This window comes from Methylomonas sp. HW2-6, assembly GCF_052474525.1.
Window position 1 is genome coordinate 2,009,130 of the sequence record NZ_CP184124.1, and the last position, 57,671, is coordinate 2,066,800.

General features: G+C 55.6%; 39 protein-coding genes (2 of these 39 cut by a window edge). 16 read left to right on the plus strand and 23 right to left on the minus strand.

The window, feature by feature from the left end; all coding sequences use genetic code 11:
* Positions 1-59 carry the 3' portion of a DNA topoisomerase IV subunit B gene (gene parE / locus ACH518_RS10360; RefSeq protein WP_278212698.1) on the plus strand. 1,834 nt of this gene lie to the left of the window's left edge, so only the last 59 of its 1,893 coding nucleotides appear in the window; the start codon falls outside the window, past its left edge; its stop codon occupies positions 57-59.
* A 40-nt stretch (positions 60-99) separates the two neighbouring features.
* Here the strand turns inward: parE and ACH518_RS10365 are convergent, their stop codons facing one another.
* Entirely contained in the window at positions 100-612 is a 513-nt protein-coding gene (locus tag ACH518_RS10365) for a hypothetical protein (RefSeq protein ID WP_278212697.1), read from the minus strand.
* 221 nt (positions 613-833) lie between these two features.
* On the opposite strand from ACH518_RS10365, the gene ACH518_RS10370 reads away from it, so the two are divergent.
* Entirely contained in the window at positions 834-1,682 is an 849-nt protein-coding gene (locus ACH518_RS10370) for a CvfB family protein (RefSeq protein ID WP_445372837.1), read from the plus strand.
* A 56-nt stretch (positions 1,683-1,738) separates the two neighbouring features.
* On the opposite strand, the gene ACH518_RS10375 is transcribed toward ACH518_RS10370, so the two are convergent.
* From ACH518_RS10375 to ACH518_RS10405, 7 genes are all read right to left on the minus strand, one after another.
* Positions 1,739-2,221, minus strand: a complete 483-nt coding sequence (locus ACH518_RS10375) for a cytochrome P460 family protein (RefSeq protein ID WP_445372838.1) — start codon at positions 2,219-2,221, stop codon at positions 1,739-1,741.
* Between the two features lie 129 nt (positions 2,222-2,350).
* A complete protein-coding gene (fae, locus tag ACH518_RS10380) occupies positions 2,351-2,899 on the minus strand; it encodes a formaldehyde-activating enzyme (RefSeq protein ID WP_140913840.1) in 549 nt (182 codons plus the stop codon).
* 83 nt (positions 2,900-2,982) lie between these two features.
* On the minus strand, positions 2,983-3,639 hold the full coding sequence (locus ACH518_RS10385; protein ID WP_445372839.1) for a pyridoxamine 5'-phosphate oxidase family protein: 657 nt from the start codon (positions 3,637-3,639) through the stop codon (positions 2,983-2,985).
* A gap of 231 nt (positions 3,640-3,870) precedes the next feature.
* Positions 3,871-5,883 carry a TonB-dependent receptor plug domain-containing protein gene (locus ACH518_RS10390; protein ID WP_445372840.1) on the minus strand — a complete coding sequence of 671 codons (2,013 nt, stop codon included), beginning with the start codon at positions 5,881-5,883 and terminating at the stop codon, positions 3,871-3,873.
* A 369-nt stretch (positions 5,884-6,252) separates the two neighbouring features.
* Positions 6,253-7,695 carry an efflux transporter outer membrane subunit gene (locus tag ACH518_RS10395; protein ID WP_445372841.1) on the minus strand — a complete coding sequence of 481 codons (1,443 nt, stop codon included), beginning with the start codon at positions 7,693-7,695 and terminating at the stop codon, positions 6,253-6,255.
* Positions 7,692-10,874 carry an efflux RND transporter permease subunit gene (locus ACH518_RS10400; protein WP_445372842.1) on the minus strand — a complete coding sequence of 1,061 codons (3,183 nt, stop codon included), beginning with the start codon at positions 10,872-10,874 and terminating at the stop codon, positions 7,692-7,694. Before ACH518_RS10400 ends, ACH518_RS10395 begins: the two co-directional genes overlap by 4 nt.
* 3 nt (positions 10,875-10,877) lie before the next feature.
* Entirely contained in the window at positions 10,878-12,107 is a 1,230-nt protein-coding gene (locus tag ACH518_RS10405; RefSeq protein ID WP_445372843.1) for an efflux RND transporter periplasmic adaptor subunit, read from the minus strand.
* A gap of 104 nt (positions 12,108-12,211) precedes the next feature.
* Here ACH518_RS10405 and ACH518_RS10410 point away from each other — a divergent pair, with 104 nt between their 5' ends.
* Complete coding sequence (locus ACH518_RS10410; RefSeq protein ID WP_278212688.1) at positions 12,212-12,826, plus strand: TetR/AcrR family transcriptional regulator; 615 nt, start codon at positions 12,212-12,214, stop codon at positions 12,824-12,826.
* 16 nt (positions 12,827-12,842) lie between these two features.
* Here the strand turns inward: ACH518_RS10410 and ACH518_RS10415 are convergent, their stop codons facing one another.
* Together ACH518_RS10415 and dctA are read right to left on the minus strand one after the other, a co-directional pair.
* Positions 12,843-16,433: a response regulator gene (locus tag ACH518_RS10415; protein WP_445372844.1), complete on the minus strand. Its 3,591-nt coding sequence runs from the start codon at positions 16,431-16,433 to the stop codon at positions 12,843-12,845.
* Positions 16,434-16,643: 210 nt separating this feature from the next.
* Complete coding sequence (gene dctA, locus ACH518_RS10420; RefSeq protein WP_445372845.1) at positions 16,644-17,933, minus strand: C4-dicarboxylate transporter DctA; 1,290 nt, start codon at positions 17,931-17,933, stop codon at positions 16,644-16,646.
* Between the two features lie 109 nt (positions 17,934-18,042).
* On the opposite strand from dctA, the gene ACH518_RS10425 reads away from it, so the two are divergent.
* Positions 18,043-18,612, plus strand: coding sequence for a hypothetical protein (locus ACH518_RS10425; RefSeq protein WP_445372846.1), 570 nt, complete (start codon positions 18,043-18,045; stop codon positions 18,610-18,612).
* 528 nt (positions 18,613-19,140) lie between these two features.
* On the opposite strand, the gene ACH518_RS10430 is transcribed toward ACH518_RS10425, so the two are convergent.
* Complete coding sequence (locus ACH518_RS10430; protein WP_445372847.1) at positions 19,141-19,953, minus strand: DUF4198 domain-containing protein; 813 nt, start codon at positions 19,951-19,953, stop codon at positions 19,141-19,143.
* A gap of 462 nt (positions 19,954-20,415) precedes the next feature.
* Between ACH518_RS10430 and ACH518_RS10435 the strand changes: the two genes are divergently transcribed.
* Genes ACH518_RS10435 through ACH518_RS10450 form a run of 4 tightly spaced genes read left to right on the plus strand, consistent with a single transcriptional unit; the run spans position 20,416 to position 24,867 of the window.
* Positions 20,416-22,380 carry a TonB-dependent receptor plug domain-containing protein gene (locus ACH518_RS10435; protein ID WP_445372848.1) on the plus strand — a complete coding sequence of 655 codons (1,965 nt, stop codon included), beginning with the start codon at positions 20,416-20,418 and terminating at the stop codon, positions 22,378-22,380.
* A gap of 8 nt (positions 22,381-22,388) precedes the next feature.
* Positions 22,389-23,165 (plus strand): hypothetical protein, encoded by a 777-nt coding sequence (locus tag ACH518_RS10440; protein ID WP_445372849.1) that lies wholly within the window; start codon positions 22,389-22,391, stop codon positions 23,163-23,165.
* Positions 23,162-24,199, plus strand: a complete 1,038-nt coding sequence (locus tag ACH518_RS10445) for a 4Fe-4S binding protein (RefSeq protein WP_445372850.1) — start codon at positions 23,162-23,164, stop codon at positions 24,197-24,199. Before ACH518_RS10440 ends, ACH518_RS10445 begins: the two co-directional genes overlap by 4 nt.
* Positions 24,200-24,222: 23 nt before the next feature.
* Entirely contained in the window at positions 24,223-24,867 is a 645-nt protein-coding gene (locus tag ACH518_RS10450; RefSeq protein WP_445372851.1) for a sulfite exporter TauE/SafE family protein, read from the plus strand.
* On the opposite strand, the gene ACH518_RS10455 is transcribed toward ACH518_RS10450, so the two are convergent.
* Positions 24,857-25,363: a TlpA family protein disulfide reductase gene (locus ACH518_RS10455; RefSeq protein WP_445372852.1), complete on the minus strand. Its 507-nt coding sequence runs from the start codon at positions 25,361-25,363 to the stop codon at positions 24,857-24,859. The two genes, ACH518_RS10450 and ACH518_RS10455, sit on opposite strands and share 11 nt — an antisense overlap.
* A 226-nt stretch (positions 25,364-25,589) precedes the next feature.
* Here ACH518_RS10455 and ACH518_RS10460 point away from each other — a divergent pair, with 226 nt between their 5' ends.
* The 6 genes from ACH518_RS10460 to ACH518_RS10485 all read left to right on the plus strand — a co-directional run bounded on the left by ACH518_RS10460 (position 25,590) and on the right by ACH518_RS10485 (position 32,915).
* The gene (locus ACH518_RS10460; protein WP_445372853.1) at positions 25,590-26,333 is read left to right on the plus strand and encodes an SDR family oxidoreductase; all 744 of its coding nucleotides are present in this window, start codon (positions 25,590-25,592) and stop codon (positions 26,331-26,333) included.
* Positions 26,330-27,088 carry an SDR family oxidoreductase gene (locus ACH518_RS10465; RefSeq protein ID WP_445372854.1) on the plus strand — a complete coding sequence of 253 codons (759 nt, stop codon included), beginning with the start codon at positions 26,330-26,332 and terminating at the stop codon, positions 27,086-27,088. Before ACH518_RS10460 ends, ACH518_RS10465 begins: the two co-directional genes overlap by 4 nt.
* A gap of 3 nt (positions 27,089-27,091) precedes the next feature.
* Positions 27,092-28,345 carry an NTP/NDP exchange transporter gene (locus tag ACH518_RS10470; RefSeq protein ID WP_445372855.1) on the plus strand — a complete coding sequence of 418 codons (1,254 nt, stop codon included), beginning with the start codon at positions 27,092-27,094 and terminating at the stop codon, positions 28,343-28,345.
* 307 nt (positions 28,346-28,652) lie between these two features.
* Positions 28,653-29,120 (plus strand): hypothetical protein, encoded by a 468-nt coding sequence (locus ACH518_RS10475; protein ID WP_445372856.1) that lies wholly within the window; start codon positions 28,653-28,655, stop codon positions 29,118-29,120.
* A gap of 21 nt (positions 29,121-29,141) precedes the next feature.
* A complete protein-coding gene (locus ACH518_RS10480) occupies positions 29,142-32,177 on the plus strand; it encodes an HsdM family class I SAM-dependent methyltransferase (RefSeq protein ID WP_445372857.1) in 3,036 nt (1,011 codons plus the stop codon).
* Positions 32,178-32,915 (plus strand): hypothetical protein, encoded by a 738-nt coding sequence (locus ACH518_RS10485; protein WP_445372858.1) that lies wholly within the window; start codon positions 32,178-32,180, stop codon positions 32,913-32,915.
* 462 nt (positions 32,916-33,377) lie between these two features.
* Here the strand turns inward: ACH518_RS10485 and ACH518_RS10490 are convergent, their stop codons facing one another.
* The 5 genes from ACH518_RS10490 to ACH518_RS10510 form a co-directional block, all read right to left on the minus strand.
* Positions 33,378-35,672: a TonB-dependent receptor plug domain-containing protein gene (locus ACH518_RS10490; protein WP_445372859.1), complete on the minus strand. Its 2,295-nt coding sequence runs from the start codon at positions 35,670-35,672 to the stop codon at positions 33,378-33,380.
* Positions 35,673-35,823: 151 nt separating this feature from the next.
* The gene (locus ACH518_RS10495) at positions 35,824-37,050 is read right to left on the minus strand and encodes a PepSY-associated TM helix domain-containing protein (protein WP_445372860.1); all 1,227 of its coding nucleotides are present in this window, start codon (positions 37,048-37,050) and stop codon (positions 35,824-35,826) included.
* A gap of 500 nt (positions 37,051-37,550) precedes the next feature.
* Complete coding sequence (locus ACH518_RS10500; protein WP_445372861.1) at positions 37,551-38,894, minus strand: peptide MFS transporter; 1,344 nt, start codon at positions 38,892-38,894, stop codon at positions 37,551-37,553.
* A 35-nt stretch (positions 38,895-38,929) separates the two neighbouring features.
* A complete protein-coding gene (locus ACH518_RS10505) occupies positions 38,930-40,288 on the minus strand; it encodes a hypothetical protein (protein WP_445372862.1) in 1,359 nt (452 codons plus the stop codon).
* Positions 40,285-42,798, minus strand: a complete 2,514-nt coding sequence (locus tag ACH518_RS10510; RefSeq protein ID WP_445372863.1) for a DUF2339 domain-containing protein — start codon at positions 42,796-42,798, stop codon at positions 40,285-40,287. Before ACH518_RS10510 ends, ACH518_RS10505 begins: the two co-directional genes overlap by 4 nt.
* Before the next feature lie 230 nt (positions 42,799-43,028).
* On the opposite strand from ACH518_RS10510, the gene ACH518_RS10515 reads away from it, so the two are divergent.
* Positions 43,029-44,636, plus strand: coding sequence for a methyl-accepting chemotaxis protein (locus tag ACH518_RS10515; protein ID WP_140914250.1), 1,608 nt, complete (start codon positions 43,029-43,031; stop codon positions 44,634-44,636).
* A gap of 197 nt (positions 44,637-44,833) precedes the next feature.
* Here ACH518_RS10515 and ACH518_RS10520 read toward each other — a convergent pair whose 3' ends face one another.
* The 6 genes from ACH518_RS10520 to ACH518_RS10545 form a co-directional block, all read right to left on the minus strand.
* Complete coding sequence (locus tag ACH518_RS10520; RefSeq protein ID WP_445372864.1) at positions 44,834-45,715, minus strand: efflux RND transporter periplasmic adaptor subunit; 882 nt, start codon at positions 45,713-45,715, stop codon at positions 44,834-44,836.
* An 83-nt stretch (positions 45,716-45,798) separates the two neighbouring features.
* The gene (locus tag ACH518_RS10525) at positions 45,799-47,796 is read right to left on the minus strand and encodes a preprotein translocase subunit SecA (RefSeq protein WP_445372865.1); all 1,998 of its coding nucleotides are present in this window, start codon (positions 47,794-47,796) and stop codon (positions 45,799-45,801) included.
* Complete coding sequence (locus ACH518_RS10530) at positions 47,789-49,933, minus strand: hypothetical protein (protein WP_445372866.1); 2,145 nt, start codon at positions 49,931-49,933, stop codon at positions 47,789-47,791. Before ACH518_RS10530 ends, ACH518_RS10525 begins: the two co-directional genes overlap by 8 nt.
* A 21-nt stretch (positions 49,934-49,954) precedes the next feature.
* Positions 49,955-51,703, minus strand: a complete 1,749-nt coding sequence (locus ACH518_RS10535) for an HlyD family efflux transporter periplasmic adaptor subunit (RefSeq protein ID WP_445372867.1) — start codon at positions 51,701-51,703, stop codon at positions 49,955-49,957.
* Positions 51,700-52,572, minus strand: a complete 873-nt coding sequence (locus tag ACH518_RS10540; protein ID WP_445372868.1) for an HDOD domain-containing protein — start codon at positions 52,570-52,572, stop codon at positions 51,700-51,702. Before ACH518_RS10540 ends, ACH518_RS10535 begins: the two co-directional genes overlap by 4 nt.
* A 7-nt stretch (positions 52,573-52,579) precedes the next feature.
* Complete coding sequence (locus tag ACH518_RS10545) at positions 52,580-53,452, minus strand: HDOD domain-containing protein (RefSeq protein ID WP_445372869.1); 873 nt, start codon at positions 53,450-53,452, stop codon at positions 52,580-52,582.
* A 269-nt stretch (positions 53,453-53,721) separates the two neighbouring features.
* On the opposite strand from ACH518_RS10545, the gene ACH518_RS10550 reads away from it, so the two are divergent.
* Positions 53,722-57,671: the 5' portion of a putative Ig domain-containing protein gene (locus ACH518_RS10550; protein ID WP_445372870.1), read on the plus strand. It continues 7,867 nt past the right edge of the window; the window shows 3,950 of its 11,817 coding nt (coding positions 1-3,950); its start codon is at positions 53,722-53,724; its stop codon lies off the right edge, out of view.

The window sequence follows — 57,671 nt, forward strand, 5'->3', positions numbered from 1 at the left end:
GCGCCGGCGACCGCAAAAGTTGGCTGGAAGATAAGGGAAATCTGGCCGAGATTTTGTAGTGCAGGGCGGGTACCGAGTTGGTGCCCGCCCGGAGACCGGTCAAATATCCATCAACAGCATTGGAATGCCGTAAGTCAGGATGAAGTAACTGAATGCGTAAATCAGGCTGACACTCATGGTGTATTTGAAAAAACCGCGGAAGATGTAACTGACGATACTGATATACCAAACCACCAGAAATACCGCGATGCCAATGCCGATTTCCTCGCGGTAGGGATGGTGTTTCAACACCAGCCAGTAGTCCAGGCCTTCGGCGGCGATGGCCAGGGTCATGATGAAGTTTTCGCAGACGAAAATCGACGTGTACAACTGGCTGAACAGACTCCATTTTCTTTCGGTCAGCAGCAATACCGCCACGGAACTGAAAGCCATAATAGTGCGGCCCAATACTTCCAGAGTGCCGTCGGCCGGATCGGCAATCAAACTTTCGACGATGATGCCGGACATTAAATAGAACGCCACGTTTTTCCACATAAAGGAATTGGGCGGGACTAAGTCCGCCGGATTATTCAGAAACCAGCAGGAGGACAGGTATTTGAGTAATAAAGTCATGGTGTGAGCTTGCACTCGGTTTCGAGCGCCGTAACGTGCTGAAAAAACCGGCCATTATAGTCGGTCGTAGCGCTAAATCGATTGAGCTGCGTCAATTGTTGCCGATTTATCGCAGCGTAAGTCGCGGTCAGCCCCGGCGCGATTGCTTGTATAATGCGGCTTCACTAGTTTTCCAACGCCGGTGCCATGCGGCCGGTCTCGTCTCAATCTCCCGGAATCCCATGATCGAATTAGGTAAAGTTAATGCGTTAACCGTGCTTAGCCGGCGCGATAACCAATATTATTTGGACGGCGGCGAATTGGGAGAGATCGCGTTGGCCGATAAACCGCCCGTCACGGAATTGGCGGTCGGTGCAAAAGTCGATGCGTTTGTTTATGTCGACGGCAAAGGCCAAACTTTGGCGACCTTGCAAATGCCGCTGGTGCAAGCCGGCGAGGTGGCTTGGTTAAAGTGCGTCTCGTTGAGCCATGCCGGGGCATTTTTGGATTGGGGATTGCCCAAGGACTTGTTGCTGCCGTTCAGCGAACAAAAAGGCAAGGTCATAGAAGGCCGCTCCTATCTGGTTCGCTTGTTTCTGGACGAGGACAACCGTATCGCTGCGTCGATGGTGTTGGACGATTTCATTCAGGATCAGGCGTTTTACTACAAGGAAGGCCAGGCCGTGCAATTGGTAATCGCCGAGCATACTGAACTGGGTTTCAAAGCGGTGGTAGACCACCAATACTGGGGCGTGTTGTATAAAAACGAAGTGTTCCAGCCGCTGAAAAAAGGCCAGAAATTGACCGGCTACATCAAGAAGATCCGCCCGGACCACAAACTGGATTTAATCCTCAGCCAGGAAAAGTACGGGCAGAAAGTGGACACCACCTCGGCGAAGATACTGGATATCCTGGCCCGACGCGGCGGCTATGTGGCGTTGACCGACAAAAGCGATCCGGAGCTGATCTACGACACCTTTGCGGTCAGTAAGAAGGTGTTCAAACAGGCTATTGGCGGTTTGTACAAACAGCGGCGGATATTGATCGAGGCGGACGGTATTCGTTTGCTGGATCAAGCCACGGCCAAATAAGTCGAGCGATAGAGGCGCCGGCAATCGGCGCCTGACCGACGGCCGGAAAATCCGGATCAGGGCCGGTATTGAGAAAACACGTAGTCGGTTTTTTGCTCGGAGGCGTGGCAGGCAAAGCAACTCGCTCCGCCATCCTGGACCAGGCGTTCGGTCTTGCTGTTGCCGGCAAAGCCCTCGAAGCCCCAGCCGCCGGTCGCGGCATATTTTTTCGAATCTTTCTGCATCACACCCAGTAGTTTGCGCTCGCCTTCCTGAATGGTTTTATCCTGTTCCTGGTATTGCAACAGATCGAATACCAGCACCGAACCGTCTTGATATTTACCGGATTTCAATCCGCTTTCGGCTTTTTTATTGGCATAGACGTGGTGCAGACCTTGAAACGGGTTTTCCAGGGCATGGCCGGGCTGGATCAGCATGGTTTTGGCATGCAGCCAGGTGCGGTAGCCTTCCGGGTAAGCCACGCTGTGTTCGACGGCTTGGGCGGAAGCGAAAAGAGTCAGGAACAGTCCGGCGGCGGACAGTGAAAGGCGCGTATTCATAGCAAAATCTCCCCTGTAGACAAGACAAACTGATTTCGAATCGAAATTAGTTTGTCTTTTTAGGCGGATTTTGCCGGTCTGTCAAATTAATATTGATCCGCTATTAGTGCGTGACGGGGCGGCGCGCGCTTAAATCTTGCCGTCCAGACCCATTTGAAAGTACTTGTGGACGATTTTTTCCTGGTTTTCCAGCAGCCAATCGATGTCCGGGGTGTTGGTCATGGCTTTGTGGATGGCTTTGGCCATGGCTTGACGGTGGATGTCGAACAGAATGCGGTGGTCGAGTTTGTCATCCTTGATCACGCTCGGGTTCAGCCATACCGAGCAAATGATGCCGAGGTCGTTGGCTTTTTCTTTCGGGATGTCGCCGGCGCGCACCGCGTCCAACACGCCGTTGGCGATTGCCGCCTGCACAGTACCCATCAAAATATTGGTATAGCGGCTGTTCTTGACCGTGACCTTGCTCACCATCAACGTCACCGGCCGCACTTGGATATCGGTATTCAAAATCGCGAACACCCGGCTATGGCCCTGGACTTGGTCGCCGGTCAAGGTGGCGATCGCGGTGCCGACCGGCCCGTCCAACTCGCCGATGATGATTTCCGGCTCGGCAGCGGTGCCGGCCGGGCCGCCGGCGACCAAGGCTTCGCCGGTACGCATAACGATTCTTTCGCTCATGTGGGTCTCCAATTTGAAGTGAGTCAGTTAAGGTTTTTAGCAGTTACTCTGTTCGAAAGCGTGGTCTGGCGCGGGATCAAAGCTCACCCTTCGCCGCGTTGCACCATCTCCCCGTACTGTTCCGGCGTAATACTACCGCCCAGGTTCTCGGCGATTTGTTTATCGCAGGCCGGCAACACGTCCTGCACGGCGTCGATCCGTTTCCACTGCGGCAGCGGCGTATCTTTTCCGGCTTCCGGCACGTATTGGGAACTGGCGACGCGGCTCATTTTGTGAATGTAACGCGGACAGTTGATAAAAATCTCGCTGAGCGCCACCCGTACGATCGATTCCGCGCCGGCATAGTCGGCCAGCAGCGGATCGTCGGCCTGAATACGGGCGTCGCCATGGAGCCGAAGCCGATGCGGCGTTTCGAAATCGATGAACAACAGGCCGATTTTCGGGTTGCCGTTGATATTGCCCAGCGATAAAAACATGCCGTTACCGTCGTAGTTCGGAAACGCCAATTCCTGCGGACCGATCACTCTGACCAAGCCGGGATGGCCGCCTTTATAGGAACAGGTCGGATAACCGCGGTGGTCGATCGTGGTCAGAAAGAAAAAGTCGCGGCTTTCGATGAAAGCCTGGTGTTGCTCGTTGATGTGCTGTTCTACGATGATTTGCTGTAAGCGGTCCGCCAAGCGGACGGTATCGTGTTGCGTTTGCAGTTCCCGTTGTTGCGGGCTATAGAATTCGTCCATCACCGCTGACTCCCGAATCGAAAAGCCGCCATTCTAACCGAGATTGCCGGGAACGCCCCTTCAGCTAGCGGCAATGGCGAGCCGCAGTGTTGTGTCAGACAAGTGGCAGGAAAGATCGAACGTGAGTTAAACGCGGTGCTTGCCGTATCTGCAGCCGCCCAGACTGTAAATGACCGCGCAGCCGAACCGGAATCGAGTTTTTAGGTATGGGCCTAAACGACGCGGCCGAGGCTAAAACTCCCAGGTAATTTTGCCGTAAACTCCGCGTTGAACTTCGGTAGCCTGGGTGAAAGTTTCCTGGATGTACTCCAGATGGCGGTTGTCCAGCAGGTTTTGTCCAACTAGTGCGAGTTCGACGCCGCGGCTCAACTTCCAGCCCAGCCGCAGATCCAGTGTGGTGTAGGAGCGGATATGGGCGGGGCCTGTCAGCGTGAAGGCGCTGGCGTTATCGACGTAACGCAGCCAGGCGTCCAGCGTAACATTGGATGTCGGATTCACACTCGCCCGCAACGAGATTTTATGTTGCGGCGAGACGGCTTCCTGGTAGTAGGCGTTGCTGCTGAGTTCGGTTTGCAGTGCGCTGTAGCTGATGTCCCAGCGCCACCAGTCCAGCATTTTCATGACCGCCGAGGTTTCGATGCCGTAGGTGCGACCGGCGTTGCCATTGTTAATGTAAAACGGCTGGCTTAGAGCAGCCGGCAATTGCGAAGTATCGATTGCGCCGGGTTGGAATGAGCGCAGGGTGCTGTAGTTGTTGTAAAAGCCGGCGACGTCTATCGAGAAGGCCGGATTCGGGCTGAAGCGGTAACCGATTTCGTAAGCCAGCACTTGTTCGGCCTTGTAAGTCTCCGAACCCATCACCGCAAGCTCCAGCGGAAACGGCGTGACGTTCTGGCCGCTAAACGGCGGCAGGATTTGACCGACCAGACTCATATCGGCGTCGACCCGCGACGGAATCCGCACCCCGCGGGAGATAGCCCCCCACAAGCGGTGGTGCGGGTGGGGAGCCCACATCAAGCGTGCGGTGGGCTGAACTTCGAAGCCGGTAAAATCGTTATGTTCCAGTTTGGACCCCAGGGTCAACCATAGGGTGTCGTCGATTAGCGTCAGTTGGTCTTGCAAAAAGCCACTGTAATAGCTGTTATCGCGGTCGCTAGGTCTGAAGGAGATCAGATCTGGGCGGATATCCGTTACGTCGGAAGACGAGTAGCGGAATCCTAAGCCCCAGATAATGTCATTCCACGCGTTCAGCGCGAAATGGTGTTGAAAATCCAGATCGGTGGTATGGCGTTCCTCGTCGATGAAGCCTTCGCGCCGGTTGTAGGAATCGAGATACAACTGCAGTGTCGTGTTTGAGGTATCCGAGAAATCATGTTGCCAGCGGCTGACGATATTGCCGCCGCTGGCCATGGCCCGGTCGCCGACCACTTGTCGATAGGGCGCGGTTAGCGTAGCGAGCGAGAGTTGTTGGTTTAAGTCGGCGGAGTACATGTCGCCTTGTACGGTTAGCGAATCCGCGTCCGACACCTCGGAATCGAGGCGGAAGCCGCCCTGCATCTTGCTCCAATAATCTCCGGCACTGCTACCGTTGGCCCGCGCCAATGCGTCGCGCTCAAACCCCTTCAGATAGGCACGGGCGGTAGTCGTATCGTTTAGCCGGGTACCGTAGCGAAATGCACCGAATGCTCTTTCTTCGGTACCGCCGCCGGCGTTGACGAGTCCGCCCTGGGTGTCGGCACTGTGTCTGGTGATGATATTGATTACCCCATTGACGGCGTTGGCGCCCCACAACGCGGCGCCGGAACCGCGGACCACTTCGATGCGCTCGACGTCTTCCAACATCACATCTTGCAGTTCCCAATACACGCCGGCAAATGCTGGGGTATACAGGTTCCTGCCGTCGATCAGCACCAGCAGTTTATTGGCAAAGCGGCCGTTGAAGCCGCGCGAACTGACCGCCCATTTGTTGGAGTCGATCCGACCGACGTCGATGCCGGGCGCCAAGCGCAACGCGTCCGGAATGCTGGTGGCGCCGGAGCGTTTGATGTCTTCGTTGCTGATCACGAATACCGCGGCGGCCGAATCCTGCAAGGACTGGACTTTTTTTGCCACCGAAGTAATTTTTACCGCCATCAGTTCTTCCAAGTTCAGATCGGTCAGGTCGGCATCCGCATGCGGGCTGCCCGGTAGCCAAACCAAAATCGCAGTCGCGATCCGAAATAAAGACGGAAGAGTTTTTTTCATGAAATGCCAGGAAAACGAATACTTCTAGCTGAGCAGTGGTGGTGAAGAAATAAGGATAACTGTAGTGAAAGATCGGAGATGCGCAAGATTCTATTTTTTGTGCGGAACTGCTTGAATTTTATTGGAGAATCGATAACGGCAGCTGCAAGCCGACCCGGTCGAGCGATGCGAAGCGGCCTGGCCGGAATGGGTGCCCGTGAAACAGGCGCCGGGTCAACAGTCAATTGTGTCGGATTTGTTGACCGCGAACGAAAGCCGTTCTGCCCCCATTTCGCCAAGGCCATGGCTGGGGCCGCACCAGCACAAGCTGCGGTTTAGAGGCAGATTAGGCGACGGGCTCCGAGATATTGGAGCCCGTGCTGAAAGGATCTAGTCGGCGGCAGGCTCGGCAACGGCTTCCCAACCGCCGCCCAGCGCCTTGTAGACTGCGGCCAGCGCCGTCGCCGCGGCGGTTTCGCTTTGTGCCAACTGGCTTTGGTCTTGCAGCAGCCGCTGCTCGGCATCCAGTACCGTCAGAAAATCGCTGATGCCTTCCTGATAGCGCAATTGCGCCAGCTCGCGGGCCTTGGCGCTGGCGGCCGCGGCTTTGCTTAAATCCGCTCGCCGGCTCAATTCCTGGCGATAAGCCACCAGGCTGTTTTCGGTTTCTTCCAGCGCGTTCAGCACGGTTTGCTCGTACTGCGCCAGAGTGGCTTCGGCGCGGGCGTCGGCTGCTTTGATTCGGGCATAAACCCGGCCCAGATCGAACGCCGCCCAAGTAATACGGGGACCGATCGAATAGGCATCGCCGCCCGGCGCGACCAAATGGGTCAAGGTGTTGCCTTCCAGAGCAATGCTGCCGACGAAAGTTACGCGCGGAAACAGGTCGGCGGTGGCGACGCCGATTTGTGCGGTCGCTGCGGCCAGTTGGCGCTCGGCCATGCGAATGTCCGGCCGCCGCCGCAGCAGTTGCGCCGGATCGCCGATCCGGATCGTTTCCGGCGCTTTGGGTAATGCTTGTTCGGTGCTTAACCTAGTAACCAAGGCATCCGGCATCTGCCCGCTCAACACGCTCAAGCGGTGGATGGCCTGGGAGATGGCATTTTCCAGCGGCGGGATGCCGGCCCGGGTGCTTTGCAATTGCGCCTCGGCCCGCGACGTGTCCAGTTCGGTGCCGCGGCCGTTGTCGAATTTAACCTGAGTGATTTCGAGGGTTTGCGCTTGATTGTCGGCATTACGTTTCGCCACGGCCAACTGGTTTTGCAGGCCGCGCAACGCAAAGTAATTGCGGGCGACTTCGCCGATCAGGCTGACCTCGACATCGCGTAAACTGGCCTCCTCGGCGGCGACCTGGTCGTCGGCAGCTTCGACGCCGCGCCGGACCCGGCCGAAGAAATCCAATTCCCACGAGGCGTCGAAGCCCATGCTGTACAGTTTCAACTCGCGCGGCACGAAAGCCCGGTTATTCAACGAGCCGGCGCTACGTTTCTGTTCGTTGTAGCTGGCGCGCGAGGTAACGGTCGGCAGCAGGCTCAGGCCGGATTCCAGATACAAGGCTCTGGCCTCGGCCAGATTGGCTTTGGCGGCTTGCAAATCGCGGTTGTGGTTCAGGCTTTGCTCGACCAGCTGTTCCAGCAAACCGTCATTGAACAACTTCCACCAGGCCACCTCGCTGCTGTCCGCCGCAAACAGCGGGGCAGGGGCGTTGACGAATTGGCCGGGCAAAGCGGCGGTGGCCGGCGTTTGGTAATCCGGGCCGACCGCGCAGCCGGCAAGCAGACCGGTGGCAAGCATAGACTGGGCCAACGGGCGAAGCTTCAAATTAAGATTCATGGCATTGACTCCGCGCTGGCCTGTTGCCCGCTGGCATTGCGGCGCAGTTTGGCCGCCAGCCCTTGGACCGCGACGAAAAACACCGGCGTCAGCAGCAAACCGAAAATTGTCACGCCGATCATGCCGCTGAATACCGCCGTGCCCAGCAAGTGCCGGGATTCGGCGCCGGCGCCCTTGGCGATCACCAACGGAAACACGCCCATCACGAAAGCGAACGAGGTCATCAAAATCGGTCGCAACCGAATCCGCGCCGCCTCGACTGCTGCATCGAAGCGGCTCAAGCCCGATTCCTGGCGATGTTTGGCGAATTCGACGATCAGAATCGCGTTCTTGCTGGCCAGGCCTACCAAGACGATGAAGCCGATCTGGGTGAAGATGTTGTTGTCCATGCCGCCGATCCAGACCCCGGTCATCGACGACAAAATACACATCGGCACGATCAGAATCACCGCGAACGGCAGGGCCCAGCTTTCGTATTGCGCTGCCAGGGCCAGGAACACGAAGATCACGCTGAGCGGGAACACCAGCAACGCCACGTTGCCGGCCAACACCTGTTGCAGGCTGAGCTCGGTCCATTCGAAGTCGAAACCGGGCGGCAGGTTGTCGCGCAATACCCGGCCCATTTTCTCGATGGCATCGCCGGAGCTGACGCCGGGCAGGGTGCTGCCGTTGATTTCGGCGGCGGTGTACATGTTGTAGCGGGTAATTTTGTCCGGACCGCTGATTTCCTTGACGTCGGCGACCGCGCCCAACGGCACCATGCCGCCGCTCAGGTTTTTGGTTTTGAGCTGGGTGATGTCGCTAGGCAGCATCCGAAAATCGGCATCGGCCTGGGCCGTGACCTGATAGGTGCGGCCGAAGATGTTGAAATCGTTGACGTACAACGAGCCCAGATAAATCTGCAAGGTGTCAAACACGTCTTTCAATGGCAGGTTCATCGATTTGACCTGAGTGCGGTCGACGTCGACGAACAACTGCGGCACGCCGGCGCGGAAGGTGGTGAACAAGCCGACCAAACCCGGTTGCTGGTTGCCTTTTTCGATCATTTCGCCGGTGACTTTTTGCAACTCGTCGATGCCGGCGTTATTGCGATCCTGCACTTGCAATTTGAAACCGCCGACCGAACTCATGCCGCGGATCGGCGGTGGCGTGAACACGGCGATGCGGGCGTTGGGGATGGCGGCCAATCGCTGGTTCAGGGTTTTGACGACTTGCGAGGCATGCAGATCGGGGCGGTGAGCGCGGCTGTCGAACGAATCCAACCGGGCAAACATGGTCGCGACATTCGATTGGTTGGCACCGCTCAGAATCGACCAGCCGGCGTAGGCGTTGATATGGCTGACGCCTTCGGTGTCCAGCACGATTTTACTGGCTTGTTGCACCACATCCTTGGTGCGGGCCAGCGATGCGGCGTCGGGCAATTGCGCGTACAAGATCAAATAGCCTTGATCCTGGTCCGGAATGAAGCCGGTCGGCACTTTTTCGAAGGCCAGAAAATTCAGGCCGTTCAAACCTACGTACAGAACCAGAACCACGGCGACCATCCGGATCAGTCGCGCCACCAGTCTGGAATAGCCGAGGCTGAAACGGTCGAAGAAGCGGTTGAAGCGGACGAAAAACCAGCCGAATAACTTGTCGAACAGTTTGGTGAAGGTGTCCTTGTTCTCGTGGGCGCGGTCCAGCAATAACGCGCACAGGGCCGGGCTCAAAGTCAGCGAGTTGAAGGCCGAGATCACCGTCGAGACGGCAATGGTCAAGGCAAACTGTTTGTAAAACGCGCCGGAGACGCCGGTGATGAAGGCGGTTGGTACGAATACGGCGACCAGTACCAAGGCCGTGGCGACGACCGGCCCCACCACTTCGCTCATCGCCAGCCGGGTGGCTTCGCGGGCGCGCATGCCTTCGGCAATATGGCGTTCGACGTTTTCGACCACGACGATGGCATCGTCAACCACGATACCGATCGCCAGTACCAGGCCGAACAACGACAATGTATTCAGCGACAAACCCAAGCCGGCCATCACGGCAAAGGCGCCGATCAGCGACACCGGGACCGCCAGTAACGGAATCACCGCCGCCCGCCAGTTTTGCAGGAAGACGATCACCACCAACACCACCAAACCCAGCGCTTCGAACAGGGTCTCGACCACGGCGTCGATCGATTGCTGAACGAACACCACGGTGTCGTAGACCAGCACGTAATCCAGACCTTCCGGGAAGCGGGTTTTCAGTTTCTCCATCGCTTCGACCACGGCCTTTTTGGTGTCGATGGCGTTGGAGCCGGGCAATTGGAAGATCGCCAGGCCGACGGTATCTTCACCGTCCAGGAACAGGCCGGAGTTGTAGTCCTTGGCGCCGAGTTCAATGCGGGCTACGTCCTTGAGTTTAGTGATCTGGCCGTTGGCGCCGGGTTTAATCACGATTTCGCCGAACTGTTCCGGATCGCTCAAGCGGCCCAGCGTGCTAACCGTATATTGGTATTCGGCTGCGGTCGGCGACGGTTGCTGACCGACCACGCCGGCCGCGACTTGCACGTTTTGTTCGCGCACGGCATTGACCACCTCGGCGGCGGTCAGATTGCGGGCGGCGACTTTTTCCGGGTTCAGCCACAGACGCATGCTGTAGTCGCGGGCGCCGAACAACAGAATATCGCCGACGCCGGGCAGCCGGGCCAGCGTATCGCGGATTTGCAATAGCGCGTAGTTGCTCATGTAAACGCTGTCGTAGCGTTTATCCGGCGATACCAGATTCACCACCAGGCTTAGGTCCGGGCTGCGTTTTTTCACGCTCAAGCCTTGACGGCGCACTTCTTCCGGCAGTTTGGGTTCGGCCAGTGCCACCCGGTTTTGTACCAACACCTGGGCTTTGTCGAGGTTGGTGCCGGGTTTGAAGGTGATGGTCAAGGCCATGACGCCGCTATTGGTCGATTGCGACGACATGTACAGCATGTCCTCGACGCCGTTGACTTCCTGTTCGACCGGGGTTGCCACCGTTTCGGCGACGACTTTGGCGTTGGCGCCGGGGTAGCTGGCGGTGACAACCACGGTGGGCGGAGCGATTTCCGGATATTGGGCAATCGGCAGGCCGATCAGCGCCAGGCCGCCGACCAGCACGATCACAATCGACAGTACCGAGGCGAAGATCGGCCGGTCGATAAAAAAGTGGCTGAATTTATCCATGGTTTATTGGCCTCCCTGGCCGTCGAGCGCGGTTTTTTCCGGAACGACGGTGGCGCCGGGCCGCAGTTTTTGCAGGCCTTCGACCACGACCCAGTCGTCGGCTTTCAAACCTTCGCGTACGACACGCAACTGACCGATGCGGGCGCCGGGCTTGACCGGCCGGTATTCGGCCTGGTTATTGGCGTTGACCACCCAAACGAAGCGTTGGGCCTGGTCGGCACCGATGGCGCGGTCCGGCACCAACAGGGCAGGGTAAGCCGCCGAACCTTTCAGGCGCAGGCGGGCGAAGAAGCCGGGGCTGAGCAGTTCGTCGGGATTGGCAAACACGCCGCGCAGGGTCAAGGTGCCGGTGGCGGCGTCGGCGCGCGGGGAGATGTAGTCCAGTTTGCCCTGGTGGGGAAAGCCGTCTTCGTCGGCCACCGCCGCTTCGACCGCCGCGCCGTGCAGATCGGCGGTGGCGTTGCCTGCCTGCTTGGCCTGGCGCCGGTATTTCAACACCGATTGTTCGTCGGCATCGACGTAGACGTAGACCGGATCGGTCGATACCAATTGGGTTAACAGGGTGTCGTCGGCTTTGACCAGATTGCCGACCGTTAACAGCTCGCGGCCGACCCGGCCGCTGATCGGGGCGCGGATTTCGGTGTATTCCAGATTGAGTTTGGCGGTGTAGGCGCTGGCTTCGGCCGAAACCACGGCGGCGGCGGCTTCGCGCAGGCCTTTGCTGCGGGCGTCGTATTCTTCGGCGGAAATGGCTTTGGCTTTGAGCAGGTTCTCGGCGCGGGCCAGATCGTTTTTCGCCAGTTCGCGTTTGGTTTTGGCCCGTTCCAGTTCGGCGTTGGCGAAATTCAATTGCGCCTGCAACGGTTTGGGGTCGATCAGAAACAGCAGGTCGCCTTTTTTGACTTTATCGCCGGCATGGAAATTAACCTTTTCCAGGTAACCGCCGACCCGGGCGCGGACATCGACGGCATTGACGGCTTCGATGCGGCCGGTGTACTCGTCCCAGTCGCTGGTTTCCCGGCTCAGGGGTTGGGCAATTTTGACGTTGGCCGGCGGCATGGCGGCTGCGGTATTGCCCGGCGCGCCGGAATCGCCGCAACCGGATACGGCCAATTGCAGAGTGAATGCGAAGATGCTGAGACCAAGTCCTCGTCTGGCAAAGCGGGTCGGGCCTACTTGTGTTGCGGGGATGCGCGGATAAGCCCCCACTACCGATTCCAAAATAAATGCCATGCCCTCTCCCCTGAAATGCCTCAACTAAAAATGGTAATACCTATTACCGTTTAGTCTAGGGTATCATCGTTTGGCAAGTCAATTTATTTCATGAGTACGACAGCATGGTTAAATGTGGCCGCCCGTGTAAGGGCGACGAGCAACAAAGCCGGGATAGATTACTCGACGCGGCGCTGCAGCTTTTTTTGGAACACGGCTACGGCAATTTGAGTATGGAAACCATCGCCCGCGACGCGCGGGTCTCGCTACGGACCGTTTACAGCCAATTCGGCGGCAAAGCCGGCTTGTTCGGCGCGTTGATCCGCCGCTGCAGCGACCAGTTCATCGGGAGTCTGTGCGGCGAGTCGCCGCCGGAACAGGCTTTGCAAAGCTTTGCCTGCCAGTTTTTGTTTCGCATCACCCGTCCCGACGTATTGCGGATGCGGGCGATTCTGATCGGCGAGTCGCCGCGATTTCCGGAATTGGCGACCCAATTTTACGAACAGGGGCCGCGGCGGACGTTGGCGGCGCTGGCGCAGTTTTTCCGCCGCCACCAGCAAGCCGGTGCGATTGCCGATATCGACCCCGATTTTCTCGCCGACCAGTTCGTCAGTGCCGTGCGCGGCGAGCGGTTGCAGCGCCTGCAATTGGGCCTGGAGCCAACGCCGGATGCCGCCGAAATCGAACGCTGGGTGACGCCGGCTGTACGCCTGTTTCTGGCGGGTTGCCTGCTCAAGTAAGGTTTGGACCAGAGAGTCAAGGGTTCTCGTCGGGGGAGCCGGTCGGGTTGGCGCCGCGAATGTCCGACTTGCTGGATACGCTGCCGCGATCGCCGACCAGGCCGGAGATCGCGATGCGGCCGCGGTTCACGGCGCGTTGCAAATCTTGCGGCAAGTCTCCGATGGCGAGTTGCCGGTGAAATGCGAGTTCCAGACGTTCTGCGGCTTCCCAAATCGCTACCAGAGCCAGATTGGCGGCCGACCCTTTAAGTTTGTGAACCAGCGCGCGGGCTTGTTCGCCGTCACCGGCGGCGATTGCTTCGGCTATCGCATCGCCGTCGCGGCCGTGGTTGGCGATAAACTTTTCCAGATAGGTTTTATAGACGTCCAGTTCCCGCCAGGCCCGCAAACCTTTTTGCAGATCGATAACCGGCGCGGCATCGGCCGCCGGGACATCAGGCCCAGTCTCAGTCTCAGTCGGTGAAGATTGTGCCGGTCGTGAGGCATATTGCCGAAGGTAGGCGATCAACTTGTCGACGTCGAACGGTTTGGCGATAAAACCGTTCATCCCGGCAGCCAGCGAGGCCTCGATTTGAGATTGAAAGGCGCCGGCCGTCAGGGCGATCACCGGCAGCGCGGTTAATCCCAGCTGTTCGCGGATGCGGCGGGTGGCTTCGTGGCCGTCCATCTCCGGCATCTGCACGTCCATCAGCACCACATCGGCGCAACCGGGGTTGGCTTTCAGCCAGGCCAGTGCCGCGACACCGTCGTCGGCCAAAAACACTTCGGCCGCTTCCGATTCCAGAATCCGCTTCGCCATATCGCGGTTGATTTCGCTGTCGTCGACCACCAGTACCCGCAGCTGCCGGAGTTGGCCCTGGCTGGCCGTATCGCTCGGCCGCTGGCCGCGGTTACCTTGCGCATGACGCCTGGCTTCGCTGATTGCGTTGTACAGGGCCGATGCGGTGACCGGTTTGTTCAAAATCGCATCCGCCAATTCCGAGCCCGGTTCGTGGCTCAAGACTTCGCGGTCGTGCGCGGTGGCCATTACGATCAACGGCGCCTCCGGCGCGCCACCAAGTATCTGCTTGATTTCTTTGCCGGCCTGTAAGCCGTCCAGACCAGGCATCCGCCAGTCCAGCAACAGGATGTCCGGCAGTTTGCCGTGGCCGGCAGCCCGGCTGCGGATGCGCTCGACCGCTTCTGCGCCGGATGCGACCACCTCCGGGTTCCAGCCCAGGCTGCGTACCGTTGCTGCCAGCATTTCCCGGGCCAGCGGATGATCGTCGGCAATCAAGACGTTTTGGAAGGTCAGCGCCGGATGGGCGTAATCCTGCGCATCTACCGGTGTCGTTGGAATTTCGAACCAGAACTCGCTGCCTTTACCTAACTCGCTGCTGACGCCGATCTCGCCGCCCATCATTTGCACCAGGCAACGGCAGATCGACAAGCCCAGGCCGGTACCGCCGAACCGGCGGGTGGTGGAGGTGTCTTCTTGCGAAAAAGCGTTAAATATTTCGGCTTGTTTATCGGCGGCGATGCCCTTGCCGGTGTCGGTGACACTGAAGCGCAAGCCCGGCTTGCCGCCGACGCTGCAGCGGGCGACGGCCAGCGCGACGCTGCCGTGGGCGGTGAATTTCAGTGCGTTGCCGGTCAGGTTGACCAGTACTTGCTCCAGCCGCAAGGCATCGCCGAGCAGGTATTCGATGCCCTCCGGGGCCGGCCCCATGATGAATTCGACGTCGTCGTTGGCCGCGACCGAAGACATCAAGGTCGCGACATTATCCAGCACATCGTTGAGCCGGAACGGCGTGCGCTCGATTTCCAGCCGGCCGGATTCGATTTTGGAAAAATCGAGTATGTCGTTGATGATCCCCATCAGCGACCGTCCCGCCATGCGGATTTTTCTGACCAGTGCCAATTCCTCGGCGCCGAGCGGGGCTTTTTCCAATAAATAAGCGATGCCGAGAATCGCGTTCATCGGCGTGCGGATTTCGTGGCTCATATTGGCCAGGAAATTGCCTTTGACGTGGGCCAGACGTTCCGCTTCCCGCCGCGCGGTCTGCAATTCGGCGGTGCGTTCGGCGACACGTTGTTCCAGTGTTTCGTTCATTCGCAGGATTTCGTCCTGGGTCCGCTTGCGTTCAGAAATATCGACGATGGTCGCCAGCACGAAGAACTGTTTATTGTCCCAGAACGGGCTTAGGCCGATTTCCAGGGCGAATTGGCTGCCGTCTTTGCGGGTGCCGTACAAATCGCGGCCGGCTCCCATCGTCCGGCTGGACGGCTCCCGCATATATTGCGCGCGTTTTAACGCGTGGCCGGCACGGTCGGCGTTGGCCAGCAGCACTTCCACCGGCTGTCCCAGCAGCTCGGCCAGGCGGTAGCCGAACATGGCCTCGAAGGCGGGATTGCCCATGGCGATCCGGCCCTCGGCATCGACTACCAATAGACCGTTGGTATTGGCTTCGAACAGCATCCGGAAACCGGCTTGAGCTTGATGCAGCCGCAAGGCCGAATCGGCCTCGCTCCGCGCCAGTGCGGCGTCTTTTTCGGCATTGGCTTGCGCGGATTTGGCCTGAACCAGCCGGTGGATGCCGAGCCCGAATAGCGCCAGTAATACCAGCGCCCCGCTGATTTTGGCCGGCCATACCCGAAGTGCCAATTCGGTCAGCGTCCGTTCCGGCAAATGCGTAACGATGGTCCAGCGGATGTTGTGAGCCAAGGGTGCGTCGCCGTTCGGTACCGGTGAGGCCGTGCTCCAGGTCCACAAGCCATCGCCGAGTCTGATTTGGCCGCGGTTTTGTTGCGACACTGCGGCCCAGGCGGCCGGATTTTTGGCGGCCAGCGTCAGGTCGCGCTGGAACATGAAACCCCACTCGTCGGCCGGATTGGGGCTTTTCAGCCAGTAGCCGTCGGCGTTGAGCAGCATTAGCCGATCGGCGGCAGGGCCGGCGCTGGCGACGAAAGCCTGCAACATCGAGCGGGCGGCGACGTTGATCATCAAAATCCCCGCGGGGCTGCCGTCGGCTTGAAACACATGGGTGGCAACCCGTAATGTCGGCTTGTACGGGACTTCAATCTGGTCGCGGTCCACATTCAAGTCCAGCGGCGAAATGTAGATTGCTCCGCGGTTGAGCCGAATCGACTCCTGGAAGAAATAGCGCTGCTGCTTGTTCTGAAGTTCGTGTTGCGGAACCGGGTAGGGGTGGCCGTCGACGTTGTTGATCCGGACTTTTTCCCTGCCGGATTCGTCGATCCAGCGGATTTTGTCGTAGCTGGGATTCCGCGACATCAATGACAGGAAGGCTTCCACCATGGGTTGAAAATCGCTATTTTCGCCAGCCTCGTAGACCTGGCGTACCGGCCTTTCGCCGGCCAGACTTAGCAAATGCCGAATCGGCACTGCTAATTCCTGGTCCAGTCGGCCCTGGCTTAAGTCGACATAGGTACGCTCCTCGGCCATCAACATTGTCAACTCGCTGTGCACCCGCGCTTCGCCCAGGGTCCAGGCTCCGACCGCAATCAGAGCGGCGATCGGCAGAAACAACAGTAGAAAGTCTTTTAAGCTGCCGCGCTGCCTGTAACCTCCCGGTAAATCGGACGATTTGTTTGCAGTCGGTGACACTCGCTCCATATTCTGCTCACTTGGTGGTCGGTTCGGTAGGCGGTGGCTCTAGCATTGATGCTGCGTTAGCCGATGCCTGAAACTCTTGCTGAAACCCGGCCGCCCGGCATGCCGGAATCAATCCGGAACCGGTCTTGGGCTCTGCACTTTATACACTAGACTCGGTGCCAATGAAAACAGCGGAATCTTGAACAAACTAAGTCTTTGGGCCTAGTGCTGTGCGCGACCGCGGCCGGCGTTCAATTCGGCTTGCAATCTTTCCCGGTCCAGCTCGCGCTCGGAGTGGGAGATGACAATCGCCGCCACGGCGTTGCCGATCAAATTGGTCAGGGCCCGGGCTTCGGACATGAAACGGTCGATGCCGAGTATCAACGACAAAGCGGCCACCGGCACCGCCGGCACCACGCTCAGCGTCGCCGCCAGCGTGATGAACCCGGCGCCGCTGACGCCGGACGCACCCTTGCTGGTCAGCATCGCCACCAGCAACAGGCTCAGTTGCTGGCCGAGCGGCAGCTCGATATTCAGGGCCTGGGCCATGAACAGCGCCGCCATCGTCAGATAAATGTTGGTACCGTCCAGATTGAACGAATAACCCGCCGGAACCACCAGACCGACCACCGAACGCGAGCAGCCCAGCCGCTCCAGTTTCTGCATTAGCGGCGGCAAAGCCGACTCCGACGACGAGGTGCCGAGGACGATTAGCAGTTCCGCCCGGAGATAGCTTAAAAGTTTGAACAGGTTGAAACCGGTGAGTGCGGCAATACTGCCCAATCCCAAACCGATAAATAGGATGCAGCTCAAGTAAAAACACCCCATCAATGCTGCCAGCGGTTTCAGCGCGGCAATGCCGTATTTGCCGACTGTAAACGCCATGGCGGCACCGGCACCGAGCGGTGCCAGTTTCATCACCAGATTCAGCATCGCGAAAAACAACTGTGCGCTTTCCTCGACGAAGCGGTGCACCGAGCCGCCGGCTGCGCCCATCCGCTGCAGGGCGAAGCCGAACAGGGTCGATACCAACAATACTTGCAGCAAATCGCCGGAACCGGTGAAAGCGTCGGTGAAGGTTTTCGGAATGATGTGCAACAGAAAATCGGCAAGCCGTTGCTCGGAGGCCTGTTTGGCGAAGCCGGCTACTGCTTGCGGATCTAAGGTGGCCGGGTCGGCGTTAAACCCGGCGCCCGGTTTCAGCAGGTTGGCGAGCAACAGGCCCACGCCAAGGGCGAAGGTGGAGACGATTTCAAAATACAGCAAGGCTTTGATCCCGATGCGGCCGGCTTTTTTCATGTCCTCGGCCCCGGCGATGCCAAGCACGATGGTGCAGAAAATCACCGGCCCGATCAGCATTTTTACTAACCCAATAAAAGCGTCGCCGATGGGTTTGAGCAGCACGGCATGGTCGGCATCCAGTGCGCCGAACAAGGCTCCGCAGAAGATAGCGGCCAACACGGCAAGATAAAGGCGCGGCGAAGTCGGGGCAGGGTGCGGTAAGTGAGTCATGGGGCGAATGAATGGCGGCGGATCCGGTTGATCAGGTTATTATGGTACGGGATTGCAGGCAAAGCGTCTGCGCGGAAATGGCCGCCAGCGGCCACGGGAGACTGAACACATGGGCGGATTGGGCCGGACCCGGCTTATCGGTATTTTCTTAATTGGTTTGGCCGGTTGCGCCGAGCTGGCCGTGATCGACGGCACCTTGGTCTTTACATCGGCCGATACCGGCTGTATCGGCAAGGTCGCAACCCCGGCCGCGGGGCTGGAGCCGGTCGTCGACGACAGGCTGGTCGAAATAGCGTACGGCGCTCCCGGTCAGGGACAATTGTGCACCGGCCAAGCCTTTATGGTGTCGGCGCCGTTGACCGTTTACCGGGTCTGGGACAGCGGCCGGCCCTACAGCGAATACGGCAATTGGTGGACGTTTGCGGCGCCGGTCGCCGGTCTGGAACAATACCGCGAACTGGAAGCCATCTGTCCGGAATGGAGCGCGCCGGACCGGCTCAGCGTCTGCCAGATCAAGGTCGGAACCCGGATTGCGGTCGGGCCGGGCCAAAGCGTGCAATGTGCCGACGGTTCGAATTACCCGCCCGCCACCGCGAACCAGATTTATATTCCGAACGACGCCGCCAAGGGGAAAATGTATCTCGAGCATTGTGCGCCGGCTGTCCCCTGGCCGCAGTAGCAGCGCAATAAATCGAAAGACGGATGCCCACAGGCTGATCAGGCGGGCGACCTCGTCGTACCGGTCGTCGGTGCGGCGGCCGTCGTTATGGGTCAGGCGATCGAACTGGCCGCCGGGGCTCGAAGCTCAGCAGAAGGTAAGCCCGAGGATTCAAATTGGTTCGCTTGCCATCAGGGCGTTGCTTCCCAATTGATTTGGGCGCGAATGTTGATTGTCAGGCTCAAATCGATTCAGGCGCCAGCGCCATTTCGGCAGGCCGGCAACCAAATCCTTGCTCAATAACACCCAGGCACTCCGGGCATTTTTATTTAGCCAGCCGCTACGGCGGAGTATTTCTGTTACGCCGTTCGCTGAGGCTTTGCAGGCAACGCCCGTTCCTTGCTGCCATCGCAATGCTGACTGCCGCCAACCCAGTCAGGCCGCCAAGTCTGGGCCATGCTGGAATTGCTTAGCGTCAGCTGGATTGCCTTCCACTTGCTGACCGAATTTCGAAGCCCGGCCTGACTTGGCGGCAAAAATCAGGGCGGTTTAGAAACCAAATGTCAAATTCCCCCAATAGCTTTGGTAATCGGCGTTGGGATCATTTTCAACCGGGACTAGATGTACCGTGCTGACCATCCAATCGCCCGTGTCGGTTAAAGGAAAAGTCAGTAAGCCTTTGGCGTCGGTGTAATGCGTTTGCGGTTTGGCTGCATCGCTGGCGGTGTGCTTGTGCCAGGTCAGGATCATTTTGTTAGTCAGCGGTTTGCCTGCAAATAAGACTTGTACCGTCAAATTGTCGCCTTGCTTTAAGCGATAGGGATTTTGTAGCGGGATCAGTTCCAGTGGCATGCCCAAGACGCGCTTGAAGGTATCATCCGTTTTGGTGCCGACTTGTACCAAGGTTTTGGCGCAACGCCGGTAGTTTTCCCTGGAGGCGACATGCGCCGTACCGTTTTTTTCACGCCATTGATAAACGGCTTCGTTACCGTCTTCTTTGAGGTAATGATTAAATTTGTCAGCTTCCAGGGAAATGAAGGAGTTGTTGGATTCCATCGCCAATAAATGCGTGCCTTCGCTTTCAAACTGTAAGGCGATAGGGATGGTATCGCTTTGAAAAGTGGACGGCGTTAAATCGAATGCATGATTTTTAGTGTAATGCATTAGGGTCAGCGTGCGTTCCGCGCGCTTTGCCCAAACGTTGCCAATAAAATCTTCACCCACCCGAAAAACAAGTTGGTTGGCTGCGCCGCTGCTATCGAGTTTGAATTTATCGGGCATGAGCCAGAATTCATGCGCTGCCAGCGGATAACTGAACAGGAAGCAGACGTTAAAGGCACAGGATAGGAAGGTTTTGTTCATAGTCGCGATGGGCTTATGCAGTTTTTCGATGGAATACGTTGACCGGATTATAGTCGTTAGGGACGGGCGCTGTGTTTAGATCAAGCCTCCCCGTCCAGACAAGTCCTGTCCCTGAAGTAACCTCTAATGTTTCGGTAAGTCAATATGCGGACGATATTCCGACAGCACGCCGTATCGGGCACCGAGTATCCGGAACGGTCTCAACCCGGCACCGTCGACAATCACTTTTTAGTCAGTTGTCAGAGTCTGCCCAATCGGGCAAATCACGCAGCTGGCAGCATGTGATTGTGTGAAATCACCTGTTTTTCCGATTTTAGAATGGCTCAATTTAAGATTACTACTTGATTATTATTCAATTTATTTGCTCGGCACAAAATTAGCTCGTTCACGCGTTCGAAGCCAATGGCTGTACGTATCAAGTGTCGTTTTTAAGCTAATTTTTAATCTGAATAGGGCAGAGTAATGAATAATAAGGCGCATTTTGCTTGGCTGTTAGCCGTTCTCATCAGCGAAGTGTCCGCTCAAACCAAACAACAGGACGATAGTACACCGCTCGCAGAGCTGGATACTATGGTGGTTACCGCCACGCCGGGACGCAGTCTGGCGGTCAAAGACGTACAAGCCAGTGTCGAAGTCATCACTCCGCAACGGTTAAAAAGCCTTTCGCTACGCACCTTGCCGCAGATTTTGCAATATGCCGCCGGTACCGGGTTTGTGGCCGATTCCGGCACTAACTCACGGATTAACCTGCGTGGCTCCTCGAATAACCAGACCTTGATTTTAGTGGATGGCTTGCGTAGAACCGGGAAATTCGGCACCTCCGATTTGACGGGTTTGAGCATCGAAAATATTCAGCAGATCGAGATTATTCGCGGCCCGATGTCGGCCTTATACGGTGCCGATTCAATCGGCGGGGTGATTAACATCATTACCAAGGCGCCGGGCGAGCAATTTGGTGCAACCGGCAGTTTTACCTGGGGGCAGGCGGAACGAGGTCAGCGTGATACCTTTATTGAGCGGGCGGGCGTTTCGACCGGTGATTTTCATGGTCTGAAAAATCGTTTTTCTGCTGAGGTGTTTAATAAAAACGATTTAAGAGTGGATACCAGTGTTCCTACGACAACGCTCAAGGATATTGATCGCTACTACGTGAATTACGCGGGCTCTTATGACTTCACGCCCCAGCGCAAACTGCGCTGGACCGGCGAGCTGATGGAACAAAACGACACGGGTATGGCATTTAACCGAGCTCGTAATGTTGAGAATGAAGACCGCAAACAAATCAGCCTAACCTACGATGATGTCTATGACTGGGGCAGCGCACGTTTGTTGGGTACCTACGGTCAAACCCTGGCAAACGTCGGACGGAATGCTCAGGACCCCACTGATATTGAAAAAACCAAATTCGAATTGGGCCAAATTGAAGGCTTTTTAAACTGGTTTGCCGCCGATAACTTGACAGTCACCTTGGGTACCGGGGGACGGTTTCAGGATCTATACATATCGACGTTCGATCGCAACCGCTTTCCCGGCGCCCAAACGCGCCATGTGTTTCACGCCCTATCGCAGATCGACTGGGACATTATCCGTGATGTGAAACTGGTGGCGGGTGTGCGTTACGACACTTTTAGCGATTTTGGCGACGCGCTCAATCCTCGAGCCAGTTTATCCTGGTCTCCCGGCGATCTTAATTTTCGGGTTGGCTATGGTTCCGCTTTTAAAGCGCCAGAGTTTGTCAATATGTTTCCCACCTTTGTCCGTACTAGCCGACGAGGTCCGTTCACCAGTGTGTCTACGATTAACGGCAACCCAAGCTTAAGACCGGAAAAGTCTGAAACACTGGAAATGGCCGCCAAATACAGTTTTGACCATAACGATGTCTACGGTAGCTTGGAAGCGATTGGTCACGTCACCTGGTACGAGGATTTAATCCAGTCTATCAATACCGGCAATCGCACTGTGGGCACAGTCATATTCTCGGATTTTAATAACTTCAATACCGGACAGGCCAAGGTACGTGGCACCGAGATCATTTTTAACTTGGGTGTTAAGGAGTATTACAATCTATTCGCTTCTTACGAATATCTGGATGCCGAAGACACTCAAACCCACGAGCGCCTGATCGACCGATCACGTCATGCGTTTCGCTTTCAAAATACCTTTCATCTGCATCCGCAAGTGGATTTGTCACTGAATGGCCGATTTTATGACGGCTATGTCGGCAACAATGCCAATCGTGTGCGTGAGTCTGCTTACCACCATGAGTTCGATGCCAAACTGGATTATGCCGCTACCCAGTGGCTGACCGCCTTTGTCGGCGTCGACAACGTATTTAATCGTGTCACGCCCTATGTCATGGGCTTGCAAGGCACGCCCAATGATCCGGGTGGCCGCTTTTATTACACCGGTTTTAACGTCAGTTACTAGGAGGCGACATGCCGTATTGGTTTATTTTAATCGGCGCGCTGAGTGCCGTGACTGCCTGGGCTGAGGATGCCCCCAAAGCGCATGCTATGCCGCATCACGGCGGTAATCAGCATGCCACCTACTTAAGCGAACCCAGCGCGATTCGCTATTACTTGCCGGATTTAAGCAGTCAGGTGTTGGAAAAGCTGGAATTGCCCAAGCTGGGCTTTGAAGGCTATTACGCCTTGGTCTTGGAAAAACAGCAGCCCGGCCTGCTTGAAGCCGAGGTGCGCTACAGCTATAAAAACGGTCGCCCGATGAAGGCCAAGCCTCAAGCCTTGTTTGGCTTGCAGAAAACCGCGCTGGAAATAGAACCCGATCCGCATCCCGCCGAGCATGCCCGCTACTACAGTGGCAAAACCTGGCACTTTAAAGTGCGCTTTCAGGGCCAGCCCTTACCGAATCAGCCGGTGCGATTTCGTTCGCAAAACGGCACTCAATTGAGCGCAACGACCGACCCGCAAGGCCGTGTGGCGTTTGAATTGCCGGACGACTTTAGTGCCATCGAGCCGGGACTAACGGCCAATCCGCTCGCCGAGTTTGCGATCAGCACCGAATTGAATGCCAACGACCAACGCTATCGCTCCACCCTCAAAGGCGATTATTACGTATCGCCGCTGCATTGGCAGTCCGTGCCTTGGGGGGCGGGCTTGGCCGGGGTGGGTGTTGTGGTGGGCTTGTGGTTAAACAGACGTTTGTCCAACAAACCGTTAAAAGTCAAAAAATATGCGAGTGCTGCGTCATGAATCTATCCGTAATGCGTAAAACGGTGCAAGGGGCGTTGTTTTTCTTAATGGTTTATGGCGGCTACTGGTTAGGTCCCTATACCACCGACAAGCTCAGCAAAGCCTTGCCGGCACTCAGTTGTGCCTATGATCCGTTAAGTGCCGATTATTGTGCCCTGGTGCCGCTACAACACCAGATTCATCATGGCTTGGAACGGGTATTCGCCGGACAAATGCCGGTCTGGATGGCCTTGCTGCCCATTGCCATTACCCTGGGCACCTTTCTGGTGTTGTTTGTGCTGTTTAGCAAAGCCTTTTGTGGCTGGGTGTGTCCGTTGGGCTTCTTCCAGGACATGCTGAGCATTGTCGGCCAAAAATTGGGTTTGCAAGGCAAGCAAAGCTTAACCGATAGTACCGTCGATAAAATTCGGCCCGTTAAGTGGTTGATGCTGTCGTTGCTGGTGTTTGGCTTTCCGTTGCTGGCAGCCGCCGGTTATGTCGATGAAGCCTGGGGCGCGCCGTTTTGTGCGGTCTGCCCAAGCCGCATCATGACTACCTTGATGACCGGTAGTACTGATCAGCTGTATGTGGATTCGGCCAGCGCCAGTTTGACCGGCTTGTCGATAGTCGGGGTGTTTCTGTTTGGCTTGGTCATCTCGCTGGGCTTGACGGTGCGCCAGCCGTTTTGCCGGGTTTGCCCCATGCTGGCGCTGCAAGCGATTTTTCGTAAAGTGGGGCTGTTGCGCCTGGTCAAAAACGCCACGCCCCGTTGTGATAAATGCGGTTTATGCGCCAATGCCTGCCCGATGGATATTCGGGAAATCCATACCGAAATGCACAAATACGATATTACTTATCCCGATTGCACGCTGTGTGGTCGTTGTGTGGAGTTTTGCCCTGACGACAAAGTCCTGCAATTGCGTTATGCCGGATTGCCGGTTTTTTCTTCGAGCAGCCAGTATTTCAAAGACCGCAAACAAAGCCAAAAACAATGGGAAACCATTTCCCTGGCCAAGCTGCACCGCAAACCTAAAGCCCCGCAAGAGATTCGGTAGCTATGGAAGCGACCAGCCTTACCATGAGCGCCGCGTTTATACTGGGTTTTACCTATGGTGCCGGCGCCTGCAATATCGCCTGTCTGCCGTATTTGGGGCCGGTGTTTTTCGCCAGCGAATCCGGCGGGTTAAAACAGGCCTGGCGCCGGGTCACCCCGTTTTCGGTGGGGCGCCTGGTGGGCTATGCCTGTGCCGGTTTATTGGCGGGCCTGTTGGGCGACTTATTGGCCGATACCTTGCAACAAACCGGTTTGCGCTGGCTGTTGGGACTGGCCACTTTGTGGGTGGCGATTGCGCTGTTTCGCGGCAAACGCGCTGCGCACAAGCCTTGCGCCACCACCCGCCAAACACCCAATCGCCGCTTTGGTTTGGGTACCGGCTTATTTGTAATGGGGCTGGGCATGGCTTTTAATCCGTGTGCGCCGCTCAGTGCCTTGTTAGTGGCGGCAGCCACGGCGGGCAGTGCACTTTCCGGCTTCGGACTTGGCTTGGCGTTTGGGGCGGGGGCGGTGATTTTGCCCACTTTGATTTTCAGCATCGGCGTCGCGCATTTTGCCAGCGAGCTGCGCGCCAACTGGGGGCGCTGGCGTCCGCATCTGGAATACGCCAGCGCGGGGATGATGCTGTTGATGGGTTTGGGCACCTGGATGGGCTGGATTAGCCCTTAGCGCTGGGCAATTTTGCCAGCAAGCGGTCTAAATCGGCTTCACTTAAAGCACCTAAATGCCGTGCCACGATTTTGCCTTGCGGATTGACCAACACGGTAAAAGGCAGCCCTTGACGCTGGTTGCCCAATTTAAAGGCCAGATCAATGCCGCGTTCATCCACCCACTGCGGGTAATCAATCGCCGTGGTTTGCATAAACTGGCTGACGTTTTCCGGGCTGTCCACCGCAAACCCCAAGATCGCCAGCCGCTGGGGATCGGTTTGCGCAAAACGCCGGTTGAAATACGGAATTTCGGTGCGACAGGGCTGACACCAAGTCGCCCAAAAGTTAATCAGCAACCAACGCCCTCGCCATTGCTCCAGGCTTTGGGGTTCGCCTTGTAGATTGGTATAGCGCACCGACTCAAGCCGCTCGACTGGCCGATGTGATTGACTATAGAACCAGACCGCCGAACTCAACACGACTGCAAATATCAGATGGGGGAGCCAAAATTTCATGATGGATTGGAAAATACAGGTTTAGTTTGAACGGCAGCAGGTATGGCGCAATAGCCAACGGGCATTGCGCCGTCTGTTTTGAACGTGCTCCCCGCGGCCAATTTCGATTCAAATTGAACCGTTACCTGGCAATAGGTTTAGTTTAAAGGGTTTTCAGCGCTGCTCGCGCATATTGATTGAGCGTCCAAGTTTTTTGATGGATTGATTTTTTAACGAGGTATACATAATGAACAAAGGATGGATGATTTTGGCGGGTTTACTTGGGCTGCAAGTCGCGAATGCGGATCAGCTTGTGGTAGTGGCCGGGGCCACCGGGCGCACTGGCGTGCATGTGGTGCAGCAACTTCAGGGACAGGGGATTAAAGTGCGGGCCTTGGTGCGCGATGCCAACAAAGCCAAAGAAACCCTGGGCGATGGTGTGGAAACCGTCATCGCGGATGTTAAAGATCCGGCCAGTTTACAAGGTGCTTTAGTCGGCGCGACGGCGGTGGTCTCGGCCATAGGCTCGGGCGGGGATTGGTTTGGTGATAACGGCCCGGAATTCGTTGATTACGCGGGTAACAAAAATCTGGCTTTAGCCGCCAAAGCTGCCGGTGTTCAACATATGGTGCTGGTGTCTTCGATGGGTATCAGCAATTTGCAACACCCTTTAAATCGACGCTTTAACAACGTGCTGATCTGGAAATACCTGGGCGAGGAAGCGCTCAGGAAAAGCGGCGTGCCGTACACCATTATTCGCCCTGGCGGCCTGAAAGACGACGCCGTTGGGACACGAGGCATTCGGCTAACCGGTGCCGACCAAACGGGACAAGGTACCGTTAATCGCGCCGATGTGGCATTGGCTTGTGTCAAAGCATTGTTCAACCCAGCCGCACAAGGTAAAACCTTTGAGCTGACCAACACGGATCAAACCGGCGAGCTTAGCGATTGGTCGGCTTTATTTGCGGGCGTGGAGCAGGACAAACAATGAGCCTGCGCAGCGGTTTAAGCAAATGGCTGATGCTCGGATTATGGGCAACCAGTCTGACAGCCAGCGCCGATAAAATCCTGGTTGCCGGTGCCACCGGCGGCACCGGGCAACACATCGTGCATCATTTGCTGCAACAAGGGCAGGCGGTGCGGATTTTTGCTCGCGATGCCGACAAGGTACAACTCTTGTTTGGCTCGACCGCGGGCTTGGAAATTCAAATCGGCGACATTCGCGACCCGCAAGCCGTCGGGCAGGCCGTGCAAGGGGCCACGCATATTATTTCGGCGGTCGGTGCCCGTAGCCAGGATGAAGACGATCCCAACAGTGCGCGCTATGTCGATTACGAAGGGACGCAACATCTGGTCAAAGCCGCTCAGCACTATGGCATCCAGCAGATTATCTTGGTGTCGAGCGCAGGTTTGAGTGATTCGGTGTACGCCGAATCGGTCAAAAATCGGCCAATTTTGTTGTGGAAAAAACAAGCCGAGCAAGCTGTTCAATCAAGTGGCATTCCTTACACCTTGGTGCGTCCCGGCCGTTTACTGGATGAAGACGGTGGACAATTTGGCATCCGCGTCACGCAAGGCGATTATCAACGCGGAGACGGCATTGCCCGCAATGATGTGGCGCGGGTCTGTGTCGCCGCACTAAATCAACCGGCAGCGCATGGTAAAACCTTTGAAATTACAGGCGATCGCAGTCAAGCGCCGGTCACTGATTGGCCGGCGTTTTTTCAAGCCATGCGACACGATTAAACCATGCAGCCTTTAAAAATCCGTTTTGCCGCGCTCGACGCGCGCGGCCAGTCCCGGCTTGCGGCTTGGGTGGGCTTTGCGTATTTCTTTTTTCTGCTCAGTAGCTATTACGTGTTACGGCCGGTGCGGGAAATGCTGGGGGTGAGTGGCGGCACTAAAAATCTGCCCTGGTTATTTAGCGCTACCTTTGCCGCCATGCTGTTAGCCGTACCGGCCTACGGCTGGATTTGCAGCCGTTTTCCACGCCGTCGGTTTTTGCCCTGGGTGTATGGCTTTTTTATCAGCCATTTACTGCTGTTCTATGGATTGTTGCAATGGGACCTCAACAATCTCTGGGTCGCCAGAGGCTTTTTTGTCTGGCTGAGCGTGTTTAGTCTGTTTACGGTGTCGGTGTTCTGGAGCTTTATGACCGACGTATTCGACAAGCAGCACGCACAGCGCTTGTTTGGCTTTATTTCCGCTGGCGGTAGCTTGGGGGCTATGGTGGGGCCGTTGTTGGCAACCGGTTTTGTGGGCGTTATTGGCCCGGCCAGCTTGTTACTGTTGTCCGCCGTATTGCTGGCTTTGACTTTGCCCTGCATTCATTTTTTGTTGTACTGGCAAGCCGGACAAGCAACCGACCAGTCAGGCCGATTTGCCGGAGATCAGCCCGTGGCGGGAGGTATCTTGTCCGGTTTGGGCTTGCTGTTGCGCAGTCCCTACCTGTTGGGCATTAGTGGCTTTATTTTGCTGGCCAGTGCCAACGGCACGTTTTTGTATCTGCTCCAGGCCGATTTTGTCGCCAACACCTTTACCGACAAAACCCAGCAGACTCAAGTATTTGGGGCTATAGACAGCGTGGTGAACGGCTTGTCGATTCTGGTGCAACTGATCTTCACCCGCCGCATCATTGCATCACTGGGTGCCGCCTGGACACTGGCTAGTATCCCCATCATCATGGCACTCGGCTTTGCCGCATTTGGCTGGAACCCGAGTTTGCCCCTGTTGCTGGGGTTGATGATTTTACGTCGGGTCGGGGATTACGCCATTCTAAGGCCAGCACGGGAAATGTTGTTCGCCCCGCTTGATCGGGTCACCAAATACAAGGCCAAAAACATCATCGATACCGTCGTTTTTCGCGGGGGTGATGCCCTGACCAGCTGGCTATACGCGCCATTCGGCGCTTTAGGCATTGGCTTGATCGCCGCTGCTATTGCCAGCGTTTGGGCGGGTTTGGGCTTTGTTTTGGGCCGACGACATCAACAGACCCAACGCTGAAAAGCGCATGATTTGCGTGGGTTAGGTGCAGGGGCCTATTTCATTCCAGACCAGCTACCCATTCCGACTCAAGCCAAGTCCCGTCATCGATTCCGATACGATTACGCCAGCACTGAATGACTGCTTTTGGACGAGGCTAATTGGCGGGATCGAGCCTGACTGGACACTGATCTAAAGCAATAGGAAAAGCTATTGGTCTGTCCGCCAATACAATAATTGAGCTCCTGTTCTTGATAACTCAGTTTTTCATTTGAAAGGCTGGAAAATTGGTCTAAAATTCATTTATTTCTCGTTGTAGACAACGTAAATGACTGAGGTTCAAGCCATACAATTTACGCAAGATCAAGCAAGAACCATCACGGGTATTTCTTCGGAAACCTTGCGGCATTGGCGTAAAAACATTCCATATCTGGCGGAAAAATCTGGAAAGGCGGCTCGGTTTAGCTTTTCTGATTTGATTTGCCTCGCATCGACCGCCCAAGCTATCGAAGACTTTGGAGCCTCAATCAGTAACATCGGGCCGGTAATTGACAACTTGTTCCGAAAACTGGCCGAATCGCGTCCAGCTATGCTGCAAAACCAAGCCATTATTATCAGAGGGACAAACGCCACCATTTGCCATGTCGATGAGATAGGCAAGCTTGATTTTTCCACCCCCGTCATGGTGATTCCTTTGGCCAAATTAACGGAATCCATGCGGCAATGCCTGTTACCTGAACTATCCGCTCAACAGCAACTGGATATACCGTTTACGCTGCAAAGCGTGCGAGGCTAACGCCATGGGGCTCCGATAGTAATGAAGATGGACTGGATTAATGAGCTAAGAAATTTCGGCGCGAGAAGCGAAGACGTTGTCGTGTTGGAAGGCAACCAAAGTCCTTCTATATTGCCTTATCTCGACCTGGTGGAAGGGCGCTCAAAACGACCCTTATTGATGCCCGAGGCCGTGGTGGAAGTTCAGCATCAGCCTCTGCTGTATCTATATTCTGAAGCGCATTTCAGTGTTGACCAGCAATTCGATAATCGCCTGTCACAAATAAAAAGGCTTATGGCAATGCGGGGGGATGCCGCGTTAATCGGTATCTTACGGCACGGAGTTCTGGAGTTACATTCAACGGGGTTGACTTCAAAAAAGGATAACCAGCCAGTCGATATAAGACAGCAAGATGTTGATGCCGGGTGGTTAATTCCTCGGCTTGCCCAAGGGAACTCTCCTGTTCCCTTCGGTGAAAAACTTATTGAGACGGAATTATTTAGGCTACTTGAGGAGTCTGCTAAAGAGTTACGGGAAGCGGGTTTACCTGTGGCGGAAATAGTCTCTTTAACTGGCCGCGCTGTGTTTCTGCGGTTTTTATTGGATCGCGAAATCTTGCCTCGTAACCAACCTGTACCGTTTCTTGCTTTGGGAAATTGTTCACCGGATAGCGCTTTTGATAATCCACAAAACGCAGCGGCAACTTGCCTTTGGCTGGATCAAACCTTTAACGGCGATTTATTGCCGTTACCGAATAAGGACTTAAACGCTTACTTTGATAGCCTACTGCAAGGCAAGAACGGCAATCATATTTTTAAAGCCCTGCAGGCCATCCTGCATTTTGATGATCCACTGGGCGATGGCGTTTATCAAGGCCGATTTAATTGGGAGGATTTGCATCTTGCCCACGTCCCGGTTGGCCTGCTGAGTCAAGTCTACGAGCGCTACATGGAAATGTTCTATCCCAAAGAACGCAAAGCCACGAGCGCCTATTACACCCCGAGACATATCGCGGAAATCATGGTTGACGAGGCATTTTTCGGCCTTGAATTGCCTCATCGGGCTAAAGTGCTCGACCCGGCAGCTGGAGCAGGCGTTTTTTTAGTAGCGGCTTTTCACAAACTGGTCGAAGCCCGTTGGCGTCAGGAAGGTAAACGCCCTAATCGCGCTGTGTTACGGGAAATTCTCAATCAGCAAATACGCGGCTTCGATGTCAATTGTCACGCACTAAAACTCGCCGCGCTGTCCCTCTACCTGACTCGCCTGGAACTTGATCCTGAACCCTCACCAATGGAAGCCTTACGCTTCGAATCTTTGCAAGGCAAGGTGCTGTTCAATTGGTCTAGTGCAGATCATTCAGAACAAGATTTGTTAAGCCCTGTCGCAGGAAGCTTGGGTGATCATGTTGGCTCTGAGCATAACGGTGCATATGACATTGTGATCGGCAACCCGCCGTGGAGTGCTCACGATAAAGGCCACAAGAATTTAAAAAAGGTTTACACCGATGTATCGCGCAGGGTTGCTGTTAGCCGGCAAATACCCAATGCTGATAGATATACCAATCCTGACGGGGTGCCTGATTTGCCGTTTTTATGGCGGGCGATGGAATGGGCTAGACCGGGCGGGCGCATTGCTTTCGCCTTGCATGGACGGTGGTTGTTCAAGCAATCGAAACAGGGAATTCAGTCGCGCAACGCCATCTTAGAAGCTCTAAACATCACGGGCATACTGAATGGCGCAGCACTCAGAAGTACGGAGGTTTGGCCTCGGGTAACGGCTCCGTTTTGTCTAGTTTTCGCTGAAAATTGTTTACCAAATTTAAATGCTGGATTTTTCTTCGTATCCCCGCAGCTCGATCCTGCGTTAAATAAAGAAGGTCGGTTGCGCATTGATGCACAAGCTGCTGAGCCGGTGTTGAGACGGGACGTAATCGATAAGCCTTGGTTACTAAAGTCGTTGTTCCGTGGAAATAGGTTAAGTAGTAGTGTAATTGACAAAATTAAATGCCGAAATTGGCCCACTATTGAAGACTACTGGAAAGAAAACAAATTGGCTCTAGGCGAGGGGTATCAATCCACCGCTTCAGGAACGATAGATGCCTCTTATCTGAAGGGACGGCTTGATGTTAACGCCTTTTATGAGGCTCATCCTTTTTCAATTTCCCAAGAAAAACTCGTCGAATTTCAGTTTACTCATATTTATCGTCGAAAAAAAACTGAAATATTTCAACAGCCGTTGGTGTTAGTGCGTGAAGGTTCTAGATATGATCGTAATCGAGGTCGTGCTCTTTTAGTTAAAAACTTAAATGAAATTATATATAGCGTATCTTTTTTTGGATTTAGTTGCTTTGGAAGTCCACAAGCAGCGCTGCTTGCACAATATGTTTTAATTTTATTTCACAGTAAATTTTTCTTGTTCTTTCAATTAGCAACAAGCAGTAGGTTTGGTGTGGAGAGAGACGCATCACTTACTGAAGACTTAAGAAGAATGCCATTCGTACCAATCGAATCACTCAATTCAAGCCAAAAAGAACAGATAATTTCTTTTGCAAATCAAATGATAACCGATCCTTCGTCGCCTCCTTGGGAGGAAATCGACGAATTGGTTGCAGAGATTTATGGTTTAAACCGTTGGGATCGCCAAGTTATAGACGATTCGCTAACTATGGATTTACCTGACGGTACCGAAGAATCGAAACAAGCCTCGATCCCCTGTTCTAATGAACAAAAGGCGGCCTTCAAAAACGCCTTACACGCTTCTATGGACCCATTTTTCAGCGTAACCGGACGCGAGCTGAATATTTCGCTTTGCGACAACGGAAACACCAAACCTTGGGTCTTTATTGATATAGACACATCCGGCCAACTGCCACAAGTTTCCGATAATTTATCGCCAAATATATTAGACAAAGCCGACGATTTAATGGTTAGCCGCATTATCCAAACTTGGGAAAGTTATCCGGGTTGCTTGCGTGTCGGTATTCTCGATCAAGCACGCTATTGGACGGTAACGCAAGCGAGATTGTTAGCCGCCGATTTATTGCGTAATTACGGTCATCAACTCGAACAAGGACGTTAAATGCGAGGATTGTTTTCAGGCAGTGTGTGGCTTGGCAATGCCAAATTGCCTCATCCTCCGATCATGGAAGGTATGATTGAAATCATTGAAAATGCAATAAGAGCCGCATGGAAGCAAGTTATCGAAACTATCGATTTAAACGGCATAAAGACTGAAGATGCCTACGAAGATCAAATAACCGAAGCGCTTTGTAAATACCTCGAAGGTATTCGCTTGAAAAGCTCATCTGGATTTTGTCCAGACCAATTCGAATCGGTGCAAAGAGAAAGCAACTGGCGAGATTATCAAAACTTCAGCATCGATAAGCAACCAGATTTGGTTTTCAAATTCTTTGGAAAACGACCAGGCGTAGATTTTGATAGCGCTTATTACGATGGCTTGTTCATTGAATGCAAACCAATTGATTCTAAACACCCAATTCAAGGACATTATCTTGACAAAGGTTTATCACGCTTTGTCGACGGAACCTATGCGTGGGCAATGCAAAACGCGATGATGCTAGGCTACACGAATCACGGTAATAACTTGAACAGTAAACTGATACCAGTCCTGTCGAAATCATCGGTACAAGAATCCCTAAAAATGTGCGATCCGCCGTCACCTTGCATAAACGATACAGTTATTTTTGATCGATGCGAAACTCGCCATACCCGAGATTGGATATATCAACACAATGGCGAAAAAGCCGGCTTTATTCGAATAAGGCATTTATGGCTTGGATATCAAAGAACACCTTGAAAATCTTCATCTTTTGCCTCTATTGCCTCTATCCAGAATGCAATGATTTAGCGTTCGGGCGTGTGAGTAATTTGATGCCTTCGGCTGACCGCTTATCGCCAATCCAACGCTTTCAAAATCTGCCAGGGTTTGTATCGGAATCGTTGGCGGCTTTGTGATCGGTACGAATCCTACACCAGCGGGCATGCTGGTTTTCCTCAGCCGTCGCTTGACTCCAATGGATTAGGCCGCTAATTTCAGGCGGCACCCAGCAGATTTCGGTCATAAAGAATCTAGTTTTCCATGATGTTTACTGGCGGGGGCAATCTAGTCTTTGCGTTGGTTCGTCTCCGATGCGGCGAAGAATTAAAGATCGTTGCGTACCCCACCAAGGCTGATCCGATTCTGCGCATTTTGATGTTTAACGCGTAGAAAACATCGGGTTTTGTCTAGCTGTTGAGAAAAAGCCACATGCTTTCGTTTTCAATAATTAAAACTGAGCTCCACCAGAAAGTTACGCCCCGGATTGGGGGCAAATTGGAAATATTGCTCGTTGCTTAAGTTATTGGCCATGAAGCCGACGCTGACGTTTTTAGTGGGGCTGTATTTGATTTTGGCATCCATTAACCAAAAGGCCTGAAAACCACCGTATACATCGTGCACCACGTCAATGTTTTCAGCCGTATCAAATGATTCGGAAACATGCCGGCCAATCAAGCTGCCGGACCATTCATGCCAATTGGCTTCCAGGCCAACGGTCAATAAATGTTCCGGTGAATTGGGCAAGCGTTTGCCTTCTGCGGCGGGGGTGCCAGGACTGGACAGCGTGGTTGTGGTGGGGGTCCAGGTGTAATTGCTGAACAGCGACAGCCAATCAGTCAGGTTCTGGTCAAGCGACAATTCCACGCCTCGGGTAATGGCTTCAGCGGCATTGATGCGTTGCGAGCCGGTAAAGTTGGCGCGGCGTTCGATTACTTTGTTTGAAATTAAATCGGATAAATGGTTTTCAAAAAACGTGGCTTTAATCTGGGTGTCGGTTGCCGCGATTTTCTGCTCAACACCCACTTCCCAAGATAAGTTGCTTTCGGGCGTCAGATTGGGATTCGACAATGTCGTGGCGACCACGCCGCGGCGTGAATCAACATACAGGTCCTGCAAGGTGGGTGGGCGGAAAGATTTACCTGCCGATGCGCGTAAAGTGGCCCCTTCCCAGGCATCTTTGTAGATCAGTGACAGCTTGGGATTGACTTCGACACTTTCCTGCGTGGATTCGGGCTTGAAAGTATTAAATGCGTAATCTTTGCTGATCCCTGTGGCTTGCCACCAATCGACCCGCGTGCCCAAATAGGCGGTAAATTGATCGGTAAAACGGATTTCGTCTTGCGCAAAAAATGAAGTGGTGTCGGTTGAGGCGTCGGCCACCAGGCGAGTACCTGTCCGGCTGTAGCGGTCGTTCCATTGGCTCAGATCGTAATCTTTACGATCCATTTCACCATGATCCACTTCAAACCCCGTGGTGATCATTTGACTTTTGGTCAATGGAAATACCAGCTGCGCCCGACCGTTGACCATCGTGCTTCTAGTGTGGTTTGACGTACCCGGACCACCCCCTAAACCGGAGGTGGTGAGGACGTTGGTAAACCAGGTGTCCCGGGATGTGTGGTTGAAGTTGACCGTTAATGCCGTATCGGCACTGAAATTGTGTTCAAACTTCCAAAAGCTGCGCAAATCGTCTTCATGCGATGGCGAATTCAGAAAAACGTTTGGCGTTACTTGCCCCAATAAGGTGCCATTCTGCCGAATTCTGCCGCTGATTACCGGATTGCCGTTGGCGTCGCGCAGATAGCTGTTAAACGGGTCTTGGCTGTAACCAATGTCGGAGTAGAAGTAATGGAGACCCGCCGAAAGACGCGTGTAGTCATTAAAATCATAATAGGCTTTGATATGACTGTTGTGCGATTCCCATGGTGCGCGGCCATGATCCCCTACTAAATAAGCAGTTTGTCCTTGCGCGGTGGTTGTGGGGATGGCGCCCGTGACATTGGTAATTGGGCCGCCGCCGCCCGGATTGGCAAAACCCCAGATGTCACGAATGCCGTCATTGAGCTCGTGGTGGTGGCCCAGGCTGATGGACAAGCCGTTGTCGAACACATCCCGGTAGATGCCGCTGGCAGTCATGCCCTCGGCGGCATCAAACTGATAGGTGCCTTTCACCAATACTTCGCGTTTGGTAGGTTTTTTGGTGACGATGCGCATGGTGCCTGCAAACGCATTTCCGCCATACAGCGCTGAGCCGGCTCCGGGCACCAATTCGACTTGTTCGACATCCTCTGAAAAGATTGCGCCGTAGTTAACGGTGCCAAAACTCGGATCGTTCATTTTTTGGTCGTCGAGCAGGACAACGGTGCGCGCCGTGCCGCTAATGCCGCGGATGGACTGGCGTACCGCGCGGTTGGCGGCAGGCGGTAATGCACTGGTGGCGCCAATCGCCATGTATACGCCGGGCATTTCTCGCACAATGTCACCGATACGACGTACATCGCGGAGTGCGATTTGTTTATCGTCAATCAAGTGCAGGGTGCCTGGCACTTCGTCGATTGATTTTTCCGATAAGGTTGCTGAAACCACCATGGTACTCAGCTCGGTGGCTTGGTCTTTTTTGGGCGCTTCCGATGTTGCAACGGGCTGATCTTTGGAAGCGTTTGTTTCCGACTCGGCCAAACTGACCTGGCAGCATAATGCCAGACTAATGGCAGCCGCCAGTGGATGGTATTGCATAGGGTTGTTCATAACAGTAAAGGGTGGGGTTTATTTAGAATTTGACCTAGGTGTTGATGGCTGACTTCGCGAATACCCGAGCGTGTGCCGCAGCGACAGACGTCTGGTGATAAGCAACCAGTATTTGCTGGACATTTTCAGTAAGCGCCTTTTACGGTGCTTTTGCGGTGAGTCGCTGCTTATGCACGCGTCGGGATGCGCGTTTTTTCAGCCAATGGATGATGCCGGTAATCAATAAGGCCAGCGGCGCAAAGCCAACAATCAGCACAGCCACTTGGCCGGGCGTACCGAGGATTTCGCCGTTATGAAGAGGTAACTGGATATTGATAAACGCATCGCCCGCGGCAAATTGATTGGGGTCGCGGACCATGAGTACTTCGCCGCTGTATTGATCCAGCCAAAGCATGGTTGCGCCTTTACTGCGGGTTTCGTTGGCTTGTTTGCCGCTGACCATGAAACTGCCATTGGCGTCGGCAGGCAGGTACAAGCGCTGTAGTTGCAGATTGGGAAAGCGCAGTAGTGCATTGCTCAAAATGGTTTCGTAGGCCAGCACCTCGCTGCCGATGGTTTTGGATTTAACGGCACGCGGTACTTCGTGCACACTGGAAAACACGTTGACGGCTGGCTTGAAGACGTCCGGGAAATTGAAGTAAAAGCCGGAAAGCGACACGGCAAATAAGACGACGGCGGTATAAAGCCCGACGGTTTTGTGCAGATCAAAATTGAAGCGGGTAAAGCTGGCATTGCGTTTAATGACCAGTGCTTGCAGCCATTTGCCGGTTTTGGGCCACCAAAGGTAAATGCCGGTAATGGTCAAAACCAAGGTCAGCAGGGCGGTGATGCCCATCAGCCATTTGCCGAACGGGTCCACCAACAACTTGTAGTGCAGGCGCAAAATAAAGTTAATCAGTGAGTCGTTGCGGTCGCGATGGCCCAGCGCTTGGCCGGTGTAGGGATTCACCATGACTTCGTGGAAGTGATGATTGTGTCCGGGGCCCGCGTGGGGCACTTGGTAACGCACAATCAGGGCTTCATCGGGATGTTTGGGAAGTTGAATATGGTGGGCTGGGTGCTTGATGGGGGAGACTTGATCGGCGGTGGCCAGGATGTTTTGCAAGGGTTGTCGGGATGATCCGGCTGCTACGGCCAGGATGTCGCTGTTCAGCCAATGATCAATCTCTTCGCCGTAAACCAGTATGCTGCCGGTCAAGCCGGCAATGGCCAGAAACAAACCCAGCCATAACGAGATGTATAAATGCAGTTTGAGCAAGACCTTGCGCAAGGTGACTTTCTGCAACCAGTCCAGGCGTTTTGCAGCGGCGACCGGACGATGAACGATTGAGTTTTCCTTCGCGGTAAACGGATCGATGACAGACATAACAAGCTCCCTTAGGAATCAGCACAACTTGGGTGTGCCAATTGAGCGAGGTCTGTGCCATAACTAAAAAAACAAACAATCTCAGTGATTTGCTGTGCGCTAAATCGGCTAGGACTTAAGTAGAGTGGGTTATTTCACACACCATTCGGTTTGCGGTGTGTGAAATACCCTATTTGTGGATTTAAACGGGGTGACGACCGTTACCCAGTGGTATTAAAAAAACCGCCGCCCGGCCAGTGAGGCGCCGAAGTGCGCTACCGCTATAAAATCCCTAGCCCCATCAAAGCGAAGCCTCAAGCCTTATTGGCTTGCAGAAAACCGTGCTGGAAAGTGACCTGATCGGCATCCCGCCGAGCATGCCTGTTACGACAGAGGCAAAACGCGGTACTTCAAAGTGCGTAGGGTAGAAATATAACGGCACGTTGCCGCGACTGGAACCGGGATTGCGGTCGGGGCAGGCCAACCTGCGCCGGCTGTCCCCTGGCCGCAGTAGCGAAGCATCAGACCGATCCCAAGCCTTTACGCAATAGCGGTTTCATTGCCAAAATCGCCAAGCCGGTGCCGATGCCCAGGCCGGCCAACAGCAGAAAAAATGCTTGTCTGGGCATGGTCTGATAAAAGCTGCCGATATAACCCGAAAGTAAATTGCCGAAGAAGGATGACAGGAACCAAATCCCCATCAACAAACCGACCAGTCCGGGCGGCGAGATTTTGCTGACCAGCGACAAACCGACCGGCGACAGGTATAACTCGCCCAAGGTATAAATCAGGGTACATAACGCCAGCCACAAGAAACTGATTTTGACTGACGGGTCGCTATCGTTGGCGGCATAAATCAGCACGAAAAACGATGCACCCAACAAGCCGGCGCCCAGCGCCATTTTGCCGATGCTGGACGGCTGGCGGCCGCGCGCGGTCTGCCAACGGGATAGCGTGTCGAGCAAAGGCGCCAGTATGAAAATGAAGGCCGGATTCAGGGACTGAAACCAGGTGGAAGGCATTTCCCAGCCAAACAAGTGCCAATCGGTTTCGTGTTCGGCGAACAGTTGCAGGGTGTTCCCTTGCTGTTCGTAGACCGCCCAGAACATCACGTTCAGTATCGCGATGGCGCCGAGCGCCGCGATGGCACGGTAATCTTTGCCGGATAGCGTGCCGTCAGTGCTGGGCGTTGATGACAGGCGCGCTTCTGTCGCCGGCAAATGAGGTCGGCCCAATCCGTAAACCAGCAAACCCAGTAACATGCCGACCCCGGCGGCGGCGAAGCCGTAATGCCAGCCGTAGCGCTGGCCCAGGGTGCCGCAGACCAGCGGCGAGAAAAACGCGCCCAGATTGACGCCCATGTAAAAAATGGTGAAGGCGCTGTCGCGGCGGGGGTCGCCGGGCGGATACAAGTCGCCGACCTGACCGGAGATATTGGGTTTGAAGCAGCCGTTACCGACGATCAAAAACAGTAAGGCCAACAGAAACCAGCTTTCCCCGGCCATCAGAAAATGGCCGACCGCCATCAGGCTGCCACCCAACAGCACGGCACGGCGCCGGCCCAGCACCCGGTCTGCCAGCATGCCGCCGAACAACGGCGTCAGGTAGACCAAGCCGGTGTAAAGACCGTAAATCTGCGACGCCAAAGCTTGGTCGCCTAGCGGACCGAAAGCGGCTTGCAAAACCCGTTTCAACTGGGGCAAGCCAAACACTGGCCGGCCGTTTTGCGCCGCCTTTAGCAGGTGTTCGGTCATGTACAGTACCAACAGCGCGCGCATGCCGTAGTAGGAAAAGCGTTCCCACATTTCAGTGAAAAACAGCACGAACAGGCCGGCCGGATGGCCGAAAAAGCGTTTTTGCGGCATCGGGCTAAGTGTTGCCGCCTTGGGACCGGCTACCCTCACTCGAAATCGCCGATACGCTTGCCGATTTTGAACAAGCTCCAGGCCAGTACCAGCGCGACCGATGCGATTGCCAGGCCCAGAAACCAGCGGCTGTTGACCCATCCCGCCCAGTCGAATTCCGGTTCGGGCTGAGCCAGCGCGATTGCTTCGCCCAATTCGGCGCTGCTGCTTTGGTAGCCGCGGCGCAACAGTTCCTGGATCGGTGCGATGTCGTAATTCGGCGCTTCGGCTTTGTCGACGCCGTAGCCGAGCTGGTAGTTGTGGCCGGCCTGGGCCAGAAACAACAAGCGGTAGCCGTGGCCGATGCCGGCCACCGAGTTGATGTGCAACGGCGGGTTATCCTCGTTGTAGATCAGGATCCGGTAATGCTCGCGGCGGGTTTCGGCGAATTCGATTATGTTTTGGTCGCGATTGAAGCCTTGGAAGTGCAGGGCTTGCAAATACCCCAGACCTAGGGTTCGGGTCCGGGTTTCCAGGCCATGGCTTTCGTCGATCTGTACCTCGGTGCGGCGGTTGAAATTGGGGCTGAAGCTTTGTACGCTGAATCCGATCAGGGGTAGGCGTTTGCTGTCGATATCGATCACACTGGCCTTGAGCTCGACGTCCTGGCTGATTTTGAAGGCGACGGGGTAGTCGAAGCGTTGCGCTGCGTCGGCCAAGGTTTCCGTAAGTTTTTGCCAGAATTCGATGCGGTCGATGTGTAAGGGCTCGTTGCGAAGTTCTATGCTTTCGCTACGTTGTTGCTCGGAGCCGTTTTGCATGGTTCGGGTCAGTTCGGTCAAACCGCTGCTGCGGGTTTGGCTGGCCTGGGCCACGACCAGCTTGAATTGGCGGTAGTTGTTGGCCGGCAGTTCGATGTCGTTGTTGCCGATCTGGGCGTAGCGCGAGTAATCGAAAATCCGGCCGTTATCGACTAGCGGCTGCCAGGTTTTGCCGTCCGCCGAACCGAAGACGTGTAAGCCGTATTCGTAATCGCGTTGCGCGGTGACGATGCTCAGGCCGTCGGCACCGGCGGCGGTTTTGTCCAGTGCCACGATCAGTTCGATGCCGTTCTCGCCGGTCCGGTTCAGGCTGACAATTTTGCCGGTGCTGGGGAGGCGCCGGGCCACAGCCTTTTGTTCGGCAATTTTTTGCAATAAATAGGGCGTTTCGACACCGTTTTGGTCGGTCAGACGCAGGTCGCGGAAGTCGGCGGCGCTGGCGGCGTAAACCGCACTATCCAGCGTTACAGCCAACAAGGTCTGGTCTGCTTGCTCTGTATGGATCACTGCGCGGCTGAAACGTTGCGGTAGCGACCGCTCGGCCGCGGTGGCCGACAGGGTCAGACAGAACAAGATAACGAGTTTGGCGATCATGGCGATTTCTCTGCAGTATCGTTGCCGATAAAAGTTTGTTGGTAACGCATGTAAAAAAACGCGCCGCCCAGCGCCAGCATGCCCAGCACGATAAAGGCGACGATCCGGTAGATTTGCTCCAGCCGGGCCAAATCGACGAAAAACACCTTCCAGGCCACCAGCGCGAACAGGCCCAGGCCGACCAGACGCAGAGCCGGTATCCGCCGCTTGATGCCATTGAACACCAGCGCCAGCGCGAATATCGACCATAAGATGGTCACGCCGCCGGAGCGCAAACCCGGCACATATTGATACAAAATCGAGTTGATCTCCAGACTCAGGAAGGTAAACAGCAAGGCCAGCGCCGAGCCGCCCAGCCAGAGCCGGAAATTGCCGGCATCCCGCTCCGCGCCGGCCAAACGGCTGAGCGCAAACAGCAAGAAGGCGATGATCGCAGCGAAGTCGAACAGGCGCATCAATGCCGATTCGAAGCGGTAGTCGCCGGCATAACGCAGCGTGAATAAATCGTCGCCGCCGCCGATGGCGCCCAAGGCCAGATCCCAGGACGGCAAATCGAACAACAACAGCTTGACGGCAACGCCAACCAAAAACCACTTTAACGCCGGTAGCAACCAGGCGCCGGAGCCGGCCAGAAAGCGCTGCAGCAGCAACCAGCACATCGCCAGCCAGACCAGACTCAGCATCGGCAGTTGCAGCGGCGGGTACAGATAGGCGAAGCTGCGGTAAAGCTCCAGTTGCAACGCCACGAACAGCAAACCGGCGCCGGCGATGGCAATGGCCTGCAGCAGCCAGTTATCCTTGATCCACAGCGGGGTGTCGGTTTCCGGGGTGCAGGCCAGCGGCGAAGCGGCGGCCGGCTGCTCGATCAAGCGGTAGGCGGCCGCCAGGGATGCAATTGGGATGCCGAAACTGGCCAGGCGTTGCAACAAGCCGAACAAAAACCCGCCCAGGCTGGCGCCGTAGTCGCTGGCGGCGGCGTACTGGCCCGGCAAGTCGACCAAGCAGAAGCGGCCGATCACGATTAGATACAGCAGATACGCGGCTTGGCGCAGAAAGGCGCTGTTGACCTTGCCGGCCATCCAGACCATGGCCAGCGCTTGCAGCGACCAACTCGCGGTCAGCCACGGCGCCGACAACAACAGCGGCAGCGTCACGCTCAGGAAAAACGCCGCCAGGCCGATGAAGCTGACCAGCAATTCGCGGTCGGCAATTTTTCGCGCCAGGCAGTAATAAGCGTGGCCGACATAAAACCCAGCCAGCAAGACGGCGAGCAGCGCGGTCCAGATTTGGCCGTAAGCCTCGTCTATCAGTTGGTAGGCGGTGGCGAAGAAAATCGCGGCGTTGACTAGCAACGCAATCAAATCCAGCAAGGTCGATTTGCTGCGATTGACCAGGCAAAACAGGAACACCATGGTCGAATACAGTACGAAAAAACCGGTCAGAAACGGTAACACCTGCCAGAAATGCTCGATTTGGTATTTCTGCATCGCGCCGAAAAACAGCAGGTAGTTGCAAGCGAAACTCAGGAAATTCAGGAGGTGCCATTGCTTGTACCAGTTGATCGCCAGCATGCCGCCGCCAAGCAGCAGCATGTAACCGAACAGGCCGGGGAAATTGACCTGGCCGGTCGAGAGCAGCAGCGGCGTGCAATAGCCGCCGATGATGGCGAAGATTGCCACCAGCATCGAATCCAAACGTACCGCCAGAAAGGCCGCGCTGGCGGTGACCAGGACCATCAACGCGAAAGTCGGATACACGCCCAGCAGGTGATAGAAGGTGAAGGCGGCGAACACGCCGAAATAGAGCACGGCGATACCGCCGCCCAGCAAGCCCTGGCCGAACAAATGGTATTGGCCGCCGACCAGTCTGACGCCGCCGGCCACCATGCCGACCCCGGCCAGCAAGGTCAAAGCGACCCGCGCCTGTTCGCCGATCAGGCCGTTGTCTATCGAATATTTCAAGAAGAAACCGATACCGGTGACCAGGATCAACACGCCGATCCGCAGCAGCCAGTTGCTGGCCACGGCGTATTCCATCGCTGCGCCTTGCGGGCGGTGGCCTTCGCCGACGATGATCCAGTTCCAGATTTGTTTCAGGATTTTCTGTGCGGCCAGCTCGAACTGGCTGGGTTCGGCCGCTTGCCAGTCCGCAGTTTGCCAGGGATCGGCCGCGGCTGGCTCTGGTTGGACTGTGGGTGTGGCGGCGGGAATCGGTTCCGGCATATCGGCCATTGCGGTCGGCGGCGGCGCGATGGTCTCGGCCGATTCGGATGCGGTTTCGGCTACCGCAGCGGGCGCTTGCTCGGCTGCTAACGCCGGTTGCGGCTGATGCGCGCTCAGCCGTTCCAGCAAGTGTTGCTGCTCGCGCAAACGTCGCTCGATGCTGTCCAGCGCGACACTCAATTCCTCCCGCGCCTGCCGCTGCCGCGACAGCAGCATGCCCAATAGCACAAACAGGGCAATAGGCAATGCCAGCAGTAAGACGGCGATAAACCCCCAAAAATCGTCCACGGTAACGCTCCTGGAAATCCAAAATCTCGACAGCCGGCAGCATAGCCGCTTGCCGAACGGAATGCGAATAAAGATGTCATGCGCGACACGCTTTTTGGCGGCGGCTTGGGCTATGCTTGTCAGTGCAAGATTACAGGCTGCCGGTTCGGACAATGTATTGAGTTTTGCCAGCCGCGGCCGATAATGAAATTGGATGTCCCCTTAAATTCAGAACAGCCGGCCGATATTTCATGACTAACCATTCCACGATCCAATCCAAAATCCTGCTCAGCATCGCCAGCGTGTTTCTGTTGCTGATGTTCGTCAGTACCTTGTTTATGGCCGACCGGCAGAAAGACATGGTGGCCAGTCTGGCGACCGGCAGAGCGCAGGATACCGCCAACAGTTATTTCGACGGCCTGAATACCTTGATGTTGACCGGTGCCATGGCACAGAGCGATGTATTGCGCGACAAGGCCCGTGCCCGTGCCGACATCGCCGAAGTCCGCCTGCTGCGAGGCAAGGCCATCACCGATGCTTACGGGCCCGGCAAAGCCGAGCAACGCCCGAACGATAGCCTGGACCAGCGCGCATTGGCCGGAGAAGCCATTACCGATTACGGCAATAACGATGCCGGTCGGCTGATCACGGTGCTGGAACCGATCAAGGCTAGCGCGGATTTTCGCGGTACCAATTGTCTGAACTGCCATGCGGTGCCGGAAGGTACCGTGTTGGGTGCGGTCCGGGTCTCGTATTCGCTCGCCAATCTGGATGCGCAAATCAACAGCCATCTGGTTACTGCGTCGGCGATTTCGCTGGCGATGTTTGCCGCCGGCCTGTTGCTGGTGAACGTGTTGATGCGCAAGATCGTCGTCAATCCGTTGGTGGCGATGCGCAACGCCGTGAATGCCATTGCCGGCCAGTCCGATTTGCGTAAACGCCTGGTCGTCGAATCGGGCGACGAGATCGGTCAGGTCAGCGAATCGTTCAATTCCATGTTGGCGCATTTTGCCGACAGCTTGGAACAAGTCTCGACCGTCAGCCAGCAATTGGCCACGGCCAGCGATCGCATTGCCGACGTCGCCCGTCAAACCGCGCAGGCCGCCAGCCAGCAGCGGAGCGAGACCGAATCGGTGGTGCGCGCGATCCACGAGTTGGAATCTTCGGTGCGGGAAGTCCGCAGCGGTGCCAACGGTGCGGCGCAAGCGTCGGTCGAAGCCGACCAGCACGCAGCGCAGGGGGCGGCAACCACCAAAAACGCGATCGACGGCATCTACGGTTTGGTCAACGAAATCGAACGGGCCAGCGAGGTCATCAAACGGCTGGACCAACGCAGCAACGGCGTCGGCGCGGTGCTGGATGTGATCAAAGGTTTGGCCGAGCAGACCAATCTGCTGGCCTTGAATGCGGCGATCGAAGCGGCGCGCGCCGGCGAGCAGGGCAGGGGCTTTGCCGTGGTTGCCGACGAAGTGCGGACCCTCGCCACCCGTTCGCATCAGGCTACCGAGGAAATCCATAAAATCATCGAGCAACTGCAGCACGAGGCCAAAGATGCGGTGAACGTGATGAGTAAGGCCAAAATCAGTGCCGAGCAGCGTCGCGAGCAGGTACAAAGCGCCGATCAGGGTTTGAGTACCATCGCCGAGCGCGTCACCCAAATCCGCCACCTGAACTCGAAAATGTCGGAAGCGGCCGACATTCAAAGCCGGATGGCGCAGCATGTCGGCCAGAGCGTCGGCAACATCGGCCAACTAACCGAACGTACCTCGCGCGATGCCGAGCAAACCAACGCTGCGATTGGCGAACTGGTGAAACTGGCCGGGCAGTTGAACCAGTTGGTCGGGCAATTTAAACGCTAGCGCTCCGCTTGCGGAAATGGCTTCGGATTCGGTTGCAGGCTTGGGAATCTGCGGTTTGGGCTCTCGCTGAGTTGCGGGAGTCCCCTCCGGGCCGCCGTTGAAGCTCAAACGGTGTTGGATTGTTGCTCAGTGGGAGTATCGGCTGTCGCCAGGAACAGCCGACTCGCGCGGTCTCAGCATCTGGCGGAGAGCGACAATCAGCGCTTGGTCGGCAAATGCCCTGCCATGCCGGTGGTTGCCGGCGGCGGGTTGGTGGCGACCTTAGGGGCTTCGAACCCGAAACTGGCGATGCAATTGACGCCGCCAACCAGTTCGTCGTCGGGATTGGGTAGCGTCATGCGCACGGTGAAACTGCCGCTGGCCGGATCGATTAATGGGTCGACTTTGGTGACGGTTGCTTTCACGACTTTCTTGGCCGGCAATTCAGGCCGCACTTCCACTTCCAGGCCAGGCTGAATCAAACCGAAGTATTCGGTAGGGGCAATCAATTCGACGCGCAACGGATTCACTTGGGCTAATTTCATGATGGCGCGATCGCTTACCGATTCGCCCGGCATGGCATAGCGTTCGATAACCACGCCGTCGATTGGGCTTTTGATGGTTTTCACTTCAAGCTGAGCTTTGGCCAGTTCCAAGGCCAGCGCCGCCGAATTTTTACGCTCGGTGGCTTTTTTTAGTTCGATTTCCGCCAACGCGACTTCGGTTTCGACCTTATCTTTTTCGATTTGAGAAATAACATTGGTGGTGAACAGACTGCGATAACGGGTTCGATTCCGCGTGGCGTAATCCAATTTCACTTTCTGGTTGCGCAAATCGCTGTTGGTTTCGGCATCGGCCTTGGCCTGATTGAATTTTGCTCGTTCCACCGAGGCCTCCAATTGCACGACCGCCTGACCTCGGCTGACGCGGTCGCCTTTATCGACTAGCAAGGTCTCCACGATTCCGGCCACCGGGCTGCTCAACTCCACATACATTTCCGGTTTGACCATGCAGTCCAGGTTGGCGGCGGAGACGTCAGCACGATTGAGAAGGAGCCCTGGTACTGCGCAGATTAAGAATAGCCGGTTGATTCTACTCATGTCGTTTAAAAGGTGTGGCGATTGGCCTGATTGGGTTGCAGATGCCGCTTTTTAGCAAAAACGCCGGCAGCAGGCTACGGCCGTTATTCGAATTTGCCGGAGAATGCCAGGATGCGGGCCAAATGTTTGTCCTGATGCATTAATCGTTTTCGAACCAGGCGCTGTTGCCGTTCCTTGACCAATTGGGGTATGCGTAACACCATTTTTCCCAAAAAAGCCGGCAAAGGTTCGGCTGCAGCGGTCCAGCCCGCTAAGACCCTGAGCATAGCAGAGGAATAAAACTCCTGCAGGGTGGGGTCTTCAAGGGACAGAATGGCTTCGCAGCTGCCTGGATCGCCCTGGCGCGCGCAACGGCCGTAAAGTTGGCGGTCGATCCGGCGGGATTCGTTGCAGTGAAGCGAGATCACGTGCAACCCGCCCAGTTCCGCCACGCCCAGGCCCAGCCCAATGTCGGTGCCGCGCCCCGCCATATTGGTTGCCACGGTGATGGCATTTAGCTGGCCGGCATGGGCTACGATCTCCGCTTCGTGTTTATCTTGCTCGGCATTCAGTACCCGGTGCGGCAGATTTAGCCGATTCAGCCAGGCGCTGACTTCCAACGATTCGGCCACCGAGCCGGTTCCAACCAAGATCGGCCGGCCCTGCTGGTGCAAGCTGCTGACCCGTTGCAAGAATGCCTGTTGTTTGGCCGTCGTTGTGGCATAAACCCGTTCGGCGAGGAGTAATCTGGTCGATGGGCGGTGGGTTGGCACTTTCACGGTATGGATACCGTAAACGCGGTGCATTTCCGCAGCGACTTCCCGCACCGTACCCGACGTCCCCGCCAGTTTCAGATAACGGCTGAAAAAGCGTTGATAACTGATCCGTGCCAATGGCTCGCGTTGTTCGGAGATCAGATAGCCCTCCTTGGCTTCTATCATTTGTTGCAAGCCCTGTTCCCAGGCTCGGTCGGGCATGACTCGGCCGGTAAACTCATCGATGATTTGGATCTTGTTGTCTTTCACAATGTAGTGTTTGTTGCGTTTGAAGCAATATTCGGCAAGCAAGGCCTGCTTGATCATCGCTTCCCGCCAGCGTTTGTTTTTCCAGACGGGGCCTAAGCCGACCACTAAGTCTGCGATGGTGTTTTCGCCGTGCGGTGTCAGTTCGATGTCCCGGGTTTTGGGAATCATGACAAAGTCTTCGTTGATGAACAGCGATGAGGCGACATACAAGGCGTCGCCGTAAGTCTCGGGCGATTCTGCGTTCGGCTTGGTTTGGGTGATGATCAGCGGAGTTTTGGCTTCGTCGATCAATACGCTGTCCGCTTCATCGATGATGGCAAAGCATAAACCGCGCAAGATGAGCGGGCCGGATTGCGCTTGCTTTAATTCCCGCTGGATTTGCCGAAACTGAAATTTCAACGGTCCGGTGTCTTCCCCCATTTCGATCCGATCGCGCAGGTAGTCGAAGGCAATCTGCTTGTTAGTGGTGTGTACGATCGGCAAGCTATAAGTTTTTCGGCGCTGTTCCAGTTCCATGCCGTCGACCACCGCGCCGGATTTCAGTCCAAGACGCAGGTAGAGCGGCTGCAAAATCTCGGCGTCGCGAGCGGCCAAATAATCGTTTGCCGTGATCACATGGACCGGGATGCCCGCTAATGCAGCGGTACAGGCCGGTAGGGTCGCGGTCAGGGTTTTACCCTCGCCGGTTTCCATTTCCGCCAACATGCCGTTGATCATCAACCAGCCGCCAAATAGCTGCACATCGAAGTGTCTTTTATTCAAGGTGCGTGCAGCGGTCTCGCGAATCACGGCAAACGCTCGCACGATCAGCCGTTCGGTCAGGCCGTGCTTATGCAGTTCCTCGCGTAACTCCAGAATCGCCAGCGTGAGTTGTTGCTCGTTGAAGTGGCTCAAGTGGGTTTCGTGCTGCTTTACCCGGCTGACAATGTACGCTTGGCTGTAACGCTCGCGCCCCAGCCGTTTACGTATTTTGTCGATCAGAACCGCCGCGCCCTGCTCGAAGTCTGTCAAGCGGCTTTCCGGCTTTTGCGGGTAACTGCCGTAGCGCACTCCGGGGCGCATGACTGACTCAGACACTGAATTGCCTCAAAAAGACTTGGCGGATGCGCCGATAAAGCTGGGCCGCAATCGCTTCGCCACCATGATTGATCCGCACGTAGGCGCGAGTGCCTATCGGCAGATTCGTCGGCGCCGAAAAATCCAAGTCGACCAAAAAGATTTTCTGCAGGGTTTGCATTGCTTGCTCGTCTTGCGAGTTGACCCGAATTCTGCCGCCGCTGGTGGTTGCCAATGCCGGGCTGGGCAGGGTATTCGTCGCCTCCGGCGCCAAGCGGATGATGGTGGCAGGGTATTCCCGAAACGGTTCGCTGGCCAAGCGGACGCTGATTTGCGGGACGCGTTGGCGAATCAGGCCGATATCGTCCTGGGGTACCGCCATCCGGATCGTCGGGGCCTGCGAATCCAGAATGTAGCCGATCGGTTCGCCGTGTTTTAAAAAACTGCCCGGCAGATCATCGCCATCCGGCAACAGGATGTATCCGGATTTTGCGGCAGTGACGATCATGGCATTGGACTTTGCGTTCAAATGATCCAGTTCCGATTCGGCAACCCGCAGCGATTCTTTCAGAATTTCGGCTTTGACTAAATCCGCTTCTCTCTCGGCCCGATATTGACTTTGCAATTCGGCGACCCTGGCACGGGCGATTTTGGTCTTTGCTTCTAACGCATCGTCATGCAGGTAGAGCAGCGCGTCGCCTTGATTGACCAATTGATTGGGTTTGACCAGTAGTTCGCCGACAAAACCATCTTGTTCGACTTTGATTTGGGCTTCATCCGGCAGCCATACGACGCCTTCCGCCAGCGTGTAATGCGGAATCGGCACAACGCCGATAAGTAATATCAAGCCCGTGGCCAAGCCGGCGGCGGTCAGCAGTGTTTTTTGTTTCTTTCGGCCGAGGGATGGGCTGGTCAAAACGAATTTTACCGCCCTGAACAAAGGCCAGCCGATTTGGAATAGTGCCATAGCGGAGGCGACGACTATTCCCAGGGCAAAGAATTTTTCGGTCAAATAAATGCCGACAAACCATAGCATCGAAAGCCGGTAACTCAACGAAGCCAAGCTATAGACGACGAACCAGGCGGTTTCTCCCGGTGCCGAAGCCGGCGAAGCCACCTGGCGCAAATCGAATAGATAGCGCTGGAAAAAATACGGCCAAATTCGGCTCGAACGCTGGTAGAGATTCGGAATGCCGAGCGCGTCTGCCAGGACGTAATAGCCATCGTACTTTAGGAGCGGATTGCCATTAAAGAATAACGATGAAACACCCCCGGTCAGCATCACGTTGAAGCCGATATCCTGGACTACCCCGATTTCGCTGCCCAGAAATAAAAACAAACCCAGTGCCGCCAGAAACGATTCCACCAAAATACCGGCAGCACTGATCAGAATCCGATCGAATTTGTTTCGCAAATGGTTCGCCGCGGAGACATTGACATAGGGTACCGGCATGAACAGTAAGAAATTGATGCCCATCTCATGGACTTCGCCACCCTTCAGTTTCATCGCAAAACCGTGGCCGAATTCATGCGCAATTTTGATCAGTGGGTAAAGTAAGAACAGAATCAAAACGTTATAAGGAGCTAACGCATTCAGTTCCAGGTGGTGAGCGATTGCCGCCGAATTGGCGGCGGCTTGCAACAGCGCGGCGAAAACAACCAGCAACCAGACCAAGCCGAATTTTGCATTGAATAAAATGGCGGCCTTGGCTGCGTGTCTGGCGAGAAACTCGTCCGGATCCCACAGCGCCAATTTCAATGACAGCGGGTTCAGCAGACGTTGATTGAGCTTGGTTTGATTCAGCCGGGCTTGGCGCTCGAACAGTTCTTCGGTGTTAACCAGGGCTTCGGTTTGCATCAAATCGGCCTGATGCAACTGGCCGAGCAACTGCACGATGTCCTGCTGGCTCGGTGCATAGTCGCCTAATTGGTGGTTCAGCGCATCGGCAATTTCCTGCACGCTGAGTTTGCCGTCCAACAGGCCGATGAATTGATAGGCCAGGCTATTGAAGCGTTGATGGCGGCCGGTGTTGGTGTCTTCCAGGATGTACCAGATCAGCCCCCGATACTCATGGCGATGAATCTCGATATGGCTGTGCAGCCTGGGCCTGAGCTTGGCGACGCGGTACCAATGTGGGCTGAACATATTATCTGACACGGCTGAACCTCTTCGGCGCGATCACCAGGACCAAATCCACAGACGTAACCAAGCCAGCATTTCGTGACTCCAAATCCATAACCAGCTGGCGCGGCCAGTCTCGATTTTGCCGACGCCTTCCATGCCGGGCCTTAACAGCTCGGGGGCGTTTTCCAGACTGGCTTCGACGCGGAATATGTTTCTTCCGCTATCGGTCTTCGCCACGGCGGTGATTTTTTGGACCACCAGGCTAAACGTTTGACTCGGCATGCTTGCCAGCACTAACGAACCCTTTTGACCTTCGCGCACATACGAAATTGCGCTTTCATCGACTTTGAGGATGATGCGGTAACCCTCCAGCGGCGCGATTTTGAACAAGGTGCTGCCGCGATCCACCGGCGATCCCAGTTTTTGGCTCAAATCGCCCTCGATCACTACCCCATCGAAAGGGGCGGTCAAGACGATCTTTTGCAATTGCTGACGGGTAAGTTCCATTTCCGCGTCGGCCTGATCGATTTGAGCGCTAATCACCCGTACCTTGACCAGATCGCCGCTGGACAATGCTTCGCGGTATTCGCGGCGGAACTTCTGTAATTGGCCGTCCAGCTTATTCAATTCCAACTGCAGTTCGGCATCGTCTAGGCTTGCCATGACTTCGCCCTGGCGTACCGTATCGCCGGCGCGTACCGCGGCCGATTGCAAAAATCCGGAAATTGGCGCCGCGACCACACGTTGAATTTTGCCCTCCAGCACGGCGTCGGCCGTCACCCGAAAATCGCCGCGCAGTATCGAGGCAAGCAGCAGAAACACCAGCAGACCAACGCCGGTGAGCTTGAGCGCCAATCCCTTTAATCCGAAAAATTCTTTCAGGCCTTGCTTCAGACTGACGCCCATCTTGGTGGTCAAGGCCTGCTCGTCGATTTTTTTGAGCGCCATGTAGGGCGCGATCAAAGCCAGCGCCTGTTCGCACAGGCGGACGCTACGGCTGTCGAAGGGGCGCTGTTCGCTACGCAAGAGTGTGACCGCGCCGATGAATTCGCCGCAATGCAGCATAGGTAGGGTCAATAACGAACCGTAACCGTACTTTCTCGCCACTTCCAGGTGAGCGCGTTGAATGATGGCCGAAACGGTGTTGGGCACCACCACGATGCTATCCTGCTCGATCGCTTCATCCATCGCATCAGCGATCTTTTGCAGCAGATTCGTCTGCGGGTCGAGCTGTGCGTTGTGCGAAATAGCGACGACCTTGGTGTAATTGTCGTGAAATTCGCCAATGGCCACCCGCTCGCAATCCAAGGTCTGCGCCAGTTCCGTCGCCAGCCGGATCAGAACTTCAGGGTAGCTGTTCTGCTCCATGCAGCCGGCCAGCAGGTTGACGACCGCGGCGTAAAAATCGTCGCTGAACTGTGATTGGCCCTGAGCCAATTGCCACCATTGCACGCTTTGCTGCAACGTGTCGAAAACAGCTTGCTGACGCTCCACGGCTGAGTGTTGCAACTTGAGGGCGATTACGCCCAATAACGCAGAGCCTACCACGACCGGCATGGCGAAAAAGTCGCAACGCGTTTCGTCCGGCTGCAGCGCATCAATGATGCTAGCGGGTTGATTCGTCGCGAGTGCGCGCTGGCAAATCGGCGACAGATCGCCCGGCGTCGCGCCATCCGCAAGCCATTTCGCCACGGGTCGCATTTTTTTGGTGCCGGGCTCCAGCGCCATCAGGGCGGCGGCCTGCGTGTCCGCTACCTGTTGGCACAGGATGTTCAACCATTGCTGAGCGAAGCGGTTACTCATGGCGCTGAAGCTCCCTGATTCGCAACGAAATTCAGTGGGCAGAGCATTTGATATACCTCATCGAGGTGCTGGGCTATTTCTTGCGCCACCACGTCTTTGGCATTTGCCGGAATCGGGCCAAATTGGTCATCTTTGAGTGGCACGGCTGCAAGGGTTTTCGAAAAATGCTCCGGTGCGTTGAAAAGTTGTTGGGCGAAGTAGATCAGATAAGTCTCGTTCCGGTAGGGCGGTGCGCTGAGTTCAGGATGCAGGTAGTGGCCGATAATGTGCGAATAGACTTCCGGCAAATGCCAAAGCCGCGTCAGCTCCGCTCCGAGCTGGCAATAATCAAAACCGAATATTTTGCGCTCTTGGGCGTCAATCGGCAGCCCCTGGTCGCGGCTGGTTAGCAATGCTTCGAGAGCTTGCTCCGGTGCTTTGACGAACATGGCGGCATGACCGATTTCAAGTAACAGGCCCAGCGTAAAAAAACGGTTTCCAGCCGGGACGTGACTGAGTCTGGCGATAGTTTGGCAGGCAATCCCCGATTCGATGGCCTGTCGCCAGAACTGGCGTAAATCCAGTACCGGGCTGGGCATATTGCAAAAGGTGCGCATGCATAAGCTGCTCAACAACAAATCATGGAGTTGAATGGTACCAATCAGGCTGATCGCCTCGTCAAGGTCTGCGGCCTGGCGCTTGAAGCCGAAGAACTCACTGTTGGCGATGCGGATCATCCGGATGGCTAACATCGGGTCGGTTTGCAAGGCTTTAACGTAATCGTCGATTCTTGCGCCGGGTTTTTCCAGTAAAACCCGGATTTTCAGATAGACCTCAGGCATGGAAATCCTCTCGGCCAGATCGCATAGAAAACGCTGTTCGGCTCTCATGTCGGATTTAGTTCAACATAACCTTTTCCATCTCCCTGCAGACTTCCCGGGTCCGTTCGATGGCTTCTTCCAGTTGTTCCGCAGTGAGCCCTAAATCCTGCAGGGCGGTGGCGGTTTCATCGCCCGTTTGCGTTAGCCCGGCGCGAGCGAAAACAGCTCTTTCGGCACAACGGTGTACCAGATGCAGCAACGCGGTTTCCTTACGGTAGGTTTCCGCGTGATCCGGAGTGGGTTGGTAATGAACGATATTCTGAAAATGTCCCGGCAATTGCCATTGAGCCATTAGCTTGGCGCCAATTTCGCCGTAATGCATTCCTAACAACTGTTCCTCGACCAAGTGCAGTTGCCGTTGGCCGGATCGGGCGCTTTCCAACGCGCGTTTGGCCAGTTCCGGTAACTTGGCATAGATCACCAAATGACCGATTTCGTGAAGCAAACCGATCACAAACAAACGCTCGCCTTGGGGGATTTTTAAATGACGTGCCAATAATCGGGTCAATACCGCCGAGAACAAGCTGAAACGCCAGAATGCTTTCAATGGCACGATTTCGTTAGGCAGTTGCAAGGAGCCGATCGCGGAGGTTGCCAAGACCAAATCATGCAATTGGCCGATACCCAACATACTGACGGCTTGATTGAGGCTGCCGATTTTTCCGGGAAAGCCAAAAAAAGCGCTGTTGGCGACTTTAAGTACGGCGACCGTCAAATTGGGGTCGGAACTTACCACCTCGACAAACTGGTCGATATCGGACTTCGGATCGTCGATCAAGGTTCTGAGTCTTTGGTAAATCTCCGGCAGGGAAATCAAGCCTTTGATTTCCTCTAATATTTTCTCAATCGCGCTGGCTTCAGAGGCGGGGGCGACGGGTTTAAGCAACATAATTCTCCAACACGGGCATTAAACAGTCGATCCAGAGTATAGAGGGTAAACGGGAAACTGTGCCGATGCGGTTGCCAAGACGGGGAGGGCCATTGCCGGGCAAGAGCCAAGGCCGGGTCGGCAAAGTGGCGGGCCATGCGGTTAGGTTACCGATTACTCGTCTCAATCACAGACTGAATCTGCCGGAACGGCTAAACTCTGCCTATATCTCGGCAGCCGGACATTGATGGTGCCGGCTATTTTCAGTCTACCGGCGTGAGTTTGGGACTATGCATTCGAAATTGCGTCAAACACATTATCATTCCAAACCGATTCTGGAGGAGTTGGAAGCCCGGCAATTGTTTTCTGCCGGCGTCGAAGGTCTGCTCACCGAGCCGATGCTGGACCCGAACGCGGTCTATGCCAATGCCAATCCGGCGCCGGTCGCGGAAACCCAACAGCCGCCGGCACAGAATTCCGGCAATCAAGCTCCCCGCAATGAAATCGTATTTGTCGACACCCGCGTGGACGGCTACCAGACGCTGCTCAACGATATCAAAAGCAGCGATGTCTCCGACCGCAACCTGGAAATCATTGCGCTGGACAGCAACAGTGACGGGATCCAACAAATCAGCCAAGTTCTGGCCGAGCGGGACAACCTGGATGCGGTACACATCATCTCTCACGGTAGCGACGGCAGCCTGGATTTGGGTAACAGCCAACTCAATTTCGACACCTTAATTCGGAACCAAACCGACATCAGCGCCTGGGGCGATTCGTTCAATCAAAACGGCGACATCCTGCTCTACGGCTGTAATGTCGCGGAAACCCAGTTCGGGCAGAGCTTTGTCGACTATTTGGCCGGGATTACCAATACCGAAATCGCCGCATCGGAGGATGCTACCGGCAGCGCGGATTTGGGTGGCGATTGGCAGCTGGAATATCAAACCGGCGCCATTGAAAGCCAGGTCGCTGTTAGTGCGACAGAGCAAACCGATTGGACCGGGTTGATGGCGGTGACTGCAAACGGTTCCATTTCCTCGACCAATTCGACCGGCACCAACAGTCTGACTTGGTCGCACGGTGTTGCGACCGGGACCGACCGGGCGTTGTTCGTGCAAATTGCGCTCGACGACCCGAACGTCAGCGTCAACAGCGTGACTTACGGCGGCGTCGCCTTAACGCAGGTAGGCAGAAGTGCCGTCAACCACGCCGTGGAAATTTGGTCTTTGGTAAATCCCACGGTAGGCTCCGCTAATATAGTGGTTTCCTTGTCAGGCACGACCGGCGTGGCCGCCGGTGCGACAACTTACAACGGCGTTGCTCAATCTACCGCCTATTACGGGTTTGTCGGTGCTAGCGGTACGGGGACCACGTCTTCCGTAACGGCAGCCAGCGCCACTGGGGATCTGGTGATCGACGCTCAATATTGGCAAGGGATACCTAGCGGCGGAGCTGTGGGAAGTGGTCAAACACTTCTGTGGCAAAGGCAAAACGCCGTGTTGACTGGTGGCTCGACTTCCGAGGCCGGAGCTGCCTCTGTAGTAATGAGCGGCAGCTTTTCGTCTTCCGCCCAATGGGAAATCGCGGCGGTGTCGATCAAGGCAGCATCGGCCTCGGCGCCAACGATCACCACCAGCGGCGGGTCGCTGGCCTATACCGAGAATGCTGCAGCAACCGTGATCGATAGCGCCCTGACGGTCTCGGATATTGATAGCACGCATCTCTCCAGAGCAACAGTCAGCATTTCCTCCGGTTTTGTTAGCGGTCAAGATACGTTGGCGTTTACCAATCAAAACGGCATTACCGGTAGTTGGAACGCCAGCACCGGGATTCTAACGCTGACCGGCAACGCGACCGTCGCCAATTACCAAACCGCGCTGCGCAGTATTACCTACACAAACTCATCCGACGCGCCCAATACCGCGACCCGGACGGTCTCGTTTGTCGTGAATGACGGTTCCAATGCCAGTGCCGCTGCTACAAGGACTATCTCGATTACCGCCGTCAACGACGCGCCCAGCGATCTCTACGCCATTAGCGGTGTAGCCGAATCGAGTCTAATCGGCGTTTATGGATTCACCAACCCAAGCAATCTGGGACGCGATGCCGCCGGCAACAACGCGCCGATGACCTTATACGGTAACCCGGGCCAGACCATGGGCCCCAGCGGCAACGGCGCACTCGACCTGGCGGGAGGGGCATCCGGACAATATGGCGATATTGTCGGGATTACCACCGGCGGCGCCATGACCTTTGCCGCTTCGGTGAAATTCGATAGTACCGGGGATTGGCAACGGGTGTTCGACTTCGGCCAAACCACCAGCGGTGGTATCGGCAACGTTTATGTCGGTCGGGAATGGAACACCAACAACCTGACCTTCACCATCGAAAAAAATGGCGTTTACACTTATCGCGCCACCGCCAATAGTGTCATCACCAATGGCTCATGGCTGCATTTCGCCGCCACGGTGGATGCTTCCGGCAACATGAACCTGTATGTCAACGGCAACTTGGCGGCCTCCACCACCGGCGTGGCGCTGGAGACAGGGGTTCGCAGCAATAACTTCATCGGCAAATCGCATTGGGGCGCCGACGCGGCGTTTGATGGTGCCATCGATAATTTCGTCGTCGCCAATGGCGTCATGACTGCCAGTCAAGTGGCGGCGCTGTATCAACAAACCAGCGGCTTTACCGTAGCCGAGAACGCCGCCAACGGCACCGTGATTGGCACGGTGGTGGGCTTCGATGTCGATGCCAGCGCCAATCCCAGCTACAGCCTGACCGACAGCGCCGGCGGACGCTTTGCTATCAACTCAACCAATGGCACGCTAACGGTAGCGGACGGTTCCTTGCTGAATTACGAGGCCGCCACCAGCCACTCCATTACCGTGCAGGTTACCGACTCCCTGGGTGCCAGCTATTCAGAAACCTATACCGTCAGCCTGTCGAACGTGGTTGACGGACCGACGGCAACCAACCTCAACGCATCGGAAACCTATACCGAGGATACCGCGCTTAATCTGACCGATATCGTCATCACCCGCGGCGACAGCGCTACCGTTACCGCCACCTTGACCTTATCCAATGCCGCTGCCGGCAGCTTGAACACCGGCACCTCGGGCGCAGTGACCTCAACCTACAACGCCGCTACCGGTGTTTGGACCGCCAGCGGCGCCGTCGCCGACGTCAACACCTTGTTGGCCGGCCTGACCTTTACCCCGGCAAGCAACTTCAACAGCAATTTCACTATCGCCACCAGCATCAGTGACGGCGTGCTGGCGGCCGTGACCGGCACCAAAGCCATGACCGGCGTTGCTGTGAATGATGCCCCGGTATTCAGTAACCTGAACGGCTCGCCTACCTTTATCGAAAACGGTTCGGCGGTGGTCCTCGATGCCGATGTCAGCCTGTTCGATTCCGAGTTGTCGGTCGCCGATAATTTCAGCGGCTCTACCCTCACTTTGGCCCGCCATGGTGGCGCCAACGCCGATGATGCCTTGGCTTTTGACGGCATCACCGTGACGGTCAGCGGTGCCAATGTGTATGTCAGCGGGGTCCAGGTCGGCACCTACACCTTTACCGGCGGCCAGATGGACATCACCTTCGGCGCCAATGCGACCAATGCCCGGGTCAACACCTTGATGCGCAACACCGTCTATTGGAACTGGAGCGACACCCCGCCAGCCAGCGTGCAAATCGACTGGACCTTCAGCGACGCCAACGCCAGCGCGCAGGGCAGCGGCGGGGCGCTGACCGCAACCGGCAGCACCACGGTAAATATTACCGCCGTGAACGATGCGCCGGTTATTAATGTCGTTAGCGCCAGAACCACCGATGAAGACGTCGTAAAGCGTTTTTCGGCTTGGATTGGTAATGCCATTACGATCTCTGATGCTGATGCCGGTTCCTCTAATCTGGAGATGACGATTTCCGCTACTAACGGCACAGTCACTTTAGGCGGGTTGGTCGGATTGACATTTTCTGTTGGCGATGGCGCAGCGGATACCACAATGACGTTCCGTGGCACTCTAGCGGCCATCAACACTGCCCTGGATAACATCGATTACATGCCAGACCCCAACTACAGTGGGCCGGGCGGTATGCAATTTACACTCAATGATTTAGGCAATACCGGAACCGGTGGTGGGCTGGTAGCAACCGCGACTCAGGTTATCACCGTCAATCCGGTCAACGACGCGCCGACGGCAACGATTAGCCCTGCCAGCTACAGCGCCAC

Coding starts and splice junctions, on each gene's coding strand:
- ACH518_RS10455 (WP_445372852.1), bottom strand. CDS start 25,363: ATGAAATTTTGGCTCCCCCATCTGATATTTGCAGTCGTGTTGAGTTCG.
- ACH518_RS10515 (WP_140914250.1), top strand. CDS start 43,029: ATGACTAACCATTCCACGATCCAATCCAAAATCCTGCTCAGCATCGCC.
- ACH518_RS10365 (WP_278212697.1), bottom strand. CDS start 612: ATGACTTTATTACTCAAATACCTGTCCTCCTGCTGGTTTCTGAATAAT.
- ACH518_RS10520 (WP_445372864.1), bottom strand. CDS start 45,715: ATGAGTAGAATCAACCGGCTATTCTTAATCTGCGCAGTACCAGGGCTC.
- ACH518_RS10370 (WP_445372837.1), top strand. CDS start 834: ATGATCGAATTAGGTAAAGTTAATGCGTTAACCGTGCTTAGCCGGCGC.
- ACH518_RS10385 (WP_445372839.1), bottom strand. CDS start 3,639: ATGGACGAATTCTATAGCCCGCAACAACGGGAACTGCAAACGCAACAC.
- ACH518_RS10485 (WP_445372858.1), top strand. CDS start 32,178: ATGCGAGGATTGTTTTCAGGCAGTGTGTGGCTTGGCAATGCCAAATTG.
- dctA (WP_445372845.1), bottom strand. CDS start 17,933: ATGACTCACTTACCGCACCCTGCCCCGACTTCGCCGCGCCTTTATCTT.
- ACH518_RS10430 (WP_445372847.1), bottom strand. CDS start 19,953: ATGAACAAAACCTTCCTATCCTGTGCCTTTAACGTCTGCTTCCTGTTC.
- ACH518_RS10450 (WP_445372851.1), top strand. CDS start 24,223: ATGAGCGCCGCGTTTATACTGGGTTTTACCTATGGTGCCGGCGCCTGC.
- ACH518_RS10465 (WP_445372854.1), top strand. CDS start 26,330: ATGAGCCTGCGCAGCGGTTTAAGCAAATGGCTGATGCTCGGATTATGG.
- fae (WP_140913840.1), bottom strand. CDS start 2,899: ATGAGCGAAAGAATCGTTATGCGTACCGGCGAAGCCTTGGTCGCCGGC.
- ACH518_RS10495 (WP_445372860.1), bottom strand. CDS start 37,050: ATGTCTGTCATCGATCCGTTTACCGCGAAGGAAAACTCAATCGTTCAT.
- ACH518_RS10535 (WP_445372867.1), bottom strand. CDS start 51,703: ATGAGTAACCGCTTCGCTCAGCAATGGTTGAACATCCTGTGCCAACAG.
- ACH518_RS10400 (WP_445372842.1), bottom strand. CDS start 10,874: ATGGATAAATTCAGCCACTTTTTTATCGACCGGCCGATCTTCGCCTCG.
- ACH518_RS10440 (WP_445372849.1), top strand. CDS start 22,389: ATGCCGTATTGGTTTATTTTAATCGGCGCGCTGAGTGCCGTGACTGCC.
- ACH518_RS10425 (WP_445372846.1), top strand. CDS start 18,043: ATGGGCGGATTGGGCCGGACCCGGCTTATCGGTATTTTCTTAATTGGT.
- ACH518_RS10375 (WP_445372838.1), bottom strand. CDS start 2,221: ATGAATACGCGCCTTTCACTGTCCGCCGCCGGACTGTTCCTGACTCTT.
- ACH518_RS10405 (WP_445372843.1), bottom strand. CDS start 12,107: ATGGCATTTATTTTGGAATCGGTAGTGGGGGCTTATCCGCGCATCCCC.
- ACH518_RS10475 (WP_445372856.1), top strand. CDS start 28,653: ATGACTGAGGTTCAAGCCATACAATTTACGCAAGATCAAGCAAGAACC.
- ACH518_RS10470 (WP_445372855.1), top strand. CDS start 27,092: ATGCAGCCTTTAAAAATCCGTTTTGCCGCGCTCGACGCGCGCGGCCAG.
- ACH518_RS10545 (WP_445372869.1), bottom strand. CDS start 53,452: ATGTTGCTTAAACCCGTCGCCCCCGCCTCTGAAGCCAGCGCGATTGAG.
- ACH518_RS10505 (WP_445372862.1), bottom strand. CDS start 40,288: ATGATCGCCAAACTCGTTATCTTGTTCTGTCTGACCCTGTCGGCCACC.
- ACH518_RS10435 (WP_445372848.1), top strand. CDS start 20,416: ATGAATAATAAGGCGCATTTTGCTTGGCTGTTAGCCGTTCTCATCAGC.
- ACH518_RS10460 (WP_445372853.1), top strand. CDS start 25,590: ATGAACAAAGGATGGATGATTTTGGCGGGTTTACTTGGGCTGCAAGTC.
- ACH518_RS10445 (WP_445372850.1), top strand. CDS start 23,162: ATGAATCTATCCGTAATGCGTAAAACGGTGCAAGGGGCGTTGTTTTTC.
- ACH518_RS10540 (WP_445372868.1), bottom strand. CDS start 52,572: ATGAGAGCCGAACAGCGTTTTCTATGCGATCTGGCCGAGAGGATTTCC.
- ACH518_RS10395 (WP_445372841.1), bottom strand. CDS start 7,695: ATGAATCTTAATTTGAAGCTTCGCCCGTTGGCCCAGTCTATGCTTGCC.
- ACH518_RS10500 (WP_445372861.1), bottom strand. CDS start 38,894: ATGCCGCAAAAACGCTTTTTCGGCCATCCGGCCGGCCTGTTCGTGCTG.
- ACH518_RS10410 (WP_278212688.1), top strand. CDS start 12,212: ATGGTTAAATGTGGCCGCCCGTGTAAGGGCGACGAGCAACAAAGCCGG.
- ACH518_RS10390 (WP_445372840.1), bottom strand. CDS start 5,883: ATGAAAAAAACTCTTCCGTCTTTATTTCGGATCGCGACTGCGATTTTG.
- ACH518_RS10490 (WP_445372859.1), bottom strand. CDS start 35,672: ATGCAATACCATCCACTGGCGGCTGCCATTAGTCTGGCATTATGCTGC.
- ACH518_RS10480 (WP_445372857.1), top strand. CDS start 29,142: ATGAAGATGGACTGGATTAATGAGCTAAGAAATTTCGGCGCGAGAAGC.